Origin of the sequence: Hallella seregens ATCC 51272 (genome assembly GCF_000518545.1) — a bacterium.
Taxonomy (GTDB): Bacteria; Bacteroidota; Bacteroidia; order Bacteroidales; family Bacteroidaceae; genus Prevotella; species Prevotella seregens.
The window spans coordinates 114,759-161,178 of the sequence record NZ_JADU01000008.1 but is presented as its reverse complement, the minus strand read 5'-3'; the positions used below and the strand labels follow the sequence as shown (position 1 = coordinate 161,178).

Sequence of the window (46,420 nt, the reverse complement as noted above, 5' to 3'; positions counted from 1 at the left end):
GGAAAGGGAGAGAAGCTGATCGATGCTTTTCTCACTTGAAAGGAACAGACGGACATACTTGCGGACAGTGTTACGGGAAGTATGGAATGTGGATGCCGTTTCCTTGATACCCATCCCTGCCGCATAACATCTTAAAATGTTCTTGATTCTCTTGTTCATTTGCATAGATTTTATTATTACCCCTTACACCAGGACTCGGGTTCCCAAATCTACATAAAAAAACTCTAACGACACTTGTACTAAGTGGTTAATGTTATTTTGGCCAAAAGGGTCAATCATATTATGGCCAAGGTGAGCAATCCTGTTTGGCCAAAAGGGTCAAAGTAGAGTGGCTTTTCCAGGTATTCCTGCACTTAAACTCATCGTACCGAAAGTGTGCCTTGCCATGTGATAGGACAACCGCTCTCTGATACCGCAAGCCTTGCCCACGATACTCAGCTTTGCACTCATCACGCTACGGCTACAAGCACAGTGAAAAATAAAGTCGTCGCCTTTTCCTTTCACTGTCTGCATTTCTTTCATGCTTGGTTGTTCTTTCTTGCATTGATTGATGATGGCTTCCGCTATCGGGTGTAGTGGCACGACAAACTCCACCTTTGTCTTCTGCCGTTCTTTTCGGATATATTTCTGTCCGTCGGCTGCCGTTTGAATGTGTCCCGATTGCAAATGTTCCATATCAGCAATAGCCAAACCTGTAAAACAGGCAAAGACAAACAGCCGTCTTGCTTGTTCTGCCTCCTTATCAGGTACTCTCAGTGCCATAAGTTTAGATACTTCGCTCTTTTGCAAAAAGCGTATCTTCTGTTCCGCTTTCTCATACTTGGCATTCTCAAAGGGATTGCAACGGATGATTCTTTGACTGACCGCACGATACATCAGCCTACTCAGCCAACAAAGATAGCGATTCATGGTTGCTGTTGCCAAACCTCGTTTTTTCAGATAGAAACGGTATTCTTCAAACAAGTCTTCCGTTATAGTGGCTATGACTATATCCGTCATTCCCTTATCCTTTACAAACTCCGTAAGCAACTTATCTGAATAGAGAAGATTCTGATAGGTTCCCTCAGCTCTCGATTTGCCCACGCACACTTTAACGGATAGCAATTCTGCCTTGCTCATGGCAAGGAGCGTTGTTGGTGTGGTGGCTATTCCCTGTAAACGGTTTTTAAGTAGTTCTACACTTACCACTCCCTCCTTTATCAGAATATCCTGATAGGTCTTTTCTACAAGTCCTTTAAACTCGCCGATTCTTTGATTGGTTTTCTTGTCGGTTGTCAATCTTTGTTTGCTGTTCCACTCAGAGGATTTGCACTGCTCGCCTGTGGTAATGGCGGTACTCTTTCCGTCTATGGTGATACGGCAGAGAATGGTGGTCTTGCCGTCTGCCTTTGTCTTCTGTCTGTTGATATAGAATAGTGTCTTGAATGTACTTCTCATTGTCTTGTTGTTTTAATTTCTGGAATGAATGCATAAGAATATACAAAGTATAGGGATTAGATAGTCAAATACATATCTTCGGTGAAAGAAAGGAAACGGTTAAACTCCTCAAAGAGTTTCTGCGGCGTAACCTTCGCATAACGTTCGGTCATATTTACATTCGTATGTCCCAGCATCTTGCTGACCGTTTCAATAGGAACGCCCTGTTCCAAGGTGATAAGCGTGGCAAAGGTATGTCTTGCCGTATGCGAGGTAAAGGGAAAAGAAATACCTGCCCGTAATCGTAAGGCTTTGAGACAAGACTGATAAGTGGGATACTTGATATGGGGGATCAGTGTTTCCCTTTCATCGCTGTGCATTTTCTCAATTAACCGAACAGCTTCTGGCAATAGTTTGATACGACAAAGCACACCCGTCTTCTGTCGGTTGAACTTCAACCAAAAACTACCTGCATCATCATGGACAAGATGCTTCTTGCTTAGTTCCATCAAATCACAATAGGCTGCACCGGTATAACAGGCGAAGAGAAACACATCACGAGCAGTTTCCATTTCTTTTTCCAATTCATCAAAGCAGATTGCTTTCAGTTTGTTCAATGCTTCTTGGTCAAGAGCCTTGGGCGCTTCCTTGTCTCCGCGTTCTATATGGACTTTGTCAAACAGAAGCGTGTCAGCCAGTCCCTCGCGATAAGCCAGCCTGCAGACGGTCTTCAAATCGGCAGCAACTCTGAAGAATGTGCTTTGCTGATGACCAAGTTCACCGAGACAGAACGTCTGCAATTCGTAGATAAAGCTTTCTGTAAGCTGCGAGAAAGCCAAATCCGAAACATGATACTTTCTCTGAATGAACTCCTGCAATCGTTTCCGAGTGGAATGATAGGCGGACATAGACCCTTCCTTGATGTCTATACCGATATGGTTTTCTTTCTCCTTGATGAGCATGTCCAGTCTTTCGATGAGCATACAGCGAGCCTGCACGCTACCTTGAAACAGCTCCTTTACATCGGCTGCATCAAATGGCTGGCCTTTGGCAATCAAAGACTGATAGGCAGATTGAATGGAAAGCAGAAGATTTTCCAACCTCCCATTAATTTCTACCGCCTCACCGCTCTTGCCGTCCATCCTGCTCTCACGTGAATTCCACAAATCAGGATTACAGGAAAGCTTACAACTGAACTGCGCAATACTCCTTCCAAGTGTTATCCGCCCCATAATCGGGGCTTTACCTGATTTGCCTATACCGCTCTTTTTAAGGTAGAGCAACACCTTCATTTTCTCTGTTTTCATACGCTTTAATATTTATGGGCAAAGACAGTGCAAACGAGTTCCATGAGAGCTTGCTCTCAAATGGACGAGTGCAGCCTGTCTTATGCAAAGTTACCCGAATTAAAGCGTTCCTCACTTACGCAGAAAACTGCCGACCAAAGCAACAGCCACACGAGCGAAAATAATTCAGTTACCTATTTCTTCTCCATCGTTACCAACATCAAAACAAGGTAACACTCTGGTAACTGAACTTCTGCCTAAATCTGCATATTTCTGCCCTTTACAAACAGAGCAGTATTATGCCAATTCGTGTATTCCATCCTCATTATCAGTTAGTTTGCGCCAACTCCTATACTTCTTCATTTTCATTGATTAGTTACCGACTGTAATTGTAGGATATACGCACTATAATTGTAGGATATACGCACTATAATTGTAGGAACATACGTCCTGTATGTCCGAAAAGGGAATGACGGGGACAGGCATAAAAGGGCGCGACAAATCACGGATTTGTCGACAAATTGTAGCAACATACGATCTGTTTGTCCGAAAAAAGAAAGGGGTTGGCGGACACACGCGGGGTATGTGCCTATATTTCTACCGCGGTTCTTTCGGTTTGCCTCATCGCCGTTTCCCCGTTTTCGTTCGACCATTACGCCGTCAACGCGAGGCGATTGCGGCGTAACCGCACGGCGATTACGCCGCAATCATCCCACCGCTGCGCCGTCATCACACAGCCATTTGTTTTGTATGTAATTATGTCCAAAAAAACATCGTGCAACCATTTGTCAGCTATGTAGTTACGTCCAAACATCCATCGCGCAGCATCTGTGTAATCTGCGAAATCTGTGAGAGCTTTCACCGTGCAGCCACTTGTCCAATATGTTGTTCTGTCCAAACACCCATGCGCAGCCCTGTCTCCCTCTCCTCCTTTCCCTCCCAGCCTCTGCGGCCTCTCTGGCAGAACCTGTCGGGCTGTCCTCCCTGCCTCTGCGCCTCTGCGTGCAAAAACACATGTCTCTGCGTGCAGCAACGATGGTCTTGGCGTGCAAAAACACATGTCCCGGCGTGCGAAGAACAAAGGGCGCAGCGTGAGGCGAGGGGCGGGGCGGCTCTACGCCAGCTCCACCTCTGCTTCGGGGATGGGTTGGTTGCCCGACTCCTTGACCCCGAGCTGCTTCAGCTCGTTGGCTTTCTGCACAATGCTCTGCCGACCCGTGTAGGCCTTGTTGTAAGCGTCCTCATAGTCCTTGCCCAAGGTCTCGATGTCGCGCTTCACCTTGTCGAACCGCTTGATGAACTCGCCCACCCGTTTGAGCAGTTCCTCGGCCAGGCTGTACACCCGCAGCTGGTTCTCCGTCTGCGTGTACTGCCGCCACGCCACCTCGATCATCTTCAGGATAGCCATCAGATTCTGCTGCGAAGTGATGAACACATGCCGCTCGAAGGCCTCGCTCCACAGCCGCTTGTCGGTAGCCAGGGCCAGCTGCAGCGCCCCCTCGTTGGGCACGAACATGATGACGAAGTCGATGGCATGGCGCGGCGGCCGCACGTAGCTGCTGTAGTCGCGGCGCGCCAGCCCCATGAACTGCGTGCGGATGCTGCGCACCAGGTCGTCGGCATACTTCTTGCGCAGGGCCTCGCTCTCGGTGTTGACATACTGCTCGTAGGCCTCGATGGACATCTTTGCATCGATAATCACGTCCTCGTTCTTGGGATAATGCAGGACCACGTCGGGTATCATGCGGCGGCCGCTCTCGTCGTTGGTGAGCGCCTGTCCACGTTCGTCGGTGAGCGTCTGCTGCACGTCGTAGTTCACTCCCTCGCGGAAACCGTTCTGTTCGAGTATCTCGGTGAGGATGAGTTCGCCCCAGTTGCCCTGAATCTTGCTGCCTCCGCGCATCACGTTGGTGAGCCTGTTGGCCGTGTGGTCTATCTTCTCCGTCTGCTCGGCCATGGCTTTGAGCTGCTGTGCCAGCGAGGCGGTGGATCGCGCCGTCTCCTGATTGGTTTGTGCGATGGCCTCGTGCAGCTTGCTGATGTTCTCGCGCAGGGGAGCGGTGAGCGTCTGCATCGACTCCGTGTTCTGCGTCTTCAGCCTGTCGGCGGTGTGGTCCATCACGCGTGCGGCGAGGTTCTGGAACTGCTCCCTCACCGTTTCCAGCTGCGCCTCGAACTGCTGTTGCAGCTGCCGCTCGCGGTGCAGCTGCTGTTCGCGGCGTTCGTCTTCGAGGCGGGCCTGCCGTTCGCTGCGCCGCGCCTCCTCTTCGTCGTGCTGCCGCCGCTCGGTGTCGAGCTGTGCCTGCACGGCGCTGACGGCCACCTTGGCGGCCGTGAGCTGCTGTTGCAGGGCGGCCAGCTGGTCGGCGGCGGCGGCGAGGCGAGCCTCCGTGTCCCGACGTTGGCGGACCTCCGAGTCAGTCTGCTGGCGTGCCAGCAGCAGTTCGGCCTCCAGGCCCTTGCGCTTGTTCTGTACCAGCAGTCCCGTCAGGGCTGCGCCAATGAGGAGTCCGATAATGAGAAAAAGGATTTGCATATCTTTACGATTTCTAAAAAAACACACTGTGTCAACAAGTTGCTCACCCCACCCGCTGCCGGCGGAGGCTGCGGTGATGTCTGAAAATCAGGTGCTGCAACAGGCCGCGGGCGGCCAGATAAACGAGAAAGGCGAGCCAAAGAAAGTGGTTGAGCATCGGAGAGGAGGCCGAAGTCGCGGCCTTGGCGGCCGGAAACACACCCGCGCCACCGCCCGCCAGCACCGCGCCACCGCCCGCAAAGACGGCGAAGAAAGCCGCCGTGGCCGCCACACTGGAGACGAGCATGCCGCGCGTGGCCGCCAGACCGATGAAGATGCCGTCGTAGACAAAGGCCGCCATGCCCGCCACGGGCACCAGGCAGGCCCACGGCAGATAGGCCGCGGCGGCCTGCACCACGGCCCCGTCGCTGGTGAGCAGACCCAGAAAGCCCGTGCCACCGAGGGCGTAGACGGCCGTGAAGACCGCCATCATGCCCGCCCCCCACACGAAGAGACGGCGCACCAGGCGGCGCAGTCCGGCCCCGTCGCCCGCGCCGTAGAGGCGGCCGCCCAGGGCTTCGCCGGCAAAGGCAAAGCCGTCCATGACGTAGCTGAAGAGCGTGAAAAAGGTCATGAGCAGCGTGTTCACGGCCAGCACCATGTCGCCCTGCCGCGCACCGGCCGACGTGAAGAAGAGGTTCACCGCCACCAGGCACAGCGTGCGCAGGAAGATGTCGCGGTTCACGCGGAAGAACGAGGGCCGCGCCCCGTGTGCCGGCTCCACTGCCGCCGACGCGCCATGGGGCCCGGACACACAGTCTCGGGGCGCCGCCGCCATGCCATGGGCCGCCGCCGCGCTGCGCCACATCCGCCGCGCATGCCACGCCGCCAGCCCCACACCGCTCCACTGGGCCACCAGCGTGCCCAGGGCCACGCCCTCGATGCGCAGCCCCAAGCCGAAGACGAAGGCCACCGAAGCCACGATATTGACCACGTTCTGGAACAGGGCCACCTGCATGGGAACGCGTGTGGTCTGCATGCCCACGAACCAACCGTTCAGGCTGTAGAGCGTCAGCATGGCCGGGGCACCCCAGATAACGATGTCGAAATACCGGCCGGCCAGCGGCCATACCTGGGCCGAGGGGTGGATAAGCGTGAGTGCCAGCCACCCCAGTGGCCACTGCAACACCACGAAACAGGCGGCAATGGCGAGGGCCGTGCGCACCGACCGCCGCAGCAACAGCCCCACCCCGGCCCAGTCGCCACGCCCCAGGGCCTGGGCCGTGAGCCCGCTGGTGCCCATGCGCAGGAAGCCGAAGAGCCAGTACATCACGTTGAATATCATCGTGCCCACGGCTATGGCGGCGATGTAGCGGCCCGAGCCGCCGGGCGCCTGCAGGTGGCCCACGATGGCAAGGTCCACCAGTCCGAGCAGCGGCACCGTGATGTTGCTCACGATGGAGGGCACGGCCAGCCGCAGGATGGCGCGGTCTGTGGAGGGCCCGGAGGCGGGGACGGAGGAGCTGGGGCGGTGGGTCATGGCCTGAAAGGGTGCTGGTGATGGAGGGGCAAAGGTACCAAAAAAGATTGACCCCAAGGGGAGAAAAGGCCGGAAAAGCGGACAAGCATGCGATAAAATGCGTAACTTTGCAAGGCAATGACAAATCAAGAATCGACCAGGACGGGGCTCGCGCTCGAGGGCGGGGCCCTGCGCGGACTCTTCTCCATGGGCTTCGTGGACGTGATGACGGTGCACGGCAGCCACCCCGACGTGGCACGCCGCCGCCTCAGCGCCCCCAAAACTTTCTTCCGGCCATGAGGCGGCGATGGCTTTGCCGCCTCGGGGCGGCTGCAGCGGTGCTCGCCCTCGGGGCGGGCGGGTGGCTGGGCGTGCGCATGCTGCCCGCCACCGAGGCCGACATGCGCAGTGCAGTCTGCCTGGTCAGGGGGCGGCAGTCGCTCTGCCTCGTGGCCGGCGGCGACACGCTGCCGCTGCAAACCGACACCGTGGAGCAGCAGGGCGTGTGGATTAACCGCCACTGGTGGTGGCCCAGCTGCGACGGACGCGTGCTCACCGTGAAGCCCGCGCACAGCCCGCGCACCGCTGCGAGCTGGCGGGGAGCCGCCAACCTGCGCCGCTGGGTGGAGGCACGGCGCGACTCCATGGCCGCACTGCTCGGGCGAAAGGAGACCGAACGCAAGGAGCTGGCCTACTACCTGCGCAGCCACGGCGTGCGCGACGAGGGCTATACGCGCATCGCAGTCTATGCGGCCGGGCAGCGGCGCGAGACCGACTCGCTGCGCAACGTGTGCCGACGGCTGGCCCGGGTGGACACGCGCGGCCGGCTGCGGCTGGTGGAGCGCGGCGACTACACCGTGACTTGGTTCGACGGCGACGGGCGGCCGCAGCAGGTTTCGTGCCATCCGGCCGTCACCAAGGTGGGCCGGCGGGGCGAGTCCCTCATCATCCGCACCCGCCGCTTCATGAAGCCCTGGGGGGTCTACGCCGTGCGCAACACGCCCTGGCTGGCTCCCGCCCACCGCCGCATCATCGTCGTGACGGTGGTGCCGGCTGGCACACGGCTGCCCCGCCACACCCTGCTCACCGAGGGCCGGCTCGACCGCGGCCGCCACGACCTGCCGCGGCTCTTCGCTGCCGACGGCAGTGCGGCCTTTACACGCCACGGCCGGTTCATCGGCGTGGTGGCCGGGCAGCAGGTCGGGGACTGACTGCCCCACTCCTTTCTTATATGCAGAAACACATGACTCGATATTTGCCCAACGGGCGGACGCGCCGCCGCCGCTCCCTCCTCTATCACCCTCTGGCTGCCCTGCTACTGCTCACGACGCTGCTGACGGCGGGCTGTTCGGCCCCCGGGAGCGACGTGTTCACCATTCGCCGCGGCGACACGACCTACCGCGGGCAGCTGCGCCACGGCCTGCGCGATGGGCTGGGCGTGCTCACCCGCGGCGACACCGTGGTCTACTCGGGCTCGTGGCGCGGCGGCATGCGCCAGGGACGGGGCTGGACCACAGACACGTCGGGCCGCCGCATCGACGGCGTGTGGGACCACGACACCCTCGTGACGGGCACCCGCCACGACTCGGCGGGCGTCTACACGGGCGAGTTCGACCGCCGGCTGCGGGCCCGCGGCTACGGCCATTACCGCGACACACTGGGCACCTACTACGAAGGGCAGTGGGTGGCCGACGAGCGCACGGGCTTCGGCTTCTCCTCGCAGCACCGCTACTTCCGCGTGGGCGAGTGGAAAGCCGACGTGTATAAAGGCGAGCGACTGCACTACACCGCCGACCGCATCTACGGCATCGACCTGTCCAAGCACCAGCACGAGCGGGGCCGCCGCCGCTACACCATCGACTGGAGCCGGCTGCGCATCAGCCATCTGGGCTCGCTCTCGAAGAAGAAAGTGAGCGGGACCGTCGACTACCGCGTGTCGTTCATCTTCATCAAGAGCACCGAAGGAGCCTCGCTCACCAACCGCTACTACGCCGCCGACTACGCCGCCGCGCGGGCCCACGGCTACCCGGTGGGCAGCTACCACTTCTTCTCCCACCGGAGCACGGGGGCCGAGCAGGCGGCCCACTTCCTGCGCCACAGCCACTTCCGCACGGGCGACCTGCCGCCCGTGCTCGACCTGGAACCGCTGCCCAGCCAGGTAAAAAAGATGGGAGGCCCGGCGGCCATGTGGGCGCGCGTGCGCAGCTGGCTGCACATCGTGGAGCGGCAAACGGGCATGCGCCCCGTGCTCTACGTCAGCCAGCTCTTCGTGAACCGATACCTCAACGCGGCTCCCGACGTCAAACACGGCTATCCGGTGTGGATAGCGCGCTACGGCGAGTACAAGCCCGACGTGAAACTGTGGATTTGGCAGCTCGCCCCCGACGGCCGCGTGCGCGGCATCCACGGCGAGGTGGACATCAATGTGTTCAATGGTTACAGCGGCGAATTCCGCCAATGGCTGGCCGCCGTCCGCAAAAAATAAACGAAAGAAAAGGGGGAAAGGCGTGCGGCGGCCTCATTCGTTGACCGCCCCGCAGTGCGGACACCGGCCCTTGCGCCGCATCCTCGCGCCACAACGGCCGCAGCGATAGGGCGCGCGGCTGTGGCGCAGGTACTGGCGCAAGGCGTAGAAAGCGTAGCCGGCAAGCAGCACATAGCCCACGAAATAGAGCACGGTGAGGCTGAACACAATATAGTTCACGGCACACACGGCGGCCAATCCGCCCAGATAGAGCAGGGCCTCGCCCGCCGGCAGCTGGTGGCGCACGTCGTCGAAAGCGGCCAGCGCCACGATGAGCATGGCCCACACCGACAGCAGGAACACGCCCAGCACGGGCGGAAGACTGAAAGGATTGAGTGTGGGATGGAAGTAGAAGTGCTGCCACATCTGCGGCGCAAAGAGCTGAATACTGGCATAAAGCGCGGCCGATGCCGCCACAATGAGACAGAGCAGCGTGGGATAGAAGGAGTCGATGTCGTTGAAATGGACGATGCGCGCCCGTCGCCTGAAGATGCTCCACAGCAGGTAGCTGGCTGCAAAAACCACGATGACCACGAGGAAAACAATGACATGCGAGCCCGAAAAGTCGGAGATGAACTCAGAAATGGGGTCGTCCGGCATGACGCGGGGCAGGAGCAGGCTCTCGCGTGTCCAGCCAAAGGCCGAGGTATCGTTGGCCAGTTGCACCCACACGGAGTCGACAGGGTCGGCCGGCACCATGCGGATGTCGGCCACGACAAGGTGCGCCCCGCGGTACACGGTGAACGAATCGGTCTGCATGCCGCCCAGCAACTCCTCGGGTTGCTGGCGCAGCAGCTCCAGGCTGTCGGCCCGCACCACGAAGTTGTAGTTGTTGGTGTAGTGATGGGTGGAGAAGAACGAGAGCGAGTCGAGCTGTCGCTCGCTGTAGGGCTGGGCCGCATGGGGCCGCCGATGGCTCACGTAGCACGAGCCCAGCAGTGTTGCAGCCAGCAGGGCCACGGCCGCCACGAAGGCGGGGCGCAGGGAAAAGGGAATGGGATTTCTCATGGATTCGGGCGGCTACTCACTGTAAATGTTCATCTGGCACTCGTCGCAACGGAACTCCAGACGGAACCGACGGCCGTCGCCCAGCCGCAGCACGAGCGGCTCGCGCCACGTGGGCTTGCGGCCGCCATGGCGCACACAAAAGCCCAGCGCATAGCGCAGGCAGTGGCGGCACTGCATGAGCAGGGCCCCATGCTGCCGCCCCTCCAGCTCGAAGGCCGGGCCCACGCGGAGCAAGCCGTGGGCGGCATAGAAGTCGCGGGCCAGATGATTGGACACGTTGTAGAGGTAGGGGAACTGCCGGTACTCGGGTTGCCACACGCGGGCGGCGGCTGGAGCGGCTTCCTTGGCAGGGTTGTTCAAGTTGTTTTTGTCGTCGATGTTGTCTTCAACATCGGTATTTGGGTTGTTTTCTTTGTTCTTGTTGTCTTTAGAATCCACGTTCGGGCTGTCTTCAACACCCCTGTTTTCTTCGAGAGCCGCGGCCAGATGCTCCACGGCTTCGCGCCTCAACGCGGCCAGCAGACTGGACGGAATGAAGAGCTGCGCGGCCTCGTCGTCGATGCCGATGCCGTCGCAACTGAAGAGCGTGCCACCCAACTTGCCCAGCTGCCGGCGTATGTTGTCGGTCTGGGCCGACTTGGCGGCCTCGTGTGCAAAGTCCACCGTGGCCTCGCCCACCAGCTCCCCGGCCTCGGGCCCGGCCTGAACGAGCCCGTCCGGCGGTGTTGAGGTGCCGGCTCCTGCAGGTGCAGGCCACACCCGGAGGCGGAATCCAGAGGGCGTGAGCCCCAGCCACATCCGCACGGGCAGCGTGCGTTGGGCCGTGGCGCCAGCCAGCACACGCTCGAAAGCCTCGTCGTTGTTGCGGTAAAGACCCGTTCCCGCCTTGAGCCCGCGCGGCATGCGGAGGGGGTAGAGGCGGTTGCCCACGGCGCGGTTCACGCGGAAACCCTCCAGCTCGTGCTCCTCGTTGATGAAGCAAAGCCCGTCGCCATTGGCAAATGCCGCCGTTCCAGCCACGTTGAACGAGTCGCGCCGCAGCTCCTTCACCCGCCCCACGAACTCGCCAAGAGCCTTGGGTGTGTCGAAAGAGGCGATGTCGGGCTGCCGCCCTTTTAGGAAGTAGGTGGTGAAGCCGCGGTTGAAAGTCTTCTGCAGGTTGGGCTCGAAGCTGTACGCCACCCGCCCGCGCGAGGCCCGTGCATAGCGTTGCGGATGGCGCGCCACCAGCTCGTCGAGCCGCCGACTGAAGGCCGACACCACGTTTTTGACGTAGCCCTCGTCCTTGAGCCGCCCCTCTATCTTGAACGATGTGGCGCCGGCATCGGCCAGTTCCTCCAGGTGGTCGAGCTGGCTCATGTCCTTCATCGAGAGCAGATGACGGCCTTGTTCGACGACGTGGCCGTCGGCATCGACGAGGTCGAAGCGCATGCGGCAGAACTGGGCACACGCTCCCCGGTTGGCCGACCGCCCGAAACAGTGCTGCGAGGCGTAGCACACGCCCGAATAACTCACGCACAACGCCCCGTGCACAAACACCTCGAGCTCGATGTCCGGCACGGCTTTGTGGATGGCTTCTATCTCTTCGAGCGACAGCTCGCGGGCCAGCACGGCACGCGCAAAACCGAGCCGCCGCAGCCATTCCACCTTTTCGGCCGAGCGCGTGTCGCACTGCGTCGAGGCATGGAGCAGCGGTGCCCGACCCACCCTGGCCAGGGCCTCGCGGCGCAGTTCCAGCATGCCCATGTCCTGCACGAGCATGGCATCCACGCCGATGCGCGACAAATCGGTGACAAGCTGCCGCGTGGCGGCGAGCTCTTGCTCGTAGACAATGGTGTTGACAGTGACGTAGACGCGGGCCCCAAACCGGTGGGCATGGGTGCAGAGCGCGGCGATGTCGGCCAGCGAATTGCCGGCGGCGGCCCGCGCACCAAAGTGTTCGGCACCGATGTAGACGGCGTCGGCCCCGTGGTCGATGGCGGCCAAGCCGCAGGCCAAGTCCCTGGCAGGAGCCAGGAGTTCGAGTTTGCGCATAGTGAAAAAGGCGGCCGCTCCACCCGTGCGGGAGGGCGTACAACCCCTGCAAGGCAGCGGCGCGGAAGCGTGCAACAGTCCGCACGGCCCCGTGCCGACGGCTATTCTATCTCGTTGATGTTGTAGGGCGTCTCCTGATAGACGTAATAATTGATCCAGTTGCTGAACAGCAGGTTGGCGTGCGACCGCCACGTCACCAGCGGTCCCTGGGCCGGATCGTCGGCGCGATAGTAGTTGCGGGGCAGCGGTACGTCGTTGCGCTTGCCCAGGTCGCGGCGGTATTCCTTGTCGAGCGTGTCGGGGGCATACTCCAGGTGGCCGGTGATGAAGAACTCGCGGCCGCCCCGCGCCATGACCATGCTCACTCCGCTGCGCTCCGACTCGGCGATGACGGTGAGCGCCGGAACAGCCTCGATGTCCTCGCGGTGCACCTCGGTGTGGCGGCTGTGGGGCATCATGAACACGTCGTCGAAGCCTCGGAAGATGGGCAACTCGGGCACAAGAGGCGTCTGCCGGAAGATGCCGAACATCTTTTCAGCCAGCGGATACTTGGGCACGCCATAGAAATGGTAGAGCCCCGCCTGGGCCGCCCAGCAGATGTAGAGCGTGGAAGTGACGTGGGTGCGGGCCCAGTCGAAGATGGTTTTTATCTCCTCCCAGTACTCCACCTCCTCGAACGGCATCTGCTCGATGGGGGCGCCGGTGACAATCATGCCGTCCCACTTCTGCTGTCTAAGGATGTCAAAGTCCTTGTAGAACATGAGCATGTGCTCGATGGGCGTGTTCCTCGGCGTGTGGCTGCGCAGTTTCATGAAGTTCACCTCCAGCTGCAGGGGCGTGTTGGAGAGCAGGCGGATGAGGTCGGTCTCGGTCGTAATCTTCAGCGGCATGAGGTTGAGCACGACGATTTTCAGCGGCCTCACCATCTGTGTGTGGGCCCGGCTCTCGTTCATGACGAAGATATTCTCCTTCTTCAGGATGTCTACGGCCGGCAGCCTGTCGGGTAAGCGTAAGGGCATGGCGTGGGATTCTGGTTACCAGAGCTGCAGCCGCTCGCTCTGGGGAATGTACATTTTGTCGGCGGGGGTCACGCCGAAAGCCTCGTACCAGGCGTCGATGTGGGGCAGGGCGCCGTCCACGCGCCAGCGTCCGAGCGAGTGGGGGTCGGTCTTCACGCGGTTGCGGATTTCCTGTTCGGTGATGTTCTGGCCCCACACGCCGGCGTAGGCGATGAAGAAGCGCTGGGCGGGGGTGAAGCCGTCGGCGGTCTTCAGCGGGCGGGTGGCCGTGACATTGCGCAGGGCGTTGTAGGCCACCTGCAGGCCTCCGTGGTCGGCCAGGTTCTCGCCGAGGGTGAAGCGGCCGTTGGCGTGCAGGCCGGGCAGCACCTCGATGGCGTCGAAAAAGTCGGCGTAGAGCTTGGCGCGCTGGTCGAATCCGCGGGCGTCGGCGGCCGTCCACCAGTCGTGCAGGTTGCCCGTGGCGTCGTACTGGCGGCCCTGGTCGTCGAAGCCGTGGGTCATTTCATGGCCTATCACCACGCCGATGGCCCCGTAGTTGAAGGCATCGTCGGCCTTGGGGTCGAAGAAAGGCCGCTGCAGGATGCCGGCCGGGAAGCAGATTTCGTTGGTCGTGGGGTTGTAGTAGGCGTTGACGGTCTGGGGTGTCATGTACCACTCGTCGCGGTCTACGGGCCGCCCGGCCTTGTCGCGTATCTCCTTGTCCACGGCAAACAGGCGTGCGGCCACCACGTTCTCGTAGTAGCTCCGGGCCGGGTCGATGTCAAGGCGGGCGTAGTCGGTCCACTTGTTGGGGTAGCCAATCTTCACGTAGAAGCGGTCGAGCTTGTCGTGGGCGTTGGCCTTGGTGGAGTCGCTCATCCAGGTCTGGGCGTCGATGCGCTGGGCCAGGCTGAGCTGAAGCTGGCGCACGAGCTCCTCCATCATGCGCTTGCTCGAGGCGGGGAAGTAGCGTTCGCAGTACATTTTGCCGAGTGCTTCGCCCATGGCGTGCTCCACTTGGACGGTGGCGCGCTTCCAGAGGGGGAAGTCTTCCTTGCGTCCTTTCATCGTCTTGCCGAAGAAGTCGAAGTTGGCCTCACGCACGTTGTCCGACAGAACATTGGCCGAACCCATGATGACGTCCCACTCCATGAGGGCGCGCAACTCGTCGGCCGTGAGCAGTGCGGCGAGCCGGTCGCAACCCGTGAAGAAAGCGGGCTGGCCCACAACAACCTCGCGGATGGCGGCCGTGTCGATGCCTTGGGCCTGCGAGAGGGCCCGCAGCGGGATGTTGGGCCAGGCTGCCTCGAAGGCGGCGAGCGTCATCTTGTTGTAGTTGGCCTGGGGGTCGCGCAGCTCGGTGTTGCTCTTGGAGACGAGGGCGAGCGTGGTCTCGAAGCGGAACACGGCCTCGCCTTTCCGCGCCGACTGCTCCTCGGTGAAGCCATAGAGGCGGAACATGCGCACGATGTGGTGGCGGAAGGCCTCGCGCACGTCGGCCGTGGCCTTGTCGGTGTTGAGGTACCAGTCTCTCTGTCCCAGCGTGAGGCCGCCCTGACGCAGCACGAGAATGTTCATCGTCACGTTTTTGTCGTCGGCCGCGAAGCCCGAGCCGAAGGGCACGCCATAGCCCAGCCGCGCGTACTTGAGCTGCAAGCGGCGCAGGTCGTCGAGGCTGCGGGCGGCCTCCATTTCGGCCAGCAGGGGCTGCACGGGGCCCAGCCCCTCGCGGTTGCGGCGGGCCGAGTCGGCGGCGAGCCGGTAGAAGTCGCTGAGCTTGCGCTCGGTGGTGCCGGGCTTGTAGGCCTTGCGCGACAGGTCGGCGAGGATGGTGTTGACCTGCCGGTTCACGTTTTCCTGCAGCATGTCGAAGCTGCCATAGCGGCTGTAGGCGGTGGGCAGGGGGTGCGCGCGCTGCCAGCCGCCGGTGGCAAACTGGTAGAAACTGTCGGCCGGACGCGCCGTGCGGTCCAGGTTGGAGAGGTCGAGGCCCGACTTGCTCTGGGCCTCCATGCCGGCCACGGGGGCGGCGAGCATCATCATCATGGGGAGGAAATGTTTCATATACATGGTTGTTGGGGATTCGTTGGGGGTCGGCGGCGGGGCCGCCGGAGGGGGAACGCCGCGGCGGCAGCCGTCAGACGGCGGCGGCGCGGAGCGTCTCGAGGGCTTCGGAGAGCGTCAGCCAAGCGTCGTTCTCGCGGTCGAGGGCGGCCTGGGCCGAGGTGTACTCGCCCACGAGCTCCATGTTGGCGGCGTTGTCGGGGTGCATGAGCAGGGTGTCGAGCTCCTTGAGGCGGGCCTCGAGGCGGGCTATCTTCTTCTCCGACTCCTCGACGCTGCGCTCGGCGCGGCGTATCTTTTTCTGCCGTTCCTTGTGCTCCTGATAGTTCTGGCGGGCGTCGCCGGCAGCCGCCGTGGGGGCCGGAGCCTTGGCCGCAGCGGGTGCGGCGGCCGGGCGCGACGGGCCTGAGGCGGGCCGGGCGGCGGCTGTGGGCGGCGCGGCCACAGGGGCCGGCGACGGCGACGAGGCCAACGCCTCGTGGATGGTCTCGGCACGGCGGGCCCGCAGGTAGTCGTAGATGCCGCCCAAGTGCTCCACCACGCGGCCGCCGCCAAACTCGTAGACCTTGGACACGAGGCCGTCGAGGAACTCGCGGTCGTGGCTCACCACGATGACCGTGCCGTCGAAGGCGCGGATGGCCTCCTTGAGCACGTCCTTCGACTGCATGTCGAGGTGGTTGGTAGGCTCGTCGAGGATGAGCAGGTTCACCGGCTCGAGCAGCAGCCGTATCATGGCCAGGCGCGAGCGTTCGCCGCCCGAGAGCACCTTGACGCGCTTGTCGGCCACCTCGCCGCCGAACATAAACGCGCCCAGCAGGTCGTTGATCTTGAGCCGCATGTCGCCCGTGGCCACGCGGTCTATGGTGTCGTGGATGGTGAGCGACTCGTCCAGGAGCTGCGCCTGGTTCTGTGCAAAGTAGCCTATCTGCACGTTGTGGCCCAGCTTGAGCCGGCCTTCGAAGGGTATCTCGCCCATGATGCACTTCACGAGCGTGGACTTGCCCTCGCCGTTCTTGCCCACGAAGGCCACCTTTTCGCCGCGCCGGATGGTGAGGTTCACGTGGCCGAACACGGTGTGCCGGCCGTAGACCTTGCCCACCTCGTCGCAAATCACGGGAAAGTCGCCCGAGCGCAGGCAGGGCGGGAACTTGAGGTGCATGGCCCGGTTGTCCACATCGTCGACCTCTACAGGCACCATTTTCTCCAGCTGCCTGATGCGCTGCTGCACCTGCACGGCCTTGGTGGCCTGGTAACGAAACCGCTCGATGAAGGCCTTCGTGTCGGCCATCTCGCGCTGCTGGTTCTCGTAGGCGCGCAGCTGCTGGGCCCGCCGCTCCTGCCGCAGCACTACATACTGGTCGTAGGGCACGCGGTAGTCCTCGATGTGGCCGCAGGTAATCTCCACGGTGCGGTTGGTCACGTTGTTGATGAAAGCCCTGTCGTGGCTCACCAGCACCACTGCCTTGGCGCTCTGGGCCAGAAACTGCTCGAGCCACTGTATGCTCTCGATGTCGAGATGGTTGGTCGGTTCGTCGAGCAGCAGCACGTCGGGGTGGCGCAGCAGAATCTTGGCCAGCTCGATGCGCATGCGCCATCCGCCCGAGAACTCGCTGGTGGGGCGGTCCAGGTCGTCGCGGCCGAAGCCCAGTCCGGCCAGCGTGCGCTCCATTTCGGCCTCGTAGTTGTCGCCGCCGAGCATCATGAAGCGGTCGTGCTCCTGGGTGAATGCCTCCACCAGCTCCAGGTAGCCGGCGCTCTCGTAGTCGGTGCGCTCGGCCATTTCGCGCTGCATGCGGTCGAGCCGCGCCTTCATGTCGGTGTGTCGCGAAAAGGCCTTGCGCGCCTCTTCGCGCACGGTAGTGTCGTCGGCCAGCCGCATCACCTGTGGCAGGTAGCCCACCGTGGTGTCGCCGGCCACGGCCACCGTGCCGGCCGTGGGCTTCTGCAGACCGCACAGAATCTTCAGCATCGTGGACTTGCCGGCCCCGTTCTTGCCCACGAGGGCGATGCGGTCGCGGTCGTTGACCACGAAACTCACGTCATGAAACAAGGGCCGCACGCCGAACTCCACTGTCAAATGCTCTACCGAAATCATCTTTTTCCCGAATCTTTATAGACTGCAAAGATACAAAAAAAAGCCCCATTGCGTGCAGCTACACATTATTTTATTACTTTTGCAAGCACGGACGAACCGGGCTCGCGGCCCCCACCCTGCATGGTCGCGGCTCTCGGCCAGCATCATCGGGCCTCCCACTATGCACCATCGCCGCCCCCACCCTGCATGGTCGCGGCTTGGCGGGCTCCCCGTTACGCTGCAATCGCGCTGCGGCTACGCCGCAATCATCGCGCGAACACGCCGTCATCGTCCTGCGGCTACGCCGCAAAGGCCGCGCGATTGCGCCGGCCTCATCACCCCTATCCTCCCTTATCCCTGCCTATCCCCTCCTATAACCCCCTATCACCTCCTATAACTCCCCGCTTATCCCGGCCTATTCCCGCCTAAAGCTCCCCCGCCCCGCACCATCAGAACGGGTAGCCGATGGCGAAATGCAGGCTCTGGCTGTCGCGGAAAGAGGGCATGTTGTAGAAGCCGGAGCGGTAGGGCACGTGCAGGCCCACGCCCCAGTCCAGCCGGATGACGATGAAATCCAGGTCGTAGCGCAGCCCCACGCCCGTGCCGAGGGCCGTCTCGCGGAGCAGGTTGCGGAGGCGGAAGCGGCCGCCCTGGCGGTGGTCGTCGCGCAGAGACCACACGTTTCCGGCATCGAGGAACACCGCACCGTAGAGGCTGCCCAGCAGCCGCGGCCGGTATTCCAGGTTGGCCAGCAGCCTGACGTCGCCCGTCTGGTCCAGATAGTAGGCCGCGGCCGAGGCGTCGTCGTGGTAGCTGCCGGGGCCCACGGCCCGCACGGTGAAGGCCCGTATGCTGTTGGCACCGCCCACATAGAACTGCTCGCTGTAGGGCGCCACCGTGGCATTGCCGTAGCTCCACACCACGCCCGCGTCCACATGGCCCACCAGCCGGCTGTGCTCGGCGAGCCGCCACGTCTTCACGAGCTCGGTCTCGAGCTTGAGAAACTGGGCATACGGATTCTGGAACAGCTGCTTGCCCTGCGCGTCCCAGCGGCGGCCGGCGGCGGCATAGCCCAGCGACAGCAGGTTGCCGGCCTCGCTCACCGTGGTCTGCCACCACAGGGGGCTGCGGCGGGAGGGGCTGGTGTAGGTGTAGACATACTGCATCTTGGGCACGAACTGGTCGCGCATGGTGTATTGCAGGTAGCTGTTGGCGCGGAGAATGGAGTCGAAGGCGGCCGTGGTCTTGCGCATGTACTCGAACGAGAAGACCAGCGGCGAGAACTGATGGCGCACCGTGGGCGAGGCCTGCAGCGTGTAGGTCCACTCGCCCGAAACGATGTGACGCTTGAAATAATTGGCCCGACTGATGATGTCGGACGAGCCCTTGAGCATGGTGGTGAACGTGGGCACGTAGTGGGTGCGCGCCACACGCCGCCACAGGCGGCGGCGGATGGACTCGGCCCAGGGCACCACGAGGGTGGGAAACTGCAGCGAAGCGTCGAAGCCGTACTCGTAGCTGTTGAAGCGCGACGAGGAGCCCTCGCCGCCGTGGGCCGTCTGCCACTCGTAGTTGCCCTTGACCTTGACGTCGAGCAGCTCGCCGCCGTGGAAGGCATTGCGCTTGGTGAGGCCCAGCACCACGCCCGGGCCCAGGCGGTTGTTGGTCTTGCCCGTGAGGTTTCCCTCGAAGTAAACGTCGTAGGGCTTGTCGAACACGCAGTTGAGCCGCAGGTCGAGCGTGTCGCAGCGGCCCGTGGTGTCGCGCGGCGTGAACGTGAAGTCGACCATGCTGAACAGGCCCGTCGTCGTGAGTTGACTGAGGCTGCGCTGGTGGTCGTCGTAGCTGTAGAGGCGGCCCGGGAAGAGGCGCATGGCGCCGAGGACGACCGACGGGCGCACGGGCGAGCGGCGGCCGTTGAAGCGCACGGTGAGACGGCGGCGGCGAATGGAGTCGTGCAGCTCTTCCATGAACTGTCGCCGCATGTCGATGCTCACGTCGCCCACGTACCACTTGCGGCGGGCCGCGGCCGGAATGTCGGCCGACGGCCGGAAGCGCAGCTCCACGCGGCCGGGGGCCGACACGGTGTCGGCCAGGTAAGAGGCGTAGGCAGGCTGGTAGTAGAAGAAGCCGTTGTTGCGCAGCAGGGTGCTGATGCGCGTGCGCTCGCCCTCGAGGGCGCTCACGTCGAAGGCGTCGCCGGCCCGCAGGCGGGCTTCGGCGCGGGTGGCTTGCACCAGGCTGTCGGCCGCGGGCGAGAAGTCCTCGTAGCGCAAGGTGTCGACGGTGAAGAGGTGGCCCGCGTCCACCGTGTAGGCAATCTTGGCCTTGCGGGGGTTCTTGCCCACGACAATCTCGTGGGTGACGCGGCCTCGAAAGTAGCCGTGGGCCCGCAGCACCTCGGTGCCCACCGAGGCCCGCAGCGTGGGGTTGACCCAGCTCATGAGCACCGGCCGCGAGCCGAAGGCGCCGACAAGCCACTTGGCAAAGAGGCCGTGGCTGTCGTGAAAGGCGTTCCATATCCACAGGCCCACGGGGAAAGGCGAGCGCACACGGCTGCTGCCGAAGAGGGCGCCGTTGGGCGCGGTGGCCAGGGCGGCCTCGAGTTCCTCCTGCGTGGCGGCGAAGTGCGCGCCGCGCTCGGGGGCGTTGTAGGTGATGGGCGTGAGGCCGGTGTAGAGCCGGTCGCCCTCGGGGATGCCGCTCGTCGTCGAACAGGAGGCCAGCACGAGGGCCGCGGCGGCCGTCAGCACGAGGGCGGAGAGAGAGGAGAGGGGAGTCTTGTTCATCGCTGTGGGTCTTGGGTGGCGGGGGCGGCGCCCTGGCGTGCGGCCGCACGACGGGCGGCAGCAGCGGCACGGCGCACGGCCATGGAGTCACGGCGGGCGGGCGCGGAGTCGCGCCGCACAGTGTCGGGGGGCAGGGAAACGGACTTGTCGTCGCGGAAGCGGAACAGGTCGCTGAAGTGTCTCAGCTTGCGTTTCCACAGGAATCCGCCGCCAAAGCGGCTCACGTTGCCCTCCAGCCAGTCGTAGCTGTCGCGCTGATAGAAGAGGTTGAGATACCTGTTGGACGTGGGGCTGAGCCGGTATTCAAAGGTCACGTTGTCGAAAAAGGTCTCTTCCTGCGGCGTGACATCGGCCCCCGACGAGAGCCGGCCGCCCACGACGATGCGCAGACGGTTGTTCCAAAAGCGCTTGGCAAACTTGAAGGAGTAGTCGGTGTGCAGGGCGCCGCTACCGTTGACAGAGTTGTCCACGCCGAAGCTCACGTCGAGCGAGCGCAGTGCCTTGCCCGTGATCTGGTTGATTTGGCTGTTCAGAAAAGCACTCAGCGCGGAGTTCATGGAGAACGAGCTGGTGTTGCCGTCGGCCAGATACATGCCGGTGGTGAGCATGGCCACGGCCTGCTTGGCGCGGTCTTCCTTGGACATGCTCTGCAGTTGGTTGTGCAGCGTCATGTCGTCGGGGGCGTCGATGATGAACTCCAGGCCCATGTTGGAGAGCATTTGGCTCACCACCACGCCGCAGGTGAACACCGCCACGCGGCCGCCCGACGCGTCGCCGCCCACGGTGGCCTTGGTCTGTTCGGTGGCCGTGAGGTGGAGGGCGGGGTCCATGGGGTCGCCGCGGAACTCGATGTAGCTGCCGTCTTGGATGGTGAACGTCTTGAGCGGGATGACGGGCAGCGAGTATTTCATCTCGCCGCTACCGATGGTGTAGCGGCCGGTGAGCCGAAGGTTGTCGGCCGCGCTGTACTGCATGCGCATGTCGCCGCCGCCGACAACGTCGATGTAGTTGGAGTGGTCGGCGTTGAGATAGCAGTCCACGTGGGCGCCGTCGTCGATGCTGATGCTCAGGTCCATGTCGAGACCCGTGAGCGGCGGACGGCTCGGGGCGGTGGCGGCCGACGTTCGGAAGTCGACGAAATCGACCAGTCCCTGCAGCTGATTGTCGGTGGAAAGGGGCGAATCCTTGAGGTTGTACTTCAGGTCTGTGGTGCCCAACACCTCCACGCGGCCGCGCATCCGCAGGTTGTCCACGGGGCCCTGCATGAGCCCGAAGAAGTTGACGTAGGCCTTGCCGTAGGCTTCGGAGCGGCCAGTCTCGCGGGCATCGACGAGCAAATAGTTGTCAGCCCGCATGCGCACGTCGAGCAGCATGCGCGACATGTCGGAGAAGTCGAAGTAGCCTTTCACGTTGAGCGGGCTGTCGTTGTGGGCAAACACCTCGAAGTTCTCGAACTGCAGCCGGCTGTCCTCGATGCTCACGGGGTCGTTGGCAAAGCGCATTTCCACGCCGTAGGGCTCGCTGAAGATGTAGGCCGAGTCGAGAAACACCTCGCCATTGACGTCGGGCCGCGCCAGCGATCCCCGCACGCTGAGGTCGCCCTCGGCGTAGCCCTTGAAGCCGAAAAGGCGGTCGGGGATGAAGCCGTTGGCCAGTTCCAAGGGCAACCGTTCCAGACTGAGCGTGGCATCGAGCACGCCACGGCCTGCCGAGACGTAGGTGCCGGTGAGCGTGCCCACCTCCGCGCCGTTGTGTGAGAGCGTTCCGTCCACATAGTGGCTGCCGTCGGACTTGGGCATGTAGGTGAACTCGGTGGCTACATTGCCCATCGGACAGCCCTCGTAGACCATGCCCCGCACGCCGACCGACGAGGAGACGGAGAGCTCCGAGGCGGTCTGAATGAGGTGGAAGTCGCCGTCGAGGATGCCCTCTACATCGGGCGTGTAGGGTATCATGGCCAGTGCATCGCCGATGTTGAACCGGTGTAGGCTGACCGTGACGTCCTGCAAAGCCACGGCATTGGAGTCGTTGGTGTAGACCTGGAGACCCGTGCCGTCGGCCGCGCGCAGGGCCATGTCGGCGCGGATGCGCCGGTCGTCGCCCAGAAACAGGTAGTTACTGTCGTTCACGGAGAACTCTTTGTAGCCCAGAACAGGCCTGTCGCCGACGAGATGGAGGCTGACACCGTGGGCCTCCATGGCGGCACGCAGGCCCAGGCGCACGCCGAGGCGGTCGACGTGGTCGTAGACACGGGCCTGGAGCGACGTGCCGTGTGCGTCGATGGAGCCGTCGAAGAGGGCATTGAAAACGTAGTCGGGGTTCTTGGGGCCGTTGCGCAGCTGGGCGGTGTAGGTCATTTTTTCGGCATCGGAATCGAAGCGGAAGCGCACGGTGTCCATCTGGAAGCCGCCCAAAACGAGCGAGTCGACCTGCAGACGGCCGTCCAATCCGTCCACGGGCGAGGCCGTGAGGTCCATCAGCACACGGTCGAGGGCATAGCCATAGTGGCGCAGGATGCGGCACACCATGTTGTCCTTGCCCGACCGCAAATAGACGCGGGCCAGCGGAAGCTGGCGGCGAAGGCGCAGCTGGTCGATGGTTTTGTCGCGCAGCTGACGCTGCAACTCGCCCACAAAAGCGTTGCAACGGGCCAGCAACCGCTCGTATCCGCCCGATGCGTCCATGTTGAGGTGGAAGTCGGCACAGTCGATGATGGCGTGGGTAGTGTCGCGCGAGGTGACGATGTCGAGCCCCACGTCCTGCGGGCGGTAGGCGCGGGTGGAGTCGCGCAGGGTCATATCGCTCAGCGTGCCCTGCACACGGTGGTACTGGCGCAGGTCGGACGCGAGGTCCACATGGGCGCAACCCGAGACGACCAGCGGCTGGGCGACGAGGCGCAGGGCGTGGAGGTCGGCATGGGCGATGTCGCAACCCACGGTGGCGCGCAGCCGCCGGCCGCCGGTGAGGGCGCTGACGGCAATGGTTCCGCGCAGCAGCGAGTTGCGGCTGTCCACGCGGGCCTGCACGCGTCCCTGGGAAACGGTGGCGTCAAGACGCACGCCGGCAAGGTCGTAGGGGCCATAGCCAAAGCGGGAGACGGCAGCCGAGGCCTGCAGACGGGTGCGGGACGAGAGCGGGTCGGTGCCCTGGCCGTGGGCCGTGAGGCTGCCGGTGAAAGCGTGGAGAGGATAGCGGGGCAGGAAGGCGCGCAGGGGAAGGGCGCGCGCCGAGAGGCTGGCCTCGTAAGCCATGCGGCCGGCATCGACCCACACCGTGCCGCCCACGGAGCCACCGCCCTGGGTGGCCGTGAAGCGGCTGGCATAGCGCGGGCCATCGACATCGACCTGCCCGCGGAACCCGATGCCGCGCGGGATGCGCACCGTGCCCCGCACAGCGGGCGGCAGCAGGGCGGCCACGAAGTCGAGCCGGTCAGTCCGGGCCTGCACCTGCAGGCGGGCACGCAGCCGGTCAGGGCGGTCGAGGTGCTCAAGGAAGCCGTCGGCCCGCACGCTGAGAGCCGTGGGCAGACGGAGAGCGAGTTGGCGCACGCGCAGCCGCTGCAGGTTGCCCCCCACCCCGCCATGCACCACCAGCGGCTGCCGGGGCCAGTGGCGGGCCAGGGTGCGCGGCAGGTTGTCGGCGGCAAGGAGCAGCAAATCCTGCCGTCCTATCTGGCCGCGGAGCGTGGCCTGGAGGGTGCCGGGCTGCACGTCGGCAAAGGCATTGAGGTCCATGGCGAAGCCGAGGGCCACGTCGGTGCCGGCCGCGGTGCGCACGCGCAGGGCGGGCAGCGCGAGGTGCGTGCTGTCCATCGTGAACGTGCCGCGCATGCTGCTCACGGCCAGACCGCTGCGTTCGGCAAAGGCGGCCTCGCGCACGGCCAGCCGCAGCTGGGAGTCGCCATAATAAAAGGAGTCGGCCCGCAGCCGCAGGGCCGAGAGTTGGAGGTGGCTGTAGTCGAGGCCGCGCGTGCGGGGCACGAAGTTTTGGTCGTAGGCCAGGCCGCCCTGCCAGTCCAGCCGGTCCACGGTGTAGAGGCCTCGGTGCAGGTCCATCCACGTGCCGACGGCCTCGGCGCGATCCATCCGGGCGGCCACGGAGAGGGTGTCGCCGGGCAGATGGAGGGTGAGGGCGGTGCGGCACAGCGAGAGGCGGGCCACACGCAGCTTCCAGAAGTTGGTGCTGGGGGCGGTGTCGGGCGGCACAGTGTCGCTCAAGGCGATGTCGAGTCGGGCGTCCGACAGCCGCACGGCATCCACACGGGCCAGCTCACGGCTGAGGTCTATGCCGTGGGCCCGGAGGTCGAGACGGCCCACCTGGCCGCGAATGCGGGCGGCAGGGATGAAATGGGTGGTGTTGAGGTGGAGCCGGTCGAAGCCCAAACGGTCCACCATGACCTGGCTGCGGAGCAGCGGCCACAGCTGCACGCGGGCCACCACACGGCCTACAAGGGCCACCGTGTCGCGGCAGTCGGGCTGCGTGTCGTTGGGCGCAAAGGCCCGAACGTCAGCCAAAGCCAAGTCGAGGGGAAAGGAAAGGCGCACGCTGCCCACGCTGATCTGCATGCCGGTCTTCCCGGAGGCATAGGCCGCGGCCTGCCTCACGGCCCATCGCTGAAAGGGCGGGAAGTAGAAAAGCAGGGAGAGGAACACAAAGAGCAGGACGGGCGTCAGCAACAGAACGCCGCCCCACTTGGCATATCTTTTCATGGGCACCGGGAGGGAGGGAGGAAGACTGCGGGATGGGACAAGGGGAGAGGAAGTGACGGGGCGGGGCCAATCAGCAACCGGCCGCGGCGGCCACGTCGTGCCACAGACGGTCGGCGGGCAGCGGGGAATCGAGCTCGACAGGCTGGTGCGACACAGGATGCTCGAACGCCACGCGGCGTGCAAGCAACGAGATGCTGCCGTCGGGGTTGCTGCGCCGCGCACCATACTTCAGGTCGCCGCGGATGGGACAGCCCATGTGGGCCAGCTGGCAGCGTATCTGGTGATGGCGGCCGGTGAGCAGTTGCACCTCCAGCAGGTGGTAGTTGTCGGTGTGGCCGATGAGCCGGTAGTGCAGCACGGCCTTCTTCGAGCCGGGCACTTCGCGGTCGTGGGCATAGCTCTTGTTCTGCCGCTCGTTGCGCACGAGCCAGTGCGTGAGCGTGCCCTCGGGCTCGGGGGGCGCGTTGCGGGTAAGGGCCCAGTAGGTCTTGTGGATGTCGCCACGGCGGAACATGTCGTTGAGCCGCGCCAGCGCCTTGCCCGTGCGGGCAAAGACGACGAGCCCCGCCACGGGCCGGTCAAGACGATGCACCACGCCGAGGAACACGTTGCCCGGCTTGTGGTACTTCTCCCTGACGTAGGCTTTCACCGTCTCGGAGAGGGGCACGTCGCCGGTCTTGTCGCCCTGCACGATCTCGCCGCTCTCTTTATAGACGATGATGACGTGGTTGTCTTCGTAAACAACACGCATGACGGCGTTACATGTTCATGCCGCCGTCGATCTGAATAACCTGTCCGCTGATGTAGCTCGACATGTCGGAGGCCAGGAACACGGCGCAGCTGGCAATGTCGTCGACGGTTCCGCCACGGCGCAGGGGTATCTTGGAAATCCACTCCTTGCGGATATTCTCGGGCAGGGCCTGGGTCATGGCCGTGTCGATGAAGCCCGGGGCGATGGCGTTGGCACGGATGCCCTTGGGGCCCATCTCCTGCCCTACGCTCTTGGCCAGCGCAATCAGGCCGGCCTTGGAAGCGGCGTAGTTGGCCTGTCCGGCGTTGCCATGCACGCCCACCACGGAGGCCATGTTGATGATCGAACCGCCGCGCTGGCGCATCATCACCGGCACACAGGCATGGATGAAGTTGAACGCACTCTTCAGGTTGACGGCAATCACGGCGTCCCACTGGGCCTCGGTCATGCGGAGCATCAGGCCGTCCTTGGTGATGCCGGCGTTGTTCACGAGGATGTCCACCGAGCCAAACTCTTCCTTGACCCGCTTCACCACCTCCTCCGTCTGTGCAAAGTCGGCGGCATTGCTGGCATATCCCTTGGCTTTCACGCCGAGGGCGGCTATCTCGCGCTCGGTCTGCAGCCCGCCGTGCTCCTCGTCGATGACGAGGTCGGTGAACGCCACGTTGGCGCCTTCGCTGGCATACTTCAGGGCAATGGCCTTGCCAATGCCGCGTGCAGCACCTGTCACCAGGGCTGTCTTACCACTTAATAATCCCATGTTGTCGATTCTTATTTTAGTTGGTTGATACTGTTTGTTCTGTCTTTTGTCGGTCCGTGCGACCGCCTTTACCTGACGAGCGTGCGCTTGTTGCCCAGTGCGCCGTAGACCACCTTGGCCACGAGCGGCTTGCTCGTCTCCTCGGTGAGCCCGTGGCCCAGCCGTCCGTAGATGAACGGCACCTCGAGGCCCTTGATGCAATAGTGGGTGATGTCGGCCACGAGCTCCACGTTGTCGATGTCGAACTCGCCGTCGGCCTTGCCCTCGGCATAGACCTTTCGGAAGAGCTCTATCTCGTCCTCGTCGAAATTCTTGCGCACTTTCTCCACCGTCCAGATGTTGCGAAAGAACTCGGCGCGCAGGTTGCCGTTGCGCACCACGGTCTCGCGAATCATGCTTAGATGCGTATATATCAGCTCGATTATCTTGTCCTGGGGCCGCGTTTTCTTGGCCGCCACCTCGTCGAGCTTGTCGCTCAGCCGCTCCAACTCGGACTCGATCACGGCATAGTAGACCTCCTCCTTGCTATTAAAATAGGTGTAGAGCGTGCGCCGCCCCTTGCCGGAAGCCGCAGCAATGTCGTTCATCGTGGTGGCCGCCACGCCGTTTTTGGCAAACAGCTGCCTGGCCACGTCCACCAGTTTTTGTCGTGTCTTCGATATGGACATAAGCTTTTCCTTTCGTGTGCCGGGCGCGGCCCGCCCCTGCATGGCGTGCAGAATGGTGCCGTGCGGCGCATAATCATCGCAAAATTAGGACTATTCTCTGAAATGAGCAAATATTTCGGGCAAAAACTCTGCACACCCTCCGCCCGATGTGCAGGGAGCGGCGGGGCGCCCGCCCGTCACCTCTCCGCCTGTACCCACGGGTTCGCAAGCCCTCGCCAACCGGTTCACGGGCCTGATGGGGGCGGCCGAAGCACCGCCCGCCCCACCCCTTTGCCACTCTCCCCCACCCGGAATCCCGGCCGCTTTGAGCCGCCGAAACTGTTAACTTTGTGTTAAAACCCGCAAATAAAGCGTCGATTCCTTGGCTGTCTCGCCGGAAAGCCCTATCTTTGCAAACGCATTTGGGAGAACGCCCGCAGCGTTCATTCACAACATGCAGGGTTAATATCGCGGAGTGGAGCAGTTGGTAGCTCGCCAGGCTCATAACCTGGAGGTCGCATGTTCGAGTCCTGCCTCCGCAACAAGGAACCGTCCGAAACGCTTTTGCAAGCTGTTTCGGACGGTTTTTTGATATGCTGTTGCGTGGCCCCCGGCCCAAGCACGGTCTGGACAGCAGGCGGGAACGCCGCAGGCATGGCCTGCTGGAACCGGCGACCCCAACGACGAGCCTTTGAATGAAAAAAAGTGAAAAAATATTGCTCCGACGGGAAAGATTGCTTACTTTTGCCCCCATAATCGATCTTTTTAATTTCACAATTATGAAAAAGTATTTGTTTTTGATGCTTGCGTTGGCAGGCTTTGTATTCTCGTTCTCAAGCTGCTCGTCCGACGACGACAAGAAAACCAGCCCGATTGTAGGCACTTGGATTTCAAATGAATACAGCTCGAACGACACCGTTACATTCTCAAAAGAAGGAGTTGTAACCGAGCATTCGGGCAGCCTTGACAAAAAAAGCCTGGAATATTGGCGCGGAACATACGATACAACCGGGGACAAGCTGATGATACAATGGTCAAGTGCCAAGAAATGGGACTCGGTTACAAAGGAATGGAGCCCGGTAGACGATGCAAGGGAAAACGTTGTCATCACTTTCTCCATAACCGGAAACACCTTGAAATTCCTGGCCATGCAGGATGAAAAGGACTACAAGGTGGTCACTTTCCAAAGGCAATAACCATCAGTCTACGGCACCAACCAAACGGTGTGGGGCTGCCCTTGCTGGCAGTTCCACACCGTTTGGTTTTTACGGGAAAGCATCAGCGCGGCGCCAATGCCCATCCCATGCGGGGCGGGCAAACCTTTCTCATGGACGGCTTGAGGGCATGACGCACGACGACGGACGAATCATGCGGCGTGGGCAAACCCAGCCCCAACCGCCCTGGCAACGGTCTTCGGGCCGTTTTTTCATGTCCGTCCGGCGGTGTTCATGCGCCGGAATACTTTTCGCGGAGCTGTTTCGGCAGATTGTTCAGCACAAGTCGGTAGGACTCCAGAATCCAGCTCTTGATTTGTTCCTCTGAGAAACAGTTCTCGATGAGCACGTCGTTCCAGTGCCGTTTGTTCAGGTGGTAGGCCGCGCTGACGGCCTCATACCGCTCGCGGAGCTCCTGCCCCTCCTCCGGGGGGAGCTTGATCGAAATGCGGGGGTCGGCATATTCCAAAGGAAGATGCAGGAATATCTTGCCCTCGATGCGGAACACGACCATCTGGGGGCCGTACGGCGCGTCCTCGGTCACGCCGGGGAGTTGCAGACAGTAGTCTCTTACTTGCTCTATATCCATCTTGTCTGGGGTTTGTCGGATTGGGCTTTTGTGGGCGGAGCGGCAGGCCGGATGGGGTGTTGCATCGGGTCAGTCAGGGGGTTGCAGTAGGCCAGCCAAGGTGCTGCATGGGGTCGGCCAATGGCTTGCAGTAGGCCGTGCGGGGTGTTGCACCAGATTGCCAGCGGCTCTACGCCGGGCTGTTCGTGGTTCATCGGTAGGCTGCCCACGGCTCTGCACCAAGTTCTTTGTAACTCTGCACCAAGCTCTTTATGACTCTGCACCAAGCCGACCGGAGTGTTGCGCGGGGCTATCCATGATTTTGCGGTAGGCCGTCCGCAATGCTGCGCCGTATTTCCGTGGAAAGAAATCTGCGTGCCCTTGTCATTTTGCGCGGGCCCCGGCTGCTGCATGCGCCACGGTCGGGAGCAACAGCAGACTGGGAGAGTGCACCCCGATTGCAGCCTCGGGCCCGACCGGGAACCAGCCCACGCGTGCAAATTTAGCGATAATGTTTGGATAAACCCCGCCTTTCCCTCACAAAATCTCTTCTTAACCTTTGGGTAGAATCGTCTCATTACTGTTCTATGCCCTGTTTTTCCTCGCAAAATCTCTTCTTAAGCCTTGGCCCCTTGTCTGTCGGGCGATGGCCTCTTTCCCCGTTTTTCTTTGTCGGGCCGGGTAAATTGCTTATCTTTGTCCACGCGCCAAGCACTTGCAACCCGGGCCGCAGCCAAATACTTCGTTTTGGGGAACTTTCGGCCTTCGCCCTTGCACAGTGAATAAAAACGACGGCAAGCCGGCGCAGCGGCCGCCCCTACGCTTGGCTTTCTCCCCCAGATTGGAAATAACCACGGCGTGGAGTTGGAAGCATGACGGCGTAATGACGAAACAAATACGCCGCAAAGACGAAACGAATACGGCGCAAAGGCAAGGCCGTTACGCCGTAAAGGCGGCGCAAAACCGGCATAGAGGGCAGGATGTGACAAGCTGCACCTAAGTGGTGTAGCAGCAATAATGAAGCCGCACCCTAAGCAAACACAAACCACTGATACAAAGAAGATTATGGAAATATATGCCCAAGCGATTTCGACCACGAAAACAAGGGGCAACCACCCCGATGCACACATTGTAAAAATAATACGCGATGCTCCCTATTTGTCGCACTCCCATGCGAACAACTGCCACCAGAAAGCTCCCTATCTGTCGCCGCAACCAGCAAAGCATTTACAGTCAACCAGATACGCTCCTCCCGAAACTTCCCACTCCCCAGCCATGCCATATCAAAAAGATGCCGCCACGCAGCTTCCACCCCACCCCACTCCCGGGAATGCGAAAAATCTGTCATGCAAAAATCATTCGACGACCAACATCCTCCCTATCTGTCGCCGTCATCCTCCCTATCTGTCGCCAAGCCGCTCAAAACACTCCCTATTTGTCGCAACAATACTCCCTATCTGTCGCACAAATACTCCCTATCTGTCGCACCACCTTACTAATTTGTCGCCGATATGGCTTACAGTACGTTGAATAACAAGTAGTTACAGCCCCCTACTAATATCAATGAACTAATGATACATATAAAGATAATCTAACTCTTTGAAAATTAAAAAATATTCTTTTCTTCTCTTTTTCTTGTCGCGAGGACAGGATGGCCATGCCGTCCGCAAGATTTGATGCCACGTTGAGGAGGGACAGCTCGCATGATATATATTTATATATCGATTCGTGTATTTATTAATTTGCCGATTCGTTTATTTGTTTATATATTTATTGTTTCACACTTTTATTTATTTAATTCTTTGTTTCTTTAGTGATTTATATTTGGTTTTTGTGCTTGTTTTGCCTTTGTTTGTATTTAATGATGTGTGTATATGTTTATTCCTTTATTGTTTTATATAATTATATTTTCTTATATTTGTATCTTTGTCTATCTATTTATTTACTTATTTATTTGCTCAATTGGGTGTTTGATTATATATTAATATATTTATTATTATGTGTTTTTGGTTATTTATACACTTACTTTTATATGTAGTAATATCTTTATATGTTCATAGTTTTGCTCCTTTACATTTTTATTTATTTATATTATTATATGTTGATTGGGGTTTATTTCAGAAGATGTTTATTTGTTTATATATTTACGTGTGCTGGGTTAGGAGAGGAACTTGTATGGGTAAATAGGTGAATCATAGGATATTATAGGAGCTGATAAGGGCCGTTGGTGTGTAGGCGTTGGCGGGGCTTTTGGGTTCTGTTATTTGTTTGTTTAAATGATGATTTATGTTTTTGTATGGATATATAAATGTTTGTTTGTGGAGCTATATTTGTGTTTTTATGATTAAATATATATTTATGTGATTATATTTGTAGGCTTGTATATGCTTATATAAGTAATTGTTTATATTGAAATATATGTGGATATTTGTTTGTTCATTTGTTTATTTCTTCAATTAAATGATTTAATGGTCTTTTCTTTATTTATTTGTTTGAATGTTTGTTTGTTTAGATGAAAATGCGTATATTTGCAAATGGAATTATGTATTCATATAGATTAAGGTGAAATGAAGAACCGAAAGATTGTATTTGCCAACCAGAAGGGCGGCGTGGGAAAGTCTACACTCTGCATCCTCTTTGCCAATTACCTGGCGTGGAAGAAGCAGGACGTGTGCATCATAGACACTGACTTGCAGAAGACTATCTCCATGCAACGCAAGAAAGACATGGATATTTACGAGGGTGTGGAGGAGCCTTACACCGTGCAGGACTTCGATGTGCAGGACCCCGACACCATGCAACAGCTCATGGATTCGGCCTCGGAGACAGAGGGTTTCGTGCTCTTCGACTCCCCGGGCAACGTGTCGGAGGACGGCCTGGTGCCCATGTTCACGTCGGCCGACTACATTGTTTGTCCCTACGAATACGAGGAAAAGACGCTCGACTCCACCGGCATGTTCATCCAAGTGGTCAATGCCCTGCGGCAGACCACGCCCGAGATGGAGGCGCGCCTCTTCTTCATTCCCAACCGCATCGATGTGCGCATCGGTACGGCCGACGAGCTGAAGATGTGGAAGCAGACCGACGCCATCTTCAAACAACTGGGTTCGGTGACGCCCCGCATCACCGCACGCGCCGCCCTCAAGCGCATCAACACGTTCGAGATTACGGCCGCACAGCGCGAGGCGGTGAAGCCGGCGTTCGACTTCATGATACGGCGCATGAAAGAATAAGCGCCCCGCCCTGCCCCACCCTGCCTCTACTGAAAAGCCGGGCGGCCGAAGAGACAAAACCATTGGCCGAAGCGCAAAAGTGAAATCGACAGAAACGAAAAGGCGAAATAGACTGATGCCACAAGGCCGCAAGCGGGCCAGACGACAGAAAAGAAACGGGCAGGGAGACAGGAAAAAGAAGAAAACGGCAAACAAATCGATAGAAAAATAAATATATAAAAATATAGATATATGGCAAAGAAGAAGACACGCGTGCTCCTTCCCGGCGGCATTCAGGGACTGGTGCACGATTTGCAGAACGGCACTTCCCATTTCAAGCCCCAGGCCATTGTGGCCGACGCGGCTGCAGAGACCGACGAAACCGAGGAAGAGACGCCCGAAACGCTGGCGGCAGAGGCCGAAACTGTGCAGACTGCATCGCCAGTAGGCATGGTGAGCGAAGACCGCCCGCAGACGGTCGAACCGGCTGGTGGACAGCAGGGTAGGGTAGGGGACGGGCAGAATCAGCCTGCGATTGCGGCCGAAACGGCGACAAAAGGGGAGGATGTTTCGCCGGACGTCGCCGCTTCGCGGTCGGACGCTGCGGATTTCGGGCCTACAGCATCGGACGTCCGGCCCGGAACGGCGGTGGATTCCCGGTCAGCTGTTGCAGATTTCCAGTCCGAAAACGTGGATGCCCGACCCGAAATGGCGGTGGATTCCCGGTCTGAAACGGCTGCTTCCCGACCCGAAGCCACGGGCGCGGAGCCCGCCCGCAGCTCGCTGCAGCCCGCCGGCGTGGATGCGCCACAAGCCGACGCCACGCCGTCGGCAGAGCACATGCGTGGCCGCCGCCCCAAGGAAAACACCATGAAAGAGTACCACATCGTCAGGGACGACTCCACCGACAGCTGGCAACTCTTCCTCGACATGGCGCAGCAATACAAGACCGGCGGCGGCAAGCTGGCCACCATCTACATCGACGAGTCGCTCAAGAACGTGCTCGACCGCATGAAATACGCCGGTCCCGACCGTCTGTCCACCTCCGCCATCCTGAGTTCCATCGTGGCCCGCTTTATCTATGACCACGAGGACGACATCAAAAAGGTGCTCTTCAGTGGCAACCTCATTTAGGTCCCGGCCGGCCTTTGCCTCGGGTGCGGCTGCCGGCCGCCCTCGCGGCAGGTGGGCGGCGGCACATGAACTCCATGAGTTTGTTTTCGCGTTCCCCTTGCCTATACGGAGGATAGGCAAGGGAGAAGTGTCTTCCCGCGGGTCTTTCCCTTGCGGCGGCTATTTGTTTTGCCTGACGAAAGCCGTCGGCGTGAGGCCGGCAATCTTCTTGAAACAACGGCAGAAATAGTTCTGGTCGCGGTAACCCACCATTGCCGCCACCTCCTTGATGGAATATTGGTGGGCGAGCAGCAGTGTCTCCGCCCGCGAGATGCGCCTTGCCATGATGTATTCCGTGGGTGTCATGCCCGTCTGCTCCTTGAAGAGGCGGATGAGCCGCTCCTTGCACAGGCACACGCTTGCGGCCAGCCTGTCCAGCCGAATTTCCTTGTCGAGCTGCCGGTCGATGTGCCAGACGATGCGCGCCACGCGGCTGTCGCTGACCTCGCTGCGCCTTTTTCCCTTGATGAAAAAGCACGAGAGCAGGTACTGCAACAGGCTGTTCATGCGCATTTTCTGGCCCACGCTCCTTTTCTCAAACAGTTTGTACATCGTCATCGTCCCCGGCAGGTTGTCGTATGTCTTGGGCTGCGGCTGCTTCAGCGCAAACTCCTGGTAGTCGTATCCCACGCTGCGCACCATGGTTTCCATGTCGGGCGTGGCCTCGATTTCGAGGGGCAGCTCATACTGCCGGTAGAGTTCCATGAGCCTGTGCTGCGGGTCTACGAAGTGGATGTAGTAGTGCTCGAAGTATCCGTCCGAGCTGTCCCAGTGGGTGGTGAGCTCTGGAATGAGGTACATGTGGCCGGGCGTGAGCTTGTGTTCGAGACCGTTTATTCTGACACAAGCTGTTCCCCGCGTCACCAGATAGAGTCTGGAGAAGTTGCTGCAGATGGGGCCGAAGTTCCATTTTTCGTTGTCGCGCGCATAGCCCATGTTGAGCAGGGCCAGCCTTCCGTCGAATGCGTCCATGGGTTGTGGGAGAGTTGGTGTCGACAAAGGTAGGAAATCTTCTCTGTAAAATGTCGCTTTGGCGGCTCTGTTTTAGCATGAAATTGACGAACATGCGCATGATATTGATAGCCGTTATCATTTTTTTGATTCCACATTTGCAGACTGACGTTATAATTCCTTTCTTTGCAACAGCAGACTTCACGAACACAACGCTTATGAAAATCAGACAATTCTTATCCACTTTGACACTTACGATGGCCGCCACCGCGGGCTATGCCCAGACGGTGCTGCCGCGCCCGTCGGCCTCGCAGTCCGTTCGCCGCGCAGCCCCCCGGGCCGGAGTGCCGGTGGAGCAGGGCTCTTTCCGGCCCACATGGGAGAGCGTGCGCGGCTGGCAGTGCCCGCAATGGTTCAAGGATGCCAAGTTTGGCATGTGGGCCCACTGGGGCCCGCAGTGCGAGGCCGAGGACGGCGACTGGTATGCCCGCTTCATGTACTACCCCGGAACAGAGCAATGGAACTGGCACACCGCCCATTTCGGCTCGCCCCAAACCCACGGACTGAAGGACCTGATACACCATTGGAAGGCTGAAAAATGGGATCCCGAGGCCTTGGTGAAGCTCTACAAGGAAGCCGGCGCACAGTATTTCATGGCGCTGGGCAACCATCACGACAACTTCGACCTGTGGGACAGCCCCTACCAACAGTGGAACTCGGTGAACATGGGGCCGCGGAAAGACCTCGTGAAAGGCTGGAGCGACGCCTGCCGCAAGCACGGGCTGCCGATGGGAGTGAGCATCCATGCCAGCCACGCGTGGACGTGGCTTGAGCCCTCGCAGCCCTACGACGGCAACCTGACGGCGGCCGACGGCCGCGGCACTTGGTGGGAGGGCTACGACCCGCAGGAGCTCTATGCCCAGCGGCACGCCCACAGCACGGGTTGGGACAACTCGGGAACCATCCACAGCCAGTGGGCGTGGGGCAACGGGGCGGCCCGTCCCACGCAGGCCTACATGGACAAGTTTCAGAACCGCGTGCTGCAGCTCATCAACGATTACAACCCCAGCATGCTCTATTTCGACGACACCGTGCTGCCGTTCTACGGAGTGACCGACAGCGTGGGACTGAACATTCTGGCCAGCTATTACAACCACAGCGCACGCCGCAACGGCGGCCAGCCGCAGGTAGTGGTCATGGGAAAGATACTGGACGACGAGCAGAAGCAGGCCCTGCTCTGGGACGTGGAGCGTGGCATACCCGACCGCATCCAGAAGAAACCCTGGCAGACCTGCACTTGCATCGGCAGCTGGCACTACAGTCGGGCCGTCTACGAGGCCGGCAGCTACAAGCCGGCGGGCCAGGTGGTGCGCATGCTCGTGGACATTGTGTCGAAAAACGGCAACCTGCTGCTCAGCGTCCCGGTGAAGGGCGACGGCACCATCGACGACAAGGAACTGGCTGTGGTGCAGGGCATCGCGGCGTGGATGAAGGACAACAAGCAGAGCATCTACGGCACGCGTCCCTGGAAAACCTTCGGCGAGGGCCCGCTAGCCGAGGCATCCAACCCGCTCACGGCGCAGGGATTCAACGAGAACAACAACTACTCGAGCCGCGACGTGCGCTATGCCGAACGCCACGACACGCTCTTTGCCACCATCATGGCCTGGCCTGCCGCGGGTCGCTACCGGCTGGAGTCTCTGGGTGTGCTCTCACCTTATTATAATGGGCGCGTCGCGAAGGTGGAGCTGCTCGGCCACGGCGAGGTGGGCTTCGAGCAGCGGGCCGACGGTGTTTTTGTCGACGTGCCCGCCCATCGCGTCAACGACATAGCCCCGGTGTTCCAGATTTGCTTCGGCGAAACACTCTCGTCCTGGGCCCGTCTGCAGCAGCTCGTCGCCGCCGTGGACGAAGCCGTGGCGGTTCTCAAGGCCACGGCAGGCTACAACACCGGCAAGGTGAGCCGCCGCAATGTGCTGCTGCTCGAGGCCGAACTGACCCGGGCCCGCAGCTGCCGCGAGGACGATGGCGACGGAGCGATAGGCCAGATTGTCGAAGCTCTCACTGCGGCCTACCGCCGGACCGTGCAGGAGAAGTGTGCCGGCGGCGTTGCCGATGCCGCCCATGCACAGGACATCACGGCCGATGTGCTTGGCGAGACCGCCGACTTTGCCCGCAAGCAAGCCACGGCCACGCGCTTTGCCACGCCGAAACTCTGGACGGTGGACAACTTCGAGATACCGCAAACCGACGGCAGCGGCACCAAGAACGGCATCGACAACTATCCCGGCACCAGCTGTCTCATGCTCGGCATATGGAATGACCGCAGCCGCGCCACGACCCCGCTGGCCGACGCCCGCGTGTACCAGAAAGTGCATTTGCGGCGGGGCCGCTATTATTTCGGCGGGGCTTTCGACACCCACTACAACCTGACCCGCGGCTATGTCTTTGCCTCACGCGAGCCCTGCGCCACACAGGACATTGAGCAGCAGTCGCTGGCGTTTTATCCAGTGACGGCTGTCCGCGACGGCAACGACACCTACGGCGTCTACTTCTCCCTCGATGACGAAGCCGATGTCTACCTTGGTTTCCAGGCCGATCTGGCCAGTGGAGCGGAGACGCAGGAGCTGCGCGTCAAGCGGGTGAGTCTGCTGCGCTACGCCGATGTCACGTCGGCGCAGTATGACGGACTCGTGGCCGAGGCAGAAGCCCTGCTCTCCGCGGCCGTCATTGGCCGCAACACGGGTTATTACAGTCCCCAGGCCGTGGATAGGCTGCGGGCGCAGATGGCCCGGGCCGCACAGCTCTTGGTCTCCGAGAGCCTGCCCGACGCCTGTCTTTTGTTGCAGGCTGCTTGCCAGGATTTTCAGAAAAACGGCAAGGTTCCCGGTGGACGGGGCGACGAAGAGCATGCCACCGACCTGACGAAAGACTTGCTTGTCGAGGCTTCCGGCTTCACGCCCGCCGGCCCGGGAACTACGCGTTTCGAGGCCCCGAAGTACTGGACGGTCGAGAATTTCCGTATTCCCCAGACCGATGGGACGGGTACCAAGGCCGGTCTGGACAACTACACGGGCAGCTACAGCCTGATGATGGGCCTTTGGAACGACCGCGCACGCAACACCGTGGGCTCGCTGGCCGACGCCCGCATCTACCGCACGCTGACCCTTCCGCGGGGCTCCTACTACTTCGGCGCCACGTTCGACGACACGTGGCTGCCCGTGCGCGGCTACATCTTTGCCAGCCGGGGCACGCTTCCCACAGCCGATATGGAGCGCAAGTCCATCGCCCATTACGACATGGGGGCATGCACCAAGGACGGCACATTCAACGGCATTTATTTCGCGCTCAACGAGACGACCACGCTCAACGTGGGCTTCCAGTGCGACCTGACGCAGGGCAGTGAGCAGCAGGAGTTCCGTGCCAAGCGGGTGCGGATGGTGCGCATAGACCCAGCTCCCACAGCCATCAGCCGGCCGGCCGCCGCCGCATTGCGGGCCGCCGAAGTCTACAGTCTCTCGGGTCAGGCCGTCGGCCGCAACCACTCGAAGCTGACAAAGGGTGTGTATGTGACGCACGGCAAGAAGGTTGTGGTCTGGTAACGGTGGGTTTGCAGCTCGTCGATGTTCGGTTTTTGAATGGGCAGCGGCGACATGGCGACGGGCCGCCCTTCTCGAAAGAGGAGGGCGGCCCGTCGGTTTTGCACGTGCAGGTCGGGGGTTGCGCGTGGGCGGAGCTACACGGCCAGCCGGTACGTCACCACCTCGCCCCGGCGCAACGAGGCAGGAACGTCGATGATGCGCTGGTTGGTGGAGCCGCGGAAGATGAGCGATTCGTCGCGCAGCGACTGGACGAAAGGCCCGTCGACGAGCACGTCGAGCTGTTCGAGCAGGGCGCGCTGGCGCGGATTCCTGACCAATGCCTCGAAGGTGAAGCCTGAAAAACACCAGATGGTCTTCGCCGTGCGCCGGCGGATGGCCTTGGCCAGGGCGGTGAAGCCCTCGGGTTGGAACATGGGATCGCCGCCCGAAAAGGTGACATTGGCGTAGGGGTCGGCCTCGATGACGCGCATGATGTCGTCGGTGGACATGGGGTGGCCGCTGCGGATGTCCCACGACTGCGGGTTGTGGCAGCCCGGGCAGGCATTGGGACAGCCGGCGCAATAGACGGAAGTGCGGAGGCCGGGGCCGTCGACCATGGTGTCTTCGACGATGGAGAGGATGGAGAGGGTGGACATGGGGGTAGGGGGGGATGGGGTCTACAGGCTGTGTTGCACGCGGTCGTTGAGCTCGGCCAGCTTGCCGTGGTTCCATCGGTCGGTGGTGCCCACGAGGTAACCGGTGATGCGTTGCAGCCGGTCGATGTGGTGGCTGCCGCACTTGGGACAGGTCTCCATGTGTGGGTCGGCGTTCTCGTAGCCGCATTCCATGCAGCGGTTGCGGTTGTGGTTCACCGAGCCGTAGCCCATGTTGAGCCGGTCCATCATGTCGACCACGGCCATGATGGCCTGCGGGTTGTGGGTGGCGTCGCCGTCGATTTCCACATAAAAGATGTGTCCGCCGCGGGTGAGGTCGTGGTAGGGGGCCTCCACCTCGGCCTTGTGGCGGGCCGAGCACTTGTAGTAGACGGGCACGTGGTTGGAGTTGGTGTAGTAGTCGCGGTCGGTGATACCGGGCAGGGAGCCGAACTCCTTGCGGTCCACCTTGGTGAACTTGCCGCTCAGGCCCTCGGCGGGAGTGGCCAGCACGGAGTAGTTGTGCTGGTAGTGCTCGGAGAACTGCTTCACGCGGTCGCGCATGTAGGTGACGATGCGCAGCCCGAGCTGCTGCGACTCGTCGCTCTCGCCGTGGTGCTTGCCGGTGAGGGCTACGAGGCATTCGGCCAGTCCGATGAAGCCGATGCCGAGCGTGCCCTGGTTGATGACGCTCTCGATGGTGTCGTTGGGCCCGAGCTTTTCGCAGCCGTTCCAGAGCTTGGTCATGAGCAGGGGGAACTGTTTGGCGTAGGCCGTCTTCTGGAACTGGAAGCGCTCGTCGAGCTGCCGGGCGGTGACGTCGAGCGTGTGGTCGAGTTTTGCGAAGAAGAGATTGATGCGTTCGCTGGGGTCGGCCACCTGCATGCACTCGATGGCGAGGCGCACAATGTTGATGGTGGTGAAGCTGAGGTTGCCCCGTCCCACGCTGGTCTTGTCGCCGTAGCGGTTCTCGAACACGCGTGTGCGGCAGCCCATGGTGGCGATTTCCCAGCGGTAGCGCTCGGGGTCGTCGGCCCGCCAGCGCTCGTTTTGGTTGAACGTGGCGTCGAGGTTCAGGAAGTTGGGGAAGAAGCGGCGGGCCGTCACCTTGCAGGCATACTGGTAGAGGTCGTAGTTGCGGTCGTCGGGCAGATAGTTCACGCCGCGCTTTTTCTTCCAGATCTGTATGGGGAAGATGGCCGTCTCGCCGTTGCCCACGCCCTCGTAGGTGGTCTTGAGCAGCTCGCGCATGACGCAGCGGCCCTCGGCCGAGGTGTCGGTGCCGTAATTAATAGAGGAGAACACCACTTGGTTGCCGCCGCGCGAGTGTATGGTGTTCATGTTGTGGATGAAGGCTTCCATGGCCTGGTGCACGCGGTTCACGGTCTTGTTGATGGCGTGCTGCTTGAGGCGGTCGTCGCCGTCGAGGCCGTCGAGCGGCAGCTCCAGGTAGTCGTCGATGGGCGCGTCCATCAGATGGCCGAGCGGCTGGCCGGTCAGCTGCTCCAGGTTGCGCAGCTCCTCCTGGTAGCTCAGCCGCACGAAGGGGGCCAGATAGAAGTCGAAGGCGGGAATGGCCTGGCCTCCGTGCATCTCGTTTTGGCAGGTTTCCAGCGAGATGCAGGCCAGCACGGCAGCCGTTTCTATACGCTTGGCGGGTCGCGAGGAGCCGTGGCCGGCCACGAATCCGTGGTTTAGGATGTGGTCCAGCGGGTGTTGCACGCAGGTGAGCGATTTGGTGGGGTAGTAGTCTTTGTCGTGAATGTGGATGTAGTTGTGCTTCACGGCGTCGCGCACCTCCTCGCTCAGCAGGTAGTCGTCCACGAAAGGCTTGGTGCTCTCCGAGGCAAACTTCATCATCATGCCGGCCGGGGTGTCGGCGTTCATGTTGGCATTCTCGCGCGTGACCTCGTTTTTCTGGATGTTCACAATCTCCATGAACACGTCGCGCGTCTTGGCTTTGCGTGCGATGGACCGCTGGTTGCGGTAGGCGATGTACTTTTGGGCCACGTCCTTGCGTGCGCTTTTCATCAGCTCCACCTCCACGGCGTCCTGAATGTCCTCCACCGACATCTGGGCTTTGCCCTTGGTGGCGATGTGGTCAGTGATGCGCACGATGAGGTGCTCGTCCTCGCCCTTGTCGGTGTGGAGCATGGCTTTGCGGATGGCTGCCTGGATTTTCTGGTCGTTGAAGCCAACGATGCGACCGTCTCTTTTAACTACCGTCTGTATCATTTTGGTGTGTCCTCGATGGGGTTTAAAGGGGTTTGTTGAATTGTGTTGGAATGATGTTGCAAAGATAACCATTCTCCCGTGAAGATTTTACTTTTGGACAACTTTTGTTGCGTTAAGAAATGTCAATCGTTTGATAGTCTTGAAGTTACAGATTTAAAAAGAAAACTTTAGCAAAAATCCGTGTGGAATTGTTGCCGTTTTTGTGAAGCGATGGTGCAAGTTCCGGGTACAAGGCAAAGGTTTTCAGCGGCTTATCCCCCGTGCCGTCCGGGGCAGGCGGCGCGGGGGGCGCACGGGGGCGGGCGGAGGAGGGGGCCAAGGTTGCCGTGCGGGGCGGTTTTTGGGGATGGGGCAGGGGAGATTTGTAGGAGAGGATAGGGGGATTTGTAGGAGAGGATAGGCCGTTATAGGACTTGATAGGCTCTGGGTTTGGGCGAGGATAGGCTGGGTTGTAGGAAGAATAAGGTGGGCTTTGGCAATCGTTTCAGGGTGTGGGGGGGTGGTTGTTGTGGTTGTTTGTTGTTGTTATAGGAGTTGTTTTTTAGGAGAGGATAGGGGGGTATAGGACTTGATAGGGTGGGTTGGGGGAAGAATAAGGTGGTCTTTGGCAATCGTTGCAGGGTGTGGGGGTGGTTGTTGTGGTTGTTTGTTGTTGTGGCAAGGGTTGTCTTTTAAGAGAGGATAGGGGGGTATAGGACTTGATAGGGTGGGTTGGAGGATGCTTGCCGGTGTGGGAGCCCTGCGGCGACGGCGCATTTGCGTGGCGTTGGCGGCATTATTGCATGGCGTTTGCGGCGTAGGCGTGTGGCGTTTGCGCCATATTCCCGTTGCGTTTACGGTGTGCCCGTGTAGCGTTTGCGCTATATTCCCGTTGCGTTTGCAGCGCGGCCGCCCCACGACAATGCCGCGTTTGCAGCTGTCCCCGCGTCTGCCGGCCGAGAAAAAACGGGCGGGAACGGCCCACATTTCCAGAATAATCCTTATATTTGCAGCATGTTTGCAGCTCCGGCCGGCCGTTTGCAGCGTCGGCCGCATGTCTGCATACGGCAACCAAAACCCTGACATATCATGAAAAGGACTATGATGACGCTGGCCGCCGTCGCCGTGATGGCCGCCGCCGGCGCGGAAAACAAGACCCCGGCATGGATTAACAACGTGAGGCTCTCGGGCTACGGCATGGCGCAATACCAGTATTCCGGGCAGGACGGCGCGGAGAGCAACTCTTTCAACCTGCGGCTGCTGCGCCTCAGTCTCGACGGGCGCATCGCCACCGACTGGTACTGGAAAGCACAGGTTCAGTTCAACGGCAACACCTCCACGCTGGGCAACTCGCCCCGGTTGGTCGACCTCTTTGCCGAGTGGCAGCGCTTCGGGTTCATGCGTGTGAAGGTGGGCCAGTTCAAGCGCCCGTTCTCCTTCGACAACCCCCTGCACCCCATCGACCAGGGATTCCTGTCGGTGGCCCAGAGCGTCAGCCGTCTGGTCTACTTTGCCGACCGCTCCGGCGCCCACCCGAGCAACGGCCGCGACATCGGCGTGCAGCTCGAGGGCGACCTCGTGAAGAACGCCGCCGGACGGCCGCTGCTGCACTATCAGGCCGGCGTGTTCAACGGACAGGGCATCAACACCAAGGACGTGGACCAGCAGAAAGAGCTCATCGGCGGCGTCTGGGTGATGCCCGTGGCCGGCCTGCGCCTCGGCGTGTTCGGCTCCGAAGGCTCCTACAGCCGCAAGGGCAGCTGGAAAAACCTCCAGGGCAACGACGTCGCCGGCGTGCGACGGCTGCCCCAGCACCGCTACGCCATCTCGGGCGAGTACAAGTTCTGCGACTGGACCGTGCGCTCGGAGTACATCCATTCCACGGGCAAAGCCTTCCAGACCACCTACAATTCCTCGGCCGACCTGAGCAAGTGCGACGTCAACGAGGCCCTCGGTGCCAAGGCCGACGGCGCCTACGCTCTCGTCATCGCCCCCGTGCTCCCGAAGAAACTCTATGCCAAGGTCCGCTACGACCTGTACCGCCCCTCGGCCTCGTGGCGCACGAGCAAGACCCTTTACGAGGTGGGCGCCAACTTCATGTTCAACAAGAACGTGCAGCTCAATGCCGAATACCTGCGCGTGAACGACCGTTCGCTGGCCCGCCACGATTACGACATGGTGGACGTGCAGCTCGACTTCCGGTTCTGAGGGGGCGCGTGCTTCGGCGGTTCATGCTGTGGTGTCCGTGCCGTCGGCCTTGCTTGGCATCCCCTTTGCAGTGCAATCATTTGCACACTCGACCCGGCCGACAGGCAAAATTCTCCGCCTCAGATTTGCTCTTTCCACGGATTTCCCCTATCTTTGTAGGCACAAGAGCCCGCTTACACCCCTCCAGCACCCCCTACTGCTCGGGCCCTTGCACGTATGAAAACACATAACTCGCTGATATTCAAACCATTGAATTTTCCACGAGGTATATTGTTGGTACCTCTAAGATAGACTCGAAAGGTGAAATACAAATTAATTTCCATAGGTCTTTGATATATGATAAACTCTTATAGCCTTGAAAACTATGGCCCAATCAGGAATGCAGCTTGCCATAAAGCAGGCAGAATCAACCTTTTCATCGGGCCGAATCGTTCGGGAAAGACAGTCCTCCTGTCCTTTTGTTTGGGCAGGGTTCGGGCGTAGGCTATGGAGACATGCAGGGCAGACATATCCGAAAAAACGATTGTCGACGAACGGGTAGCCCTTTATAGGTAAGAAATAACACTGTGATTAATGCAGGGCTGGCCAGAGAAATGGGGCTGATACGATAGCCAATCGGCCACGAACAAACAATCATGGCACAGGAACATACGGTTTCAAACAACAAGCGCATCGCCAAGAACACCATGTTTCTCTACGTGCGGATGTTGCTGATACTTGTTGTGTCGCTCTTCACTTCGCGCGTGGTTCTGCACGTGTTGGGGGTGTCCGACTATGGTATCTACAACATCATTGGGGGCATCGTCGTTCTGTTTTCTTTTGTAAACGGCGCGCTGACTTCTGCGACACAGCGGTTTCTTAACTTCTACTTGGGCAAGCAGGACGAGGAGAAGACCCACAAGGTGTTCTGTATCAGCATGAGCATCTATGCCATGCTGTCGGTGGTATTCCTGGTTCTGGCCGAGACGGTCGGCCTGTGGTTTGTCAATACACAGCTCAATATTCCTCCGGCCCGGGCCGACGCTGCGTTCTGGATCTATCAGTTTACGGTATTTACGTTCATGCTCAACCTGACGAGGATACCGTACAATGCAACGCTCATTGCCTATGAACGGATGGATTTTTATGCCTATTTGAGCTTGTTGGATGTCGTGCTGAAGCTCGGCATTGTCTATCTGCTGTATATTTCTCCCGTCGACAAGCTCATTGCGTATGGCTTTCTGCTGCTGTTGGTCAACGTTGCAGACAATGTTGCCTATCGCGTGTACTGTGTCCGGAGTTTCCGAACGGCGCGCTATCGCCTGCTGTGGGACCGTGGAATGTTCAAGGATTTGTTCAGTTTCTCCGGGTGGTCCCTGATGGGAAATGCTGCAAACATACTTGCCCAGCAGGGTCTCAACATCGTGGTCAACATCTTCTACGGCGTTACGCTGAACGCGGCATTGGGCATAGCCAATCAGATTTCGGGCCAGGTCGTCCAGTTCTTCACTAATTTTCAGACTGCGTTCAATCCCCAGATTGTGAAGTATTATGCGGCGGGACAGATCCGAGAGTTTTTTAATCTGGTCTACAAGACGTCCAAATACTCCTATTTCCTGATGCTGTTCATCTCGCTTCCACTCCTGTTGGAGACAGACAAGATACTGGATATTTGGCTGGTCGACGTCCCGGAGTACACGGGAATTTTCTGTCAGCTCATCCTGATTTTTTATCTGTCTGAGGCACTGACGGCCCCGCTCTACATGTCGGTTCAGGCCGCCGGACATATCAGAAACTACCAGATACTGGTCTCTTCCATCAATTTCCTCACGGTTCCTGCGGTATATGTCGTGCTGAAATTGGGTATGGCGGTATGGTCTGTGTGGGTGGTGAGAATCCTTATCAATGTCGTTATCATCGTCGCAAGGGTCATTTACCTGCGCAGTAAGATAGGTTTGTCGGTTCGAGATTACCTGAACTCCTCTATTTTTCCCATCCTTTACACTTCTGTTCTTGTGCTGCCCGTGCCTTTGGCATGCCTGTATGCAGTTCCCGGATACTGGCTGAACCTGTTGGTTACCGTTGCTGCGTCCCTCGTCAGTTCCGTAATTTTCATTTATATGGTGGGGATGTCCAAGTCTGAAAGAGGGAAAGTGAAAGGGCTGGTTATGGCAAAACTCCTGAAAAAACACGTATGTACACAACAATAAAGCACCTTGTCAAGACGCTCCTTGACCGTCGCCCGAGAATGATAATCAAGACCGTTGAACTCCCGCCGAGCAGGATGCTGGAGCAAAGATGCGCCCTCGTCACGGGAGGAACGAGTGGTATCGGCTTGTCCATTTCCCGGGCATTCCTGCAAGCCGGAGCCTCGATAGTCATGACCGGGCGGAATCAAGACAAGTTGAGCAAGGTGAAAACAGAGCTGGAGCAGGCTTTTCCCTCCTCTAAAATCATAGCGTTCAGACTTGACAATTCCGACGTTTCTTCTTTTGCAGAGGGGTTTCAAAGGATATTGTCATTGCTGGAGGCAGAGGGAATCCCTGCTGTTGACATCTTGGTCAACAACGCAGGGGTGAATGCAGCTCCCATGCCCGAAGCCCGGGAAGCGGAGTACGATGCCGTCATGGACACCAATCTGAAAGGTGCGTTTTTCCTGTCGCAGCTTGTAGGACGGTATATGAAAGCCAATCATATCCGCGGAAATATACTCAACATAGGCTCTGCCTCGTGTCTTCGTCCGGGAAACAGCGCCTACATTCTGAGCAAATGGGGAATCCGTTCCCTGACGCTGGGACTTGCAAAGGCTTTGGGCAAGGACGGCATCACGGTCAACGGAATTGCGCCTGGCCCGACAGCGACCCCTATGATGACGGCCGGTGACAAGGCAGACTTGGGCCTGGAGCGCATCCCCTTGGGGAGATACATCATGCCGGAAGAAGTTGCCAACATGGCGGTTATCCTTGTCAGCGACTATGGCCGTGCAATCATGGGCGACATGATTTATATGACAGGAGGCGCGGGCAACCTCTCCTACGATGACGTACCTTATTCATTCTAATATTCAACACAATGTATTCAACTCACGAAAACGTCAGGATAGTTATTGCTTTATTAAAGGAATATCAAATACGCCACATTGTATTAAACCCCGGCGGGACGAATATACCGATTGTTCAAGCCGTTCAAGACGACGACTTCTTCCATTGCTATTCTGTCCCGGATGAGCGGAGCGCCATGTATTTTGCCATTGGACTGCACCTGCAGACCGGGGAGAAAGTGGCCACATCGTGCACCAGCGCACAGGCCACGAGGAACTATTTGCCCGGACTTACCGAGGCGTTTTACAAGCATGTGCCTATTCTTGCCATCACAACATCCAAGCTCGAACGCTACGAGTACCAAGACTACATGCAGGCGCCCGACCAATGTTCACTGCCGCGCGACGCCGTCAAGAAATCGTATGACTTGCCACAGGTCGTAGATGTAAACACGCGAGTCCTCTGCCAGCAGCGGGCAAGGGAGGCCATGCTCGAGCTGACACACCACACCCCAGGCCCGGTACAGCTG

29 protein-coding genes, 1 tRNA gene and 1 pseudogene (1 of these 31 running past the window's edge) are annotated in these 46,420 nt (G+C 60.1%); 12 read left to right on the top strand and 19 right to left on the bottom strand.

The window, feature by feature from the left end; genetic code table 11:
* The 5 genes and pseudogenes from L888_RS14405 to L888_RS0103645 all read right to left on the bottom strand — a co-directional run.
* Nucleotides 1-159: helix-turn-helix domain-containing protein (locus tag L888_RS14405; RefSeq protein ID WP_156924977.1), on the bottom strand; the 159-nt coding region annotated here is incomplete at its 3' end.
* A gap of 180 nt (nucleotides 160-339) precedes the next feature.
* Nucleotides 340-1,437: pseudogene (locus tag L888_RS13335) on the bottom strand (phage integrase SAM-like domain-containing protein); the annotation flags it as partial.
* Nucleotides 1,438-1,493: 56 nt separating this feature from the next.
* On the bottom strand, nucleotides 1,494-2,723 hold the full coding sequence (locus L888_RS0103665) for a site-specific integrase (protein ID WP_027951916.1): 1,230 nt from the start codon (nucleotides 2,721-2,723) through the stop codon (nucleotides 1,494-1,496).
* Between the two features lie 1,093 nt (nucleotides 2,724-3,816).
* On the bottom strand, nucleotides 3,817-5,238 hold the full coding sequence (rmuC, locus tag L888_RS0103650; protein ID WP_027951914.1) for a DNA recombination protein RmuC: 1,422 nt from the start codon (nucleotides 5,236-5,238) through the stop codon (nucleotides 3,817-3,819).
* Nucleotides 5,239-5,281: 43 nt separating this feature from the next.
* A complete protein-coding gene (locus L888_RS0103645) occupies nucleotides 5,282-6,757 on the bottom strand; it encodes an MATE family efflux transporter (protein ID WP_027951913.1) in 1,476 nt (491 codons plus the stop codon).
* Nucleotides 6,758-6,874: 117 nt separating this feature from the next.
* On the opposite strand from L888_RS0103645, the gene L888_RS14615 reads away from it, so the two are divergent.
* From L888_RS14615 to L888_RS0103630, 3 genes are read left to right on the top strand one after another with little or no spacing between them, the layout of a single operon-like run.
* A complete protein-coding gene (locus L888_RS14615) occupies nucleotides 6,875-7,036 on the top strand; it encodes a hypothetical protein (RefSeq protein WP_169732665.1) in 162 nt (53 codons plus the stop codon).
* On the top strand, nucleotides 7,033-7,947 hold the full coding sequence (locus L888_RS0103635) for a hypothetical protein (protein ID WP_027951912.1): 915 nt from the start codon (nucleotides 7,033-7,035) through the stop codon (nucleotides 7,945-7,947). Before L888_RS14615 ends, L888_RS0103635 begins: the two co-directional genes overlap by 4 nt.
* 32 nt (nucleotides 7,948-7,979) lie before the next feature.
* Entirely contained in the window at nucleotides 7,980-9,221 is a 1,242-nt protein-coding gene (locus tag L888_RS0103630) for a GH25 family lysozyme (RefSeq protein ID WP_027951911.1), read from the top strand.
* 33 nt (nucleotides 9,222-9,254) lie between these two features.
* On the opposite strand, the gene L888_RS0103625 is transcribed toward L888_RS0103630, so the two are convergent.
* The 10 genes from L888_RS0103625 to L888_RS0103580 form a co-directional block, all read right to left on the bottom strand.
* A complete protein-coding gene (locus L888_RS0103625; protein ID WP_027951910.1) occupies nucleotides 9,255-10,268 on the bottom strand; it encodes a beta-carotene 15,15'-monooxygenase in 1,014 nt (337 codons plus the stop codon).
* A 12-nt stretch (nucleotides 10,269-10,280) separates the two neighbouring features.
* Complete coding sequence (locus tag L888_RS0103620; RefSeq protein WP_027951909.1) at nucleotides 10,281-12,302, bottom strand: peptidase U32 family protein; 2,022 nt, start codon at nucleotides 12,300-12,302, stop codon at nucleotides 10,281-10,283.
* Nucleotides 12,303-12,403: 101 nt separating this feature from the next.
* Nucleotides 12,404-13,321, bottom strand: coding sequence for a homoserine O-acetyltransferase MetA (gene metA / locus L888_RS0103615; protein WP_005847169.1), 918 nt, complete (start codon nucleotides 13,319-13,321; stop codon nucleotides 12,404-12,406).
* Between the two features lie 15 nt (nucleotides 13,322-13,336).
* Nucleotides 13,337-15,373: a M13 family metallopeptidase gene (locus L888_RS0103610; RefSeq protein WP_027951908.1), complete on the bottom strand. Its 2,037-nt coding sequence runs from the start codon at nucleotides 15,371-15,373 to the stop codon at nucleotides 13,337-13,339.
* 67 nt (nucleotides 15,374-15,440) lie between these two features.
* Complete coding sequence (locus L888_RS0103605; protein WP_027951907.1) at nucleotides 15,441-17,462, bottom strand: ABC-F family ATP-binding cassette domain-containing protein; 2,022 nt, start codon at nucleotides 17,460-17,462, stop codon at nucleotides 15,441-15,443.
* A 428-nt stretch (nucleotides 17,463-17,890) separates the two neighbouring features.
* Nucleotides 17,891-20,230 carry a translocation and assembly module lipoprotein TamL gene (tamL, locus tag L888_RS0103600; protein ID WP_027951906.1) on the bottom strand — a complete coding sequence of 780 codons (2,340 nt, stop codon included), beginning with the start codon at nucleotides 20,228-20,230 and terminating at the stop codon, nucleotides 17,891-17,893.
* The gene (locus L888_RS0103595) at nucleotides 20,227-24,939 is read right to left on the bottom strand and encodes a translocation/assembly module TamB domain-containing protein (protein WP_027951905.1); all 4,713 of its coding nucleotides are present in this window, start codon (nucleotides 24,937-24,939) and stop codon (nucleotides 20,227-20,229) included. The genes tamL and L888_RS0103595 overlap by 4 nt, the downstream gene beginning before the upstream one ends.
* Nucleotides 24,940-25,009: 70 nt before the next feature.
* A complete protein-coding gene (locus L888_RS0103590; RefSeq protein ID WP_027951904.1) occupies nucleotides 25,010-25,690 on the bottom strand; it encodes an RluA family pseudouridine synthase in 681 nt (226 codons plus the stop codon).
* A 7-nt stretch (nucleotides 25,691-25,697) separates the two neighbouring features.
* Nucleotides 25,698-26,450 carry a 3-oxoacyl-[acyl-carrier-protein] reductase gene (gene fabG, locus L888_RS0103585; protein WP_005847182.1) on the bottom strand — a complete coding sequence of 251 codons (753 nt, stop codon included), beginning with the start codon at nucleotides 26,448-26,450 and terminating at the stop codon, nucleotides 25,698-25,700.
* A 68-nt stretch (nucleotides 26,451-26,518) separates the two neighbouring features.
* On the bottom strand, nucleotides 26,519-27,118 hold the full coding sequence (locus L888_RS0103580; RefSeq protein WP_027951903.1) for a TetR/AcrR family transcriptional regulator: 600 nt from the start codon (nucleotides 27,116-27,118) through the stop codon (nucleotides 26,519-26,521).
* Between the two features lie 448 nt (nucleotides 27,119-27,566).
* Between L888_RS0103580 and L888_RS0103575 the strand changes: the two genes are divergently transcribed.
* Together L888_RS0103575 and L888_RS0103570 are read left to right on the top strand one after the other, a co-directional pair.
* Nucleotides 27,567-27,639: transfer RNA gene (locus L888_RS0103575), tRNA-Met, on the top strand.
* 153 nt (nucleotides 27,640-27,792) lie between these two features.
* Nucleotides 27,793-28,293 carry a hypothetical protein gene (locus L888_RS0103570; protein ID WP_027951902.1) on the top strand — a complete coding sequence of 167 codons (501 nt, stop codon included), beginning with the start codon at nucleotides 27,793-27,795 and terminating at the stop codon, nucleotides 28,291-28,293.
* Between the two features lie 250 nt (nucleotides 28,294-28,543).
* Here L888_RS0103570 and L888_RS0103565 read toward each other — a convergent pair whose 3' ends face one another.
* Nucleotides 28,544-28,900 (bottom strand): MmcQ/YjbR family DNA-binding protein, encoded by a 357-nt coding sequence (locus tag L888_RS0103565; protein ID WP_027951901.1) that lies wholly within the window; start codon nucleotides 28,898-28,900, stop codon nucleotides 28,544-28,546.
* Between the two features lie 2,546 nt (nucleotides 28,901-31,446).
* Here L888_RS0103565 and L888_RS0103555 point away from each other — a divergent pair.
* Nucleotides 31,447-32,112, top strand: coding sequence for a ParA family protein (locus tag L888_RS0103555; protein WP_005847188.1), 666 nt, complete (start codon nucleotides 31,447-31,449; stop codon nucleotides 32,110-32,112).
* Between the two features lie 231 nt (nucleotides 32,113-32,343).
* Nucleotides 32,344-33,225: a hypothetical protein gene (locus L888_RS0103550; RefSeq protein ID WP_027951899.1), complete on the top strand. Its 882-nt coding sequence runs from the start codon at nucleotides 32,344-32,346 to the stop codon at nucleotides 33,223-33,225.
* 159 nt (nucleotides 33,226-33,384) lie between these two features.
* Here the strand turns inward: L888_RS0103550 and L888_RS0103545 are convergent, their stop codons facing one another.
* A complete protein-coding gene (locus L888_RS0103545; protein WP_027951898.1) occupies nucleotides 33,385-34,236 on the bottom strand; it encodes an AraC family transcriptional regulator in 852 nt (283 codons plus the stop codon).
* A 50-nt stretch (nucleotides 34,237-34,286) separates the two neighbouring features.
* On the opposite strand from L888_RS0103545, the gene L888_RS0103540 reads away from it, so the two are divergent.
* Nucleotides 34,287-37,817, top strand: coding sequence for an alpha-L-fucosidase (locus L888_RS0103540; RefSeq protein WP_027951897.1), 3,531 nt, complete (start codon nucleotides 34,287-34,289; stop codon nucleotides 37,815-37,817).
* Between the two features lie 134 nt (nucleotides 37,818-37,951).
* Here L888_RS0103540 and nrdG read toward each other — a convergent pair whose 3' ends face one another.
* Nucleotides 37,952-38,452, bottom strand: coding sequence for an anaerobic ribonucleoside-triphosphate reductase activating protein (nrdG, locus tag L888_RS0103535; protein ID WP_027951896.1), 501 nt, complete (start codon nucleotides 38,450-38,452; stop codon nucleotides 37,952-37,954).
* Nucleotides 38,453-38,473: 21 nt separating this feature from the next.
* Nucleotides 38,474-40,684 carry an anaerobic ribonucleoside triphosphate reductase gene (locus L888_RS0103530; protein ID WP_027951895.1) on the bottom strand — a complete coding sequence of 737 codons (2,211 nt, stop codon included), beginning with the start codon at nucleotides 40,682-40,684 and terminating at the stop codon, nucleotides 38,474-38,476.
* Between the two features lie 1,068 nt (nucleotides 40,685-41,752).
* Between L888_RS0103530 and L888_RS0103525 the strand changes: the two genes are divergently transcribed.
* The 4 genes from L888_RS0103525 to L888_RS0103510 form a co-directional block, all read left to right on the top strand.
* Nucleotides 41,753-42,871 (top strand): porin, encoded by a 1,119-nt coding sequence (locus tag L888_RS0103525; protein ID WP_027951894.1) that lies wholly within the window; start codon nucleotides 41,753-41,755, stop codon nucleotides 42,869-42,871.
* Between the two features lie 635 nt (nucleotides 42,872-43,506).
* Nucleotides 43,507-45,060, top strand: a complete 1,554-nt coding sequence (locus tag L888_RS0103520) for a lipopolysaccharide biosynthesis protein (RefSeq protein WP_005847202.1) — start codon at nucleotides 43,507-43,509, stop codon at nucleotides 45,058-45,060.
* Entirely contained in the window at nucleotides 45,045-45,911 is an 867-nt protein-coding gene (locus L888_RS0103515; protein ID WP_005847203.1) for an SDR family NAD(P)-dependent oxidoreductase, read from the top strand. Before L888_RS0103520 ends, L888_RS0103515 begins: the two co-directional genes overlap by 16 nt.
* 11 nt (nucleotides 45,912-45,922) lie before the next feature.
* Nucleotides 45,923-46,420: the start of a thiamine pyrophosphate-binding protein gene (locus L888_RS0103510; RefSeq protein ID WP_027951893.1), read on the top strand. The gene runs 1,236 nt beyond the window's last position; the window shows 498 of its 1,734 coding nt (coding positions 1-498); its start codon is at nucleotides 45,923-45,925; its stop codon lies beyond the right edge, outside the window.

Excerpts from the sequence above, each read along its gene's own strand:
- L888_RS0103665 (WP_027951916.1), bottom strand. The coding sequence starts at position 2,723 with ATGAAAACAGAGAAAATGAAGGTGTTGCTCTACCTTAAAAAGAGCGGT.
- rmuC (WP_027951914.1), bottom strand. The coding sequence starts at position 5,238 with ATGCAAATCCTTTTTCTCATTATCGGACTCCTCATTGGCGCAGCCCTG.
- L888_RS0103645 (WP_027951913.1), bottom strand. The coding sequence starts at position 6,757 with ATGACCCACCGCCCCAGCTCCTCCGTCCCCGCCTCCGGGCCCTCCACA.
- L888_RS14615 (WP_169732665.1), top strand. The coding sequence starts at position 6,875 with ATGACAAATCAAGAATCGACCAGGACGGGGCTCGCGCTCGAGGGCGGG.
- L888_RS0103635 (WP_027951912.1), top strand. The coding sequence starts at position 7,033 with ATGAGGCGGCGATGGCTTTGCCGCCTCGGGGCGGCTGCAGCGGTGCTC.
- L888_RS0103630 (WP_027951911.1), top strand. The coding sequence starts at position 7,980 with ATGACTCGATATTTGCCCAACGGGCGGACGCGCCGCCGCCGCTCCCTC.
- L888_RS0103625 (WP_027951910.1), bottom strand. The coding sequence starts at position 10,268 with ATGAGAAATCCCATTCCCTTTTCCCTGCGCCCCGCCTTCGTGGCGGCC.
- L888_RS0103620 (WP_027951909.1), bottom strand. The coding sequence starts at position 12,302 with ATGCGCAAACTCGAACTCCTGGCTCCTGCCAGGGACTTGGCCTGCGGC.
- metA (WP_005847169.1), bottom strand. The coding sequence starts at position 13,321 with ATGCCCTTACGCTTACCCGACAGGCTGCCGGCCGTAGACATCCTGAAG.
- L888_RS0103610 (WP_027951908.1), bottom strand. The coding sequence starts at position 15,373 with ATGTATATGAAACATTTCCTCCCCATGATGATGATGCTCGCCGCCCCC.
- L888_RS0103605 (WP_027951907.1), bottom strand. The coding sequence starts at position 17,462 with ATGATTTCGGTAGAGCATTTGACAGTGGAGTTCGGCGTGCGGCCCTTG.
- tamL (WP_027951906.1), bottom strand. The coding sequence starts at position 20,230 with ATGAACAAGACTCCCCTCTCCTCTCTCTCCGCCCTCGTGCTGACGGCC.
- L888_RS0103595 (WP_027951905.1), bottom strand. The coding sequence starts at position 24,939 with ATGAAAAGATATGCCAAGTGGGGCGGCGTTCTGTTGCTGACGCCCGTC.
- L888_RS0103590 (WP_027951904.1), bottom strand. The coding sequence starts at position 25,690 with ATGCGTGTTGTTTACGAAGACAACCACGTCATCATCGTCTATAAAGAG.
- fabG (WP_005847182.1), bottom strand. The coding sequence starts at position 26,450 with ATGGGATTATTAAGTGGTAAGACAGCCCTGGTGACAGGTGCTGCACGC.
- L888_RS0103580 (WP_027951903.1), bottom strand. The coding sequence starts at position 27,118 with ATGTCCATATCGAAGACACGACAAAAACTGGTGGACGTGGCCAGGCAG.
- L888_RS0103570 (WP_027951902.1), top strand. The coding sequence starts at position 27,793 with ATGAAAAAAAGTGAAAAAATATTGCTCCGACGGGAAAGATTGCTTACT.
- L888_RS0103565 (WP_027951901.1), bottom strand. The coding sequence starts at position 28,900 with ATGGATATAGAGCAAGTAAGAGACTACTGTCTGCAACTCCCCGGCGTG.
- L888_RS0103555 (WP_005847188.1), top strand. The coding sequence starts at position 31,447 with ATGAAGAACCGAAAGATTGTATTTGCCAACCAGAAGGGCGGCGTGGGA.
- L888_RS0103550 (WP_027951899.1), top strand. The coding sequence starts at position 32,344 with ATGGCAAAGAAGAAGACACGCGTGCTCCTTCCCGGCGGCATTCAGGGA.
- L888_RS0103545 (WP_027951898.1), bottom strand. The coding sequence starts at position 34,236 with ATGGACGCATTCGACGGAAGGCTGGCCCTGCTCAACATGGGCTATGCG.
- L888_RS0103540 (WP_027951897.1), top strand. The coding sequence starts at position 34,287 with ATGTCGCTTTGGCGGCTCTGTTTTAGCATGAAATTGACGAACATGCGC.
- nrdG (WP_027951896.1), bottom strand. The coding sequence starts at position 38,452 with ATGTCCACCCTCTCCATCCTCTCCATCGTCGAAGACACCATGGTCGAC.
- L888_RS0103530 (WP_027951895.1), bottom strand. The coding sequence starts at position 40,684 with ATGATACAGACGGTAGTTAAAAGAGACGGTCGCATCGTTGGCTTCAAC.
- L888_RS0103525 (WP_027951894.1), top strand. The coding sequence starts at position 41,753 with ATGAAAAGGACTATGATGACGCTGGCCGCCGTCGCCGTGATGGCCGCC.
- L888_RS0103520 (WP_005847202.1), top strand. The coding sequence starts at position 43,507 with ATGGCACAGGAACATACGGTTTCAAACAACAAGCGCATCGCCAAGAAC.
- L888_RS0103515 (WP_005847203.1), top strand. The coding sequence starts at position 45,045 with ATGTACACAACAATAAAGCACCTTGTCAAGACGCTCCTTGACCGTCGC.